Genomic DNA, 57,671 nt, shown 5'->3' on the forward strand with positions numbered 1-57,671 from the left:
CGAGCGTAGCGACGATCGGGTGAGTCCTCAACGCCTTGCAAATGCACAAGGTATTTCAATCTCCCATTTAATTATTATTTAAAACCACCCATTATCCAATAAAGAATAATTACCTTTAGTAAATTCTACCCTTAGGCGTTGCCAATTTATGATACGGTGATAGTTAAGCTTCTGCTAATACAATAACACCGTAATATCATGCAAAAATAGCCACTGCAAAATTCACCGCGTTTATCGTAAACGTAACAACGGCATCACCGCATTAACTTTCTTATCCGCAAACAACATTACAATACTATAACAAGCACTCTATATTAAATAAATTATGAGCAAAGAGAAAAAAAGCACTAAAGAGGCCAAGAAAGCGCCAAGTGAGAACGTGAATAAAAAACAATCTTCTTACCAAACAGATAAATCTTCAAAATCTGAAGCCCCAATTGGTAAAAAGGGCAAGTAATATGGACGAGCAAGCGATAGAAAATCAGGCAAGGATATTCCTGTACGATTTGATGAACAGCCGCCACGAGCACGGCTTTCATGCCGATGATATCTGGAACCTTAGCCTGGTCTCATTTACCGATAGGGCACAAATTGAAAAAGATTATTACCCGGCCATTGCCGTTAAAATAATCCCCGAGATACTGTTGCAGGTATATATTGAAGTTAAGGCCAAACTTAAGCAGGCATTAAACAAAGAAGAAGTATTGCTGGACGTTAAAACCGTTTTAAACAGCGATCTGAAATATATTGTAGCCTACAATCCTAAACGGATACGCACATAGATAAGTGCCCGGTTATTTGAGCATTCAACCACAGTTGTCAACTACTGTGGTTTTTCTTTGCCCTTTCGGCTAAATTGTTAAATATTATTATTAATTTTTATTGAATATTATTGCGGTAGACAATGTAATATATTGTGCAATATGCATAACGATTTTTTTAATTTAAAATGCTGAAACTAAAACCGCATTTAAAAATGAAAAACACTAAAGTATTATACCTTTCTATTATAGGCCTTATAATTAGCTTAAATGTATTTAGCCAAACCGCAACGCACACTACATTAACGGCTATAGCTAATTTCACATTGCCCACAGGATCTACAAGTTTAACCGAAGCTGATTTTCGAGCACTTTTAACCAGTGACTATAAAAATGCAACAACCTTAAAAGGCGTATTTTACAAAGTAAATAATACGCCTTATCAATTTGTTTGCTTAACAGGCAACGCTCCGTCTACTCGTATAGAAGACATGAAGAAGGGGTTTGAGGGATTGAATAAAGAGTACGATCAACCCATGTACACTATCACTCTTAAAACAATAAATAATTACAAAATTGTTATTATAAGACATGTTGAAGATTCCTTGTGTATAATATATTTTTACGCCATGAAAAATACCAATATGGCTTGTATTAATGGATATTTGGAATGTTCTACAGCAAATGAAACTACAGTTACCACTACGTTCAATACCATATTGAATGGTTTAACTTTTAAATAGGAAGATTGCTACAATAGAAATGCAGGCGGCATGTATTATACTCAATAGGCGTATAGTCCATTTGTAATGTATGCTTTGTGCTATACTTTTACGCTTGGTCAATTATACGCCTGTTATATGATAAAAAAGCTCAGTTATTTATCTATCTTATTTATTTCGATACTGCCCGTAGCCGCCAACGCGCAGAAGGTAAGTACGCCTGCACAAAGTTTAAAACTGTGGGATGATAAATCCGCCAAAGCCTGGATGACCGATGCCTACCCTATGGGTAATGGCCGTATAGGCGGCATGGTTTTCGGTGGTGTAGCTCTCGAACATATCCAGTTCAACGAGATCAGCCTGTGGACAGGCGACGAAACCAATACCGGCGCGTACCAGGCCTTCGGCGACCTGTTTGTTTACCTGAAAGGTAAAGATACTTCGGCCGCTGCCCCTGCAAATTACCGCAGGCAACTGGACCTGAATACATCAACTCAAAACATCAGCTATACCGAAAACGGGATCACTTACCAGCGCGAATATTTTTGCAGCTTCCCCGATAAAGTGATGGCGCTTCATTTTACAGCTAATAAAAAAGGCGCTTATTCGGCCATTATACAATTAAAGGATGCCCATGGCGCTACAGTAACGGCTAATGGCGCCGCTTTGCAAATCACCGGTAAACTGGAAAACGGCATGGCATACGATGCCCTTGTCCAGGTAAAAACAGAAGGTGGCACAGCAACAGTTGAATCTGACGGGAAAGGCGGTTCTCAACTCAATATTAAAAAGGCGGATGGCTTTACTATACTGCTCACCGCCGCTACAGATTACAGCAACAAACGCGATCAACACTGGAAAGGTGAAGACCCGGCTGTAAAAGTAAAACGCGCTATAACCGCAGCCACGGCTAAAACATACCCGCAATTGCTTGCCGCTCATGTTAAAGACTACCAGGCATTGTTTGGACGCGTGGCTATCAACCTGGGTAGCACTTCAGCTTCGGTACAGGCATTGCCTACTTATAAACGACTCATCGCTTACAAACAGGCGCAGGACCCGCAACTGGAGGCTTTAATATTTCAGTTCGGTAGGTATTTGCTCATCAGCTCATCACGTAAAGGCGGTTTACCGGCCAATTTACAGGGGCTTTGGAACGATAGCAACAATCCGCCTTGGCGTTGCGATTATCACTCCAATATCAACATACAAATGAACTATTGGCTGGCCGAGCCAACCAATTTGGCCGAGTGCCATTTCCCTTATCTCGATTATATTAACAGTATGCGCGAGGTGAAAAAGGAGAATACCAAAAAAGAATATCCCGGCGTACGCGGGTGGACGGTGAAGACCGAGAATAACATCTTCGGTGGCGAAAGCTTTTTATGGAACACGCCCGGCAGCGCCTGGTACGTGCAAAATATATGGGAACATTACGCTTTCACTAAGGATAAGATGTACCTCAAAAACTTCGGTTACCCTATACTGAAAGAGATCACCGAGTTTTGGGATGATCACCTGAAACGCCGCTCGGATGGTACTTTGGTATCGCCGATGGGCTGGTCGCCCGAGCATGGGCCAACCGAAGATGGCGTAACTTATGATCAGGAAATTGTATACGACCTGTTTACCAATTACATTGAAGCTGCCGATGTTTTAGGGTTGGATAAAACCTACCGCGACCACGTAGCCGATATGCGCGAGCACCTGCTTAAACCAAAAATTGGCAAATGGGGACAATTGCAGGAATGGGAAACCGACCGCGACGATCCGAAAGATACGCACCGCCATGCATCGCACCTGTTTGGCCTGCATCCGGGCAGGCAAATAAGCATTACACAAACCCCCGGTCTGGCTAAGGCCGCCAAAGTGAGCTTAACCGCCCGTGGCGACGAATCAACAGGCTGGTCGATGGCCTGGAAGATGAACTTTTGGGCACGCCTGCAAGATGGCGACCATGCCTATCTCATCCTCAAAAACTTTATTACCCTGGTTGGCGGCGATGGCGTTAATTATGATAACGGCGGCGGTATGTACGCCAACCTTTTCTGCGCGCACCCGCCGTTTCAAATTGATGGCAACTTTGGTTATACCGCAGGTGTGGCCGAAATGCTGCTGCAAAGCCAAACCGGCGAAATTCAGCTACTGCCCGCCCTGCCAAAAACATGGGCTACAGGCAGCGTAAAAGGTTTACGCGCCCGCGGCAATTTTGAAATAACAGATCTGGTTTGGAAGGACGGTAAAATAGTTAAGCTCAGCATCAAATCACTATCCGGCGGCGATTGTAACCTGCGTGTACCTAATAGTTTGAAAGCAGCTTTTAAAGCAAACCCAGGCAAATCAACCGGCAATTTTACTTATGGTTTTAAAACCCAAGCAGGTAAAGTATATAGCTTTATTGCAGGGTAAATAAGATAGGTTGTTTATTAAAAAGACTGATTTATGTAATATAAATCAGTCTTTTTAATTTCTGTGTTTCAGTAAAATGCAGATTGCGTAATATTGTATTCCGAAATGAGAGCAAAAATACGCAGACACGTTACTACCGCTAAACACATCTTTTACAAAGAAACGCTGATCGATTTTAAAGAGCATTTGTGGACGTTCATCGGTTCGTTTTTAGGTATCGGTATTATCGGTTTTCTTAACAGCAGGCATCTTAATGCTAACGATAACCTGTTCCTTATCGGCTCTTTCGGCGCTTCATCAGTACTTATATATGGTATCATTAACAGTCCGCTGGCGCAACCGCGCAACTTAATTGGCGGACACGTCATCAGCGCGTTGGTGGGCGTTACTATCCACAAATTTGTACCCGGCGAAATTTGGTTTACAGCGGCCCTTTCGGTTTCAGTCGCTATTGTTTTAATGCAGATCACCAAAACGCTGCACCCGCCCGGTGGTGCAACGGCATTGATAGCCAATATTGGTTCGCCAAAAATTATGGTGCTTGGGTACTGGTATGTGCTAAGCCCGGTATTCAGTGGAGTGATGATACTGTTGCTGGTGGCTATAATTTGCAACAACGCCACATCGCACAGACAATATCCCCGCAATAAACATTGGTTTAAAGTTTGGAAACGGAATTATAAGCATTAATGTTAGTGCTGTGGTTTACTTTAAATCACCTTTAATAAATCGGCAATAGAAGCTCGTTTAGTATAATCCTTATCAAATTGTACAAAAATGATCTTACCTGTTTTGTTTATAACGTAAGTGGCGGGTACGGGTAAAATATGGTCGGTATTACCATTGCTTTTATTAAGATCAATCCCATAACCAAGGTATTTGGTCACGGTGGCAGCATCCATCACATAATCCACTTTATAATTTTTCATTATTTGGTAGCCTTTATCCTGCACAATAGAAAAAGAGGCTTTAGTTTTTTCTTTGGTTTTATTGATGTTTTCGCTGGTTTCGGGTGTAACGCCAATAACATAAGCGCCTTTGTCGCTCAGCAATTGTAATGAATCCTGTAACTCCTTAATATGCTTATTGCAATACGGGCACCACTCGCCCCGGTAAAAGAACACCACTACAGATTTATGTGATTTAAGCAATGCTTTCAGTTCTATAGTTTTGCCGCTGTTATCTTTTGCCTTAAAGACAGGTGCAGTTACGCCTTTGTCTAAGCCCGTTTGTGCGAATGTGCTTAACGAACCGATAAGCAACGTAATTGTTAAAATGAATCGGTAAGGTTTTACTACAGCTAAAAGTGATTTCATGATCTGAGTTTTTGATGTTTACCGGTTTAGTCGGTTGAGGTAGTTAAACCTTACAGTATATTTTATAATCGTTGCTTTTGAAGATTAAGGGCTATAGTATTTGTCACTTTTGTTATTGCGAAGAATGAAGCAATCTCGTCGCGTTCTTACTATGGTTTGAAGTATGGCAACTGGATGAGAGTTACGCGTGTCCTATCCTCAATTAAAAGACCGCCTGAACTCCAATGGCGAAAGGCTCGTTTTTGTTTTGAATAATTTACTAAACGATTGCGAATGCTCAAAGCCTAATGCGTAAGCCACCTCACTAACTGATAAGCTGGTTGTGGATAGCTTTTCTTTGGCTTTTTCTATCAGCTTATCGTGTATGTGCTGCTGCGCGTTTTGCCCGGTGAGCGAACGCAGCATATCGCTCAAATAGCTGGGCGAGAGGTGTACCTGGTCGGCAAGGTATTGCACGGTGGGTATACCCTCACTTAACGATCTTTCATCAGCAAAATATGTTTCCAAAATACTTTCCAATTGTTGTAATAAATTGCTGCTTACGGCTTTGCGGGTAATAAACTGGCGTTTGTAAAAACGATCGGCATAGGTTAGCAATAATTCTATCTGCGAGATGATCACATCCTGGCTAAGATCGTCCATCCGGCTGTTCAGCTCTTCATCAATCATCCGGAATACGGCAATTATAGTTGCCTTTTCCTCTTCGGATAGGTGCAAACCTTCATTAGCGGCATACGAAAAAAAGCCATACTGTTTGATCTTTTTAGCCAAAGGGTAGTTCCACAAAAAATCGGGGTGAATGAGCAATGTGTACAATGAGCATTCGTTGGCATTTTCATCATTATTGCTGCCGATCAGTTGATTGGGTGCTGCGAATAATAAACCGCCTTCGTCAAAATCATAATGACCCTGGCCATATCTGATCTTGCCGCTAAGCCTTGGGCGATAGGATATTTTATAAAATTTAAGCACATGCGCCCCCCGCGGCTGGCTTGCCTGAATTTGGGTTGTGGCATTGTTGATCAAACTGATGAGCGGGTGCCTGGGCTGTGGTAAACCCAAAGCCCGGTGCGCTTCTGATAAAGAATCGAACTTATGATGGATATCTTCCTTTTTCATGCTGAAAATTAAATACAATGATAGCCGATAATGTTTTTAATTACCGGCTATCATTCAATTGTTTACTAACCAATTACTTTGGCTGCCCTTGTGCCGATTCTGAAACCTGCTGCCAGGCTTCCCAGGTGGCCAGGCGCTCTGCATAGGCCGCACGTGCCCATGCCAGGTTATGTTTGCCCAGGTTAAACCTCAGCGGCGGGTTTTCGGTATCAACTATCTGGAAGAGTGCCTGCGGTGTAGCTTCCGGATCGCCTCTTTCCATGTCTTTTAAGCTATCAACAAATTGCGCTTTAAAATCAGCGTAAATATCAAGCCCCGCCGCGAATTTTAACGAGTCCTGGCTGCCAAATTCGGTAGCGTATGCACCCGGTTCAATAATTGTTACCTTGATGCCGAATGATTTAACCTCTGCCGCCAAACTTTCGTGGATGGCCTCAAACGCCCATTTTGACGAACAGTAATAACCGATAACCGGCAATGTTACATGGCCCAAACCGCTCGATGTGCCCAGTATGTGGCCGCCGCCTTGCTGGCGCAATAAAGGCAATGCCGCTTTAATAACAGCCAGTGTGCCGAAAATATTGGTATCATATAATGCCTTAACATCGTCGGCGCTGGCCTCTTCAATAGTACTTACCAGCGAATAACCGGCATTGTTGAGTACAATATCGAGCCTGCCGAAATGCTGATGCGCCTGTGCAACCACGGCTTGTACCTGGTTGGCATTAGTTACGTCGAGTTCTAAGGTCAGCACGTTGTCGCCGTACTTTTCTTTTAGTTCGGCAATGCTTGCCAGGTTACGTGCTGTGGCAGCTACCTTGTCGCCGCGTTTAAGCGCCGCATCGGCCCAAACACGGCCAAAGCCGCGTGACGCGCCTGTAATGAACCAAACTTTATTTGATGAATTTTCCTGTTGATGTTCCATGATGTTTATCTTTCAATTTATGATACCCCAAAGGTGAGCAGCAACGCTTTTTTACTTGTAGCCTAATTGAGGGCATTTGTAGTCGAACCGCGGAAGGTTGTACATTGTCTTAAATTTGTGTTGCCTGTAATATTCAAGATCTGTCGCGAAAAAACATCAACGAAGACAGATAGGGAAGGTTAATTACACGGGGGAACATATTTTAGCGAATATATTTTACAAACCAATTAAATATACCTGATGCAAGTAATTTTGGGAGTTATCTTTCATTTCGTCGGCGGCTTTGCTTCCGGCAGTTTTTATATCCCCTACAAAAAAGTTAAAGGGTGGGCCTGGGAAAGCTTTTGGATTGTAGGCGGATTATTTTCGTGGCTTATTGTGCCACCTTTTGCTGCCTGGCTAACCATACCCGGTTTTGCCGAAATTATTAGCCATACCAACGGCAGCATTATTTTATTGACCTACTTTTTCGGTGTGCTTTGGGGCATCGGCGGGTTAACTTATGGTTTGGGTGTGCGGTACCTCGGGGTAGCGCTGGGTAGCTCCATTATTTTGGGCTTATGCTCGGTTTTTGGTGCGCTTATACCATCGGTATATTATAATATTTACCCTAAAGAGGGTAAGGATAGCCTTAATACTCTGTTTACTACCCATTGGGGGCAAATGGTTTTGCTGGGCATATTGGTATGCGTTATCGGTATTATAATTTGCGGTAAGGCAGGTACCATGAAAGAAAAAGAATTATCGCAGGATAAAGAAGTAAGTCCGGGTAATACCGAATATAAGTTTAAGCTCGGTATTATCGTAGCTATAGTATCGGGGATATTGAGCGCCTGTTTCGCTTTCGGTATTGATGCCGGTAAGGATATGGCCAATGAGGCAAACGCTATATGGAAGGCATCGCATCCGGGTGAGGGTGAGTTCCTTTTTCAAAATAACGTTACTTACATAATAATACTGTGGGGCGGTTTAACCACCAACTTTATATGGTGTATGATATTGAACGCCCGCAATAAAACCTTTGGCAATTACACCGACAAGAGTACGCCGCTGCTGGCTAATTACCTGTTTTCGGCACTGGCGGGTACTACGTGGTTTTTGCAGTTCTTTTTTTACGGCATGGGCGAAAGTAAACTGGGCAATGGCCCAAGCTCGTGGATACTGCACATGGCCTTTATTATGCTGATAGCCAATGTATGGGGCATAATACTAAAAGAGTGGAAAGGTGTAAACAAAAAAACTTATGCAACGGTAATTGCAGGCATTGCTACCATTGTGCTATCGGTGTTGATAGTAGGTTATGGTAACTCTATAAAACCTTAAATAAAAATTGAAAATACAATATGTCAAATCCGGAATCAAACGTCGATTTTAAATATGTGAGTTACCTTTGGGATGAGGCTGAAGCCGAAAAACTAAAGGGCGATGAAGTAGGCCTGCTGATCTACAGGTCTAATTTGCTGGGGGCCGATTTAAGGCTTACCAATTATGGCGGTGGCAATACCTCGTGCAAGGCCATCACTAAAGATCCGCTTACCGGGCAGGAGGTTGAGGTAATGTGGATCAAAGGTTCGGGCGGTGATATTGGTACGCTTAAAAAAAGCGGACTGGCGGCATTATATGTTGATCGCCTGCGCAGCCTGAAGAATGTATACCGAGGCCTTGATTATGAGGATGAAATGGTAGAACTGTTTAACCATTGCATTTACGATCTTAACTCAAAAGCACCGTCTATCGATACACCTTTGCATGGTTTCCTTCCGTTCAAACATATTGATCACCTGCATCCCGATGCTGCAATTGCTATAGCGGCAGCAAAAGACGGTAAAAAAATAACACAGGAACTTTTTGGCGGTACCATAGGCTGGGTTGAGTGGCAAAAACCGGGTTTCGATCTTGGTTTACAATTGCGCCAGTGTTTGGATGAAAATCCGGGTATCAGGGGCATTATGTTGGGCTCGCACGGGTTGTTTACCTGGGGCGATACCGCTTATGAAAGCTACATCAACACGCTGGAAGTTATTGAGCGTTGTGCCGAGTATCTCGAAGAAAACTACGGTAAAAAAGGCCCTGTTTTCGGCGGACAAAAAATAGAGAGCCTGCCCGAAGCTGACCGTAAAAAGCAGGCTGCTGCTATAGCGCCTATCTTGCGTGGTTTCTGCTCAAGCCAAAAACACATGATCGGTCATTTTACCGATGATACCCGTGTATTGGAATTTATCAACTCTAATGATCTTGATCGCCTGGCACCATTAGGCACCAGCTGCCCCGATCACTTTTTGAGGACAAAGATCAGTCCGCTGGTATTGGAGTTAGCGCCGGGTGAGGACCTGTCGGATATCCAATCTATCAAAGAAAGACTGGCACCTGCTTTTGAGGCATACCGTAAAATGTATACCGATTATTACGAAACCTGCAAGCATCCAAACAGCCCTGCCATACGCGATACCAACCCCGTAATTATACTTTACCCGGGTGTGGGCTTGTTCTCTTTTTCAAAAGATAAACAAACAACGAGGGTAGCGGCCGAGTTTTACATCAACGCTATTAACGTGATGAAGGGTGCCGAGGCTATCTCTGAATATACTTCATTGCCACGTCAGGAAGCTTTCAATATCGAGTACTGGTTGTTGGAAGAGGCCAAGCTGCAACGCATGCCTAAACCGAAAGCCTTATCAGGTAAAATCGCTTTGATAACCGGCAGCGCGGGTGGTATTGGTAAAGCCATTGCCAAAAAGTTTGTAGAAGAAGGCGCTGTAGTGGTGTTAAACGATATGAACGCCGAGCGACTGGAAAGCGCGGGCGAAGAGTTTAAAAAATTATACGGCAAAGATGCTTACGCTACCGCTATATTAGATGTAACCAAGCAAGAGCAGATAGAAGATGCTTTGAGTGCTGCCGCGCTGGCCTTTGGCGGGGTAGATATTGTGGTGAACAACGCCGGTCTGTCTATATCAAAATCAATACTGGATCATACCGAAAAAGATTGGGATCTGTTGTATGATGTATTGGTGAAAGGCCAGTTCTTTGTAACGCAGGCAGCCGTAGCCATACTTAAAAAACAAGCCATTGGTGGCGATGTATTGAATATTGTAAGTAAAAATGCCTTAGTTAGCGGGCCTAACAATGCCGGTTACGGTAGTGCGAAAGCCGCGCAGCTGCACCTGAGCAGGTTAAACGCTGCCGAACTGGGTGCCGATGGTATCCGTGTTAACGTGGTAAACCCAGACGCGGTGATCAGCGACAGTAATATTTGGGCCGGTGGCTGGGCCGAAGGTCGTGCCAAGGCTTACGGTGTTACAGTGGAGGAGCTACCTGCATATTATGCTAAACGCACCCTGCTTAACCAAATTATACTGCCGGAAGATATTGCCAATGCCTGCTTCGTTTTTGTAGGCGGTTTGTTAAGCAAATCAACCGGTAACGCCCTCAATGTTGATGGCGGCGTGGCCATGGCCTTTGTACGATAATTAAAATACAGCAGCAGGCGTAAATGATGGGATGCCTGCTGCTTTACCAATAAATACACTTTAAATGGAATTAGGGAAGCACTTAATAGAAGAACACAATCAATCATTATTAAATACCCATAAACGCAAATTTGATTTTGTGGCCGAAGGTGTAAGTGATGTTGAGGGTGTAATTAAAAAACTAATAGATTTTCAGATAGCTATACCCAGCTGGGCATTAGGCACGGGTGGTACACGTTTCGGTCGTTTTTCGGGTGGCGGCGAGCCGCGTAGCCTGGAAGAGAAGATCGCCGATGTTGGCCTGATCCATGCGCTCAATAAGTCAAGCAATTCCATTTCGCTGCACATTCCGTGGGATATCCCGGAGAATGCCGCTGAAATAAAAGCTTATGCAAGCCACTTCGGTTTACATTTCGACGCGGTAAATTCCAATACTTTTCAAGATCAGCCTTCACAGGCACACAGCTATAAATACGGCTCGCTGCATCATGTAGATAAAGCCGTTCGTCAGCAAGCTATAGAACACAATATCGAAGTAATAAAATATGGTGCCGAGCTCGATTCAAAGGCCCTTTCGGTTTGGTTATCTGATGGTTCAAACTTCCCCGGTCAACTGAATATGCGCGGCGCTTTTGAACGTACGCTGGATAGCCTGCAACATATTTACGAAGCCCTGCCTAACGATTGGAAAGTTTGGGTAGAGTACAAACCTTACGAGCCTAATTTTTACTCGACCACCATTGGCGATTGGGGACAATCGTACCTGCTATCGTCAAAACTGGGCGAAAAAGCGCAAACACTGGTTGATTTGGGTCACCATTTAGGCAGTACCAACATTGAGCAAATTGTATCTCTATTGCTGATGGAAGGCAAACTGGCCGGGTTCCATTTTAACGATTCAAAATACGGCGATGATGACCTTACCGTAGGCAGCATTAACCCCTACCAATTGTTCCTGATCTTTAACGAACTGGTAGAAGGTATGGATGCCCGCGGCATGGACCATGCTACAGCCATCGGGTGGATGATAGATGCATCGCACAACGTGAAAGATCCAATTGAAGACCTGCTGCAATCAGTAGAGGCTATCAAGATCGCCTACGCGCAGGCATTACTGGTTGATCAGCCTGCTTTGGTGCAGGCCCAGCAGGATAATGATGTAGTGCAGGCACAAGAGATTTTACAACAGGCCTACCGCACTGATGTGCGCCCTATACTGGCCGAAGCACGTTTACGTGCAGGCGGCGCTATACAGCCACTGGCCTTGTTCCGTGGCGCGGCGGCACGTAATCAGTTGATACAGGAACGTGGTTTAAAAGCGGTTTCAACGGGTTTATAGCATGCAGGTAACACCGGTTATAGCCATATTTGATGCAGGAAAAACGAACAAGAAACTGTTCCTTTTCGACGAGAACTATAGAATTGTGTACGAAAAATCGGCACGCTTTATAGAAACTGTTGATGAGGATGGTTTCCCTTGCGAAAACCTCGAAAGCCTGCGCTTATCGGTTTTTGATTCGTTGAGCGAAATTTTCAGGTTGAAGCAATTTAAGGTGATGGCCGTAAATTTCAGCACCTATGGCGCCAGTTTTGTGTATGTGGATGAAAACGGCCGCCCGCTAACCCCGCTATACAATTACCTTAAAGAATACCCTGAACACCTAAGCAAGTATCTGTACGATACTTATGGCGGCGAAAGCCAATTCGCGGCAGATACCGCTTCGCCCGTTTTGGGCAGCCTTAATTCGGGCCTGCAATTGTTCCGACTGAAGAATGAGCAACCCGAAAAGTTTGCGCAGTTAAAATACGCGCTGCATTTGCCGCAGTATTTGAGCTTTTTACTATCGGGCAGTTACTATTCGGATATTACCAGCATAGGCTGCCATACCGCTTTATGGAACTTTGATGATAACGATTACCATCAATGGATAAAAAAGGAAGGCATAGCTCCAAAGCTGGCTCCCTTAAAGGATACAGAAGAGGTGCTGGATGCCATCTTCCCCGGTAATGATTACAAAGTGGGCATTGGCCTGCACGATAGTTCGGCAGCGCTTATCCCTTACCTCGTAAGTTTTAGTGAACCCTTTATATTGATCTCTACCGGTACGTGGTGCATCAGCATGAACCCTTTTAACCAGTCGCCATTAACCGGTGATGAACTGAAGGACGATTGCCTGTGCTATTTGCAATACCAGGGCAAGCCCGTAAAAGCCTCGCGCCTGTTTGCCGGTTACGAGCACGAGCAACAGGTAAAACGCATTGCCGAACATTTCGGTGCAGATGTGATCAGGTTCCGGTCTATTCCGTACGATCCGCAGGTGATCGGTAAACTGCAACATCACATCCCGCAAAGCAAGGCTTCTGATCCGCTGCAAAAAGAATCCATATTTAAAACCCGCGACCTCCATATTTTTGAGAACGAAACGGAAGCCTATCATCAGCTGATGCTGGATATTATGCATCAACAAGTACACTCTACCAATCTGGTACTGCAAGGCACAGCCGTAAAACGCATTTTTGTAGATGGCGGCTTCAGCAAGAATGCTGTGTATATGAACCTGCTGTCGGCTGTTTTTCCGGGTGTGGAAGTTTTCGCGGCATCAATGGCGCAGGCTACGGCCATTGGCGCGGCATTAGCCATCCATTCATCGTGGAACACCAAGGCACTGCCCGGAGATATCATCGAACTAAAACATTATTCGCCGGGCAAAGCTGTAACCGTATAGCCGCCGGTACTAACCACTTATACAATTATAATTATGGCAAAACGCATCTGCCTGCTATTGGCTATCTTTTCGGTATCTATAGTCTGTAAAGGCCAGCAAAGGAAGGTTTTGGTTCCGGGCGCTAAGGTTTATACCCCCTTAGAAAAAGGCTTTGCAACACCTCCGGATTCTATCCAAACCAGTATTTACTGGTACTGGATGTCAGACAATCTATCAAAAGAAGGTGTGATCAAAGATTTGCATGCCATGAAATCGGTAGGGATCAACCGTGCGTTTATCGGCAACATAGGTTACGAAACCACGCCCTACGGCAAGGTGAAAATATTTACCGATGAGTGGTGGGATATTTTGCATACGGCTTTAAAAACCGCTACCGAATTGAATATCGAGATCGGTATTTTCAATAGCCCGGGTTGGAGCCAGTCGGGCGGGCCATGGATAAAACCTACGCAGGCCATGCGTTATCTGACCTCGTCAGAAACCCACGCTATTGGTGGAAAAAATATCAGCGTAATGCTTAATAAGCCTGAAGGTGATTTTCAGGATGTGAAGGTTTTAGCGTTCAAAACAATTAAAGATAATAGTATATCGGCACTCAAGCCTACCGTTACCACATCGGTACCGGTAAAAGATATCGCCAATATTGTTGATGGCAACTTATTCAGTTCGGCCATCATCCCCGAATCAAAATCGTTTACTATTGATCTTGAAAGGAAGAAAGATTTTACCGCCCGCAGCCTGGTGATCAACTTTGCCAAACGCTGGATGCGGGCCGATGCCGAGTTGCAGGTTAACGAAAACGGCACCTACAAAACCATCAAAAGCTTTTTGATCGATCGTAGTAACGAAAGCCTTAACGTAGGTTTTGATCCTTATGGTCCGGTGGCTATATCAATTCCGGCTACTACATCAAAGAAATTCAGGCTGGTGCTTAACAACAATTCGGGCCTGGGCATTACCGAACTGCAACTGTCGGGAACGCCGGTGGTTGAGCGTTTTGTTGAAAAAACACTGGGCAAAATGTTTCAAACCCCGCTGCCTTACTGGAACGAGTATCAATGGCCGGCACAGCCTGTGGTGCAGGATAAATCATTAGTTATCGACCCGGCTTCGGTAATTGATGTGAGCCAGTTTATGGCTGCCGATGGTACACTCAAGTGGAAAGCCCCGCAAGGCGACTGGACAATTTTGCGCATGGGGATGTTGCCTACAGGCGTAAAAAATGGGCCTGCATCGCCGGAAGGCACAGGTTTGGAAGTTGATAAAATGAGCAAGGAACATGTGGAAAGCCATTTCCACGGTTTTTTGGGCGAGATAATGAAGCGTGTACCGGCAGAAGACCGCAAAACATGGCGTGTAACGGTAGAAGACAGCTACGAAACCGGCGGCCAAAACTGGACCGACGGGATGATCAGTAAGTTTAAAGCGAACTACGGTTACGACCCTATGCCCTACATGCCGGTTATAAAAGGCTACGTGGTAGGCAGCCAGGATCAGAGCGACCGCTTTTTGTGGGATTTACGCCGCTTTATTGCCGATAGGGTAGCCTATGATTATGTAGGTGGCTTGCGCAATATAAGCCATAAATACGGTTTGCATACCTGGTTGGAAAATTACGGTCACTGGGGTTTCCCGGGAGAGTTTTTGCAATATGGTGGTCAGTCGGACGAGATTGGTGGCGAGTTTTGGAGCGAGGGCGAACTGGGTAATATCGAGAACAGGGCGGCTTCGTCAGCAGCGCACATTTACGGTAAAACCAAGGTTTCGGCCGAATCATTTACAGCCGGTGGCCGTGCTTATGTGCGCTACCCGTACATGATGAAACAACGGGGCGACCGCTTTTTTACCGAGGGCATTAACAATACCCTGCTGCACGTTTTTATTGAGCAGCCTACCGATGATATTGTACCCGGCATTAATGCCAATTTTGGCAGCGAGTTTAACCGCCATAATGTATGGTTCAGCTACCTCGATCTGTTTACAGGCTACCTGAAACGCAGCAACATGATGCTGCAGCAAGGCAAATACGTGGCCGATGTAGCTTACTTTATAGGAGAAGATGCCCCTAAAATGACAGGCATCACCGACCCTAAACTGCCCATAGGTTATGCCTATGATTACATTAATGCCGAAGTGATACACAACCGTGTTAAGATAGTGGATGGCAAAATGGTACTGCCCGATGGCATGACCTATAACCTGTTGGTTTTACCAAAACTGGAAACCATGCGCCCCGAACTGCTGGCCAAAATAACCGAACTGGTAAACGAAGGTGCTAATATATTAGGCCCGGCACCCGAGCGCTCGCCAAGTTTGCAGGGATACCCGCAGGCCGATGCGCAGGTAAAAAAATTGGCCGCCGCGTTATGGGGCAGCGTGAATGGTACTACCGTAAAATCGCGCAGGGTGGGCAAGGGTTTGGTAATGGCCGGTATGGATATGCCTGCCGCTTTGGCTATGCTGAAGATCATCCCCGATTTTAACTTACCTGCCGAGCCGCCTGTGCTGTACATTCACCGTACCACTGCCGATGGTGAAATTTATTTTGTGAGCAATCAAAGCGAAAAAACGATCAGCATAAACCCGGCATTCAGGCTTACAGGCAAACAACCCGAACTATGGGATCCCGTAACAGGAACCACGCGTGTATTGCCCGAGTTTTCACAAAGCGATAATGCTACTACGGTACCGTTAAAGTTAGCGTCGCTGCAAAGCGCGTTCATCGTGTTCCGTAAACCGGTAGAGGCCTTAAACGTTAATCCTGTGAATTTCCCGCAGGAACAAACACTTGCCGAAATTACTACCCCATGGCAGGTAACCTTTGACGCTAAAATGCGCGGCCCTGAAAAAACGGTTGAGTTTAAAACATTGACCGACTGGACAGAATCGGCAGACGAAAACATTAAATATTACTCGGGTACGGCAGTGTACAAAAATAGCTTTAAGATCAAAAAACCTAAAAAGGGCGAACAGATCTACTTAAACCTTACCGATGTAAAAGTAATGGCCAAAATAAAAGTGAACGGAGTTAATGTAGGCGGGGTGTGGACTTACCCGCTTCGCGTGGATATTAGCAACGCGATAAAGAATGGTGATAACACGGTGGAAATTTCGGTAGTGAATACTTGGGTTAACCGCCTCATAGGCGATAGCAAACTGCCCGAAGCGCAACGCAAAACGTGGACAAGCAATAACCCTTACAATCCGAATAGTAACTTAGAACCATCGGGATTGAAAGGCCCGGTTACCGTTACTGCCATCAATTATTAATTAGCCCCAGCATCAAGCGCATGAAACATATTTATATACTGTTATCAGTTTTATTAACCGGCCTGAACGCCATGGCGCAATTGCCGCCCATATTTAACGATCAGCCCAATCGTGTGGCCGATAAGGAAAGCCGGGTACGTGTTTACCTTACCCCACAAAGGGTGCTTTGGCAATCGGATACTACCGGTAAATGGGTAACGGGTGCCAAAAACCTGCTATTGCCGGGCATTGGGCAGGCTGAACTGGTGAACAGCCACATGACGGTTTTAAAGAATAATGGTACAAATCAATCCAGCATCCTGCTTGACTATGGCAAGGAACTCCATGGTGGGATTCAACTGGTAACCGGCATGATGCCACGCGAAGGCGGGGTAAAGGTGCGTATACGTTTTGGTGAATCGGCCAGCGAAGCGATGGCGAATGTTGATACTGTTACCGGTGCAACCAACGACCACGCCGTGCGTGATTTTGTAATTGAAATAGCGAGGGGTGGTATGATGGAATACGGCAATACTGGTTTCCGTTTTGTGCGGATAGACCTGGTTGACCCCAACACCGAACTGTTTTTGAAAGAAGCAAGAGCGATACTGATGTATCGGGATATACCCTATGTGGGCTCATTTAAAAGCAGCGACGAACGCTTAAACAAAATATGGGCTACGGGTGCATACACGGTGCACCTCAACATGCAGCAATACCTTTGGGACGGTATAAAACGCGACAGGCTGGTATGGATAGGGGATATGCACCCCGAAGTGATGACCGTTAATTCGGTATTCGGGTATAACGAGGTAGTGACAAAAAGTTTGGACCTGGTAAAAGGCGAAACTCCGCTGCCCGATTGGATGAACGGCATCAGTTCATACTCCATGTGGTGGGTGATGATTCAGCGCGATTGGTATTATTACCATGGCAACCTCGATTATTTAAAGCAGCAAAAGCCATACTTGGTGGGGCTGCTTAACCAAATGATCAGCAAAATAAAAGGTAACGAAGAAAATTTAGACGGCTGGCGCTTTTTAGACTGGCCAACTTACAGCAACAAACCCGCCATACATGCCGGTTTACAGGCCATGATGGTAATGGCCCTCACTAACGGCGCCGAACTTTGCAAGGTGTTGAACGATGCCGAAACCGCCAAAAAATGCCTGGACGCTGTAGCCAAACTTCGCCAAAGTGTACCTGATGCAGCCGGTAATAAAGAAGCCGCGGCCTTGCTGGCTATGGCCGGTTTAATGCCCGCCGAAAAAGCGAATAAGGAAGTAATAGCTGTGAATGGTACCAAAGGTTTTTCTACTTTTTACGGCTACTACATGCTACAGGCAAAAGCCAAAGCCGGCGATTACCAGGGCGCGGTGGATAATATACGTGACTACTGGGGAGCCATGCTCGACTTAGGCGCTACCACCTTTTGGGAAGATTTTGATCTCGACTGGATGAAGAACGCCGCCCGTATAGATGAGCTTGTTCCTCCCGGAAAAGTGGATGTGCATGCCCGTTATGGCAATTTCAGTTATACCAAGTTGAGACATAGCCTGTCGCATGGCTGGTCGTCGGGGCCAACTTCGTGGCTGACCGAGCATGTTTTGGGCGTGCAGGTAATGGCGCCGGGCTGCAAGGTGATCAAAATAACACCGCACCTTGCCGATCTGAAATTTGTGGAGGGTAGCTTCCCTACACCTTATGGCGCGGTGAAAATTAAACACACCAAACTGGCCAACGGCACCATCAAAACCGATATACAGGCACCTAAAGAAGTAAAAGTAATCAGGTAAAAAGCAAGCGGAGCTATTGTAAATTAATTTAACTTTATCGTTTGGCGCAATGCCATTAATTTAATCAACTCACCCCGACAGCGCTACGCTGGTCGACCCTCTCTGCTACGCAAAGAGGGTGAAAAAAGCAAAAAACCTTCTTTGCGTAGCAGAGAAGGTGGTCGGGCGAAGCTAAGACCGGATGAGTGAAATTATTGCAGAAGCTTAACGGAATTGGGCTTTGGCGAATGAGGAGGGAGATAAAATAACAATAGCATTAAACGAATGAAGAATTACTTAAAGATAGTATCGATAGATGAAAACTCTATTACCCCTAAATACATTCAGATTGTAAATTCTATACTGCGGGCTATTGAGGCGGGCAAAATAGAAAAGGACGAGATACTGCCGTCCATTTATGATTTCAGCATCGCTTTAGAAACCTCGCGCAATACCATCGAGCGCGCTTATAAAGAACTTAAAAAGCTCAATATCGTTAAATCGGTAACCGGCAAGGGGTACTTTATCGCCGAAACACAGTTCAATCAGCCCATAAAAGTGCTACTGTTATTTAACAAGTTAAGCAGCCATAAAAAGATCATGTATGATGCTTTTGCATCTACATTGGGCAACAACGCCGCTATCGATTTCTACATTTATAACAGCGACCTGCTGCTGTTTAAAAAGCTGATTCAGGATAAAATAAACGACTACAATAAACTGGTAGTAATACCCCATTTTATTGATAAGCCTGAGAATGCCTACAGTGTGATCAATGCCTTCCCGAAGGATAAACTGATACTGATGGATAAGCTGGAAAAAGGCGTAACCGGCGAATTTGGCGCGGTGTATGAAGATTTTGAGCTGGATATTTATAACGCCCTTAAAGAACTGCTTCCGCAGTTGAGCAAGTATAGTACCGTCAAGATCATCTTCCCCGAGCATTCTTATTATTCAAAGGAGATACTTACCGGCTTTACCAAATTTTGTACCCGCTACGCGTTCGATTACGAAGTGATCAACTCTTTAGAGAACGAAACCATCAGCAAGGGCAACGTATACATCAACCTTATTGAAGACCATTTGGTGCAGCTGATAGAAAAAATAATGCACGACAAACTGGAAGTAGGTGTGGATGTGGGCGTAATCTCCTACAACGAAACCCCGGTTAAAAAGATCATCCTCAACGGCATCACCACCATCTCCACCGATTTTAAACAAATGGGTGAGAAGACGGCCGAGTTAGTACTTAATAGCTCTACCGAGCATATCGCTATACCTTTCAGGGTAACGCTGAGGAACTCGTTGTAAGAAAATCTTTTACAACTTTTTAAAAGTTGTAAAAGCTAAAAAGTTCCCCCTCCGTAAATATTTCCTTACATACCGCATCCCAATGGTTTTATCATTATTTTTAATGTTGACTAACAAGCCATTATCATGCAAACTAAAACCCGGTCGTTAATAATCGCAGTGTTTCTTATTGCCATCAGCTTTTTTATCAATGCCTTCCAGGTAGATAAAAAGGCGATGCCTCCTCAACCTGTAAAGGCGGTAAGCGCGGTTAGTTTTTTGAATAGTATTGGGGTGAATTCGGCTATCTCCACCCGTGGCGAATCGTTGAACAAAACCATAGAGATCACCAGGTATTTAGGCGTGCGGTGGATCAGGTCGGGGTATGAGGGAAATGTTCCGCTTAAGGATATGATAGCCTTGCATCAACAAAACGGTATAAAATTCAGCTACGGATTACTAAGTGGCGGTGCCGACATTCCATTATTGTTGGAAGGTGGCCGGAAACTGGCCGCGACCGGTGCATTATTGGCGTTCGAGGGCGCTAACGAGCCCAATAACTGGGGTTTAACTTACAAAGGCAAAAAAGGTGGGAGGGATGAATCGTGGTTGCCCGTAGCCGAATTGCACCGGGACCTGTACGCAGCCGTAAAGAAAGACGCTACCCTCAAAGCATACCCTGTATGGAGCATCAGTGAAAACGGCGCGCAAACCGATAATGTAGGGCTCCAATATTTAGAGATCCCCAAAGGCGCAAAGGCATTAATGCCCGATGGTACCCGGTATGCCGATTTTGCAAATTGCCACAACTATTTCATTCATCCATCCAATCCCGGCCTGTACGATAACCAAACCTGGAATGCTGCCGATCCATCCAAACTGTGTAAGGTAGATGGCCTGTATGGTAATTATGGCAATACATGGCGCGGTAAATTTGCAGGTTATAAAGAGGAGCAATTAGCCAAGCTGCCCAAAGTAACTACCGAGACCGGTGCTGCTATAGGCGGCGACTTCACCGAAGAAAAGCAGGCTTGCATGTTCATGAACCTTTACCTGGCGCAGTTTGCCCGCGGCTGGAGCTATACGGCTTTGTACCTGCTCCGCGATCGCAGCGATGAAGCCGGTAACCAGCAGTTCGGGTTTTACAAGCCTGATTATACGCCGCGCAAAGCGGCGCTTTATATGCACAACTTTTCCACTATACTTGCCGATAATAAATCCGTTGCCAAACCCGCAACGTTAGGTTATGCCATCCCCAACTTGCCCGAAACTGTACATCACCTGCTGCTGCAAAAAAGCAATGGGAAATTCAACCTCATTGTTTGGGGCGAAAAGGTAAAGGGTACCGATGAGGTGACTGTAGTGTTAGGCAAAACCTTTGCCGTTGTAAAAGTATTTGACCCTACAATTGGCATTAATGCCACGCAAACCCTGAAAAATACAGCTTCGGTACCGCTTACTTTGAGTGATCACCCGCTGATCATCGAACTATAATTACTGCCCGAATTGAGTAAGGTGGTGGTTGATGTGCTTATAAAACATATTGTTCCATTCCTGTATGCTCAAGGGGCCGAACGAATGTGATTCGCGGCCGTCGAAATGGCTTTCGCCGAGTTCCTGTGTTTTTTGGATATAACTTATCAAGCGGCTCTTTTCTTTATCAAAGTTTACATAGCCGGTAATTACAAACGCGGGCGCGGTTTTGCTGTTCCGTTTGTAGGGCGTTTCGCTTACCACCATGTTTTTTGCCATCGCCTTTATAATAAACCTCATTAAAGCACCTGGTTTTGGATGTTTTTCGGGCTCATAAACCATTTCGTACGCAACACAACAGTGCGCCAGCATTTGCGAAACACTCATTTTACCCCATTGTGGTTGAGTGGTAGGGGTAAGCCGGTTAATGCGCTCGATAACGCCATCGGCTACAGGTTTTGTAAAAATATTGGGTAAGGCCATTATGTTTGTTTGGTAGTGATCAGTAAATAAAAAAGGGAGACGGTGTTGTAACGACAGGTGTTGGAAAGACCATGTGTCATCTCGACCGTAGGGAGAGATCTTCTTCGCCATGCATGTCTGCTACATACTTGGAGTAGAAGATTTCTCCTCGTTCCTCGTTCGAAATGACACCTTTTATCTTTCTAACAGCTGCTGTGTTGTAACGACCGCCTCCCGCAAATATAACAAAGCCAACTTAAACAAAAGCTTATCAAAACATTATACTCCCGGTGGCGGGCCACCCTCTGGGCGCATGCCGCCACCACCCGGTCCGCCCGGGCCACCATCCGGTGGGCCGGGTCTTTTACCTGCAAATTTTTGCAGGCGCAGGGTGAAACTTAACAAAAAGTATCGGCCTAACTTGTTGCTGTTTGTTTGGGTAATGTAACTGCCCGATGGGGTATTGCTAAATGCTGTATTCTGGTTAAACAAGTCGTAGGCCGCCAAGCGTATTGTCCCGGTGTTTTGTTTAAGAAAGCGGCGTTCTACATAAGCGTTTAACACGTTTGGATTAGTTGCCCCTGTGTAGCCTTTGTATATGATCTTGGTATAATCATAGCTCAATGTCCAGTCTTTCCATAAGTAGTTTTTGCCGTTAACCCCTAAATTTATGGTACTGAACCTGTTGTTCACATTGGCCTGGGCTATGGAGTTGCTGGTATTGGTAAGGCTGTAGCTGCCGTTAAGCTCGGCATCAATAATATCGGTAAGGTCGGTACGGAAACGCAGGCCTTGTGTTAGCACCAAACTTTTGGCAATATTTTTTTGCGAGGTCATGGCGTAAGTATCGGCATCAATATTACTGATGTACGATATGTTGTTGTTATAACTCACATTACCGTTGAAAGACAGGGTGTACTTACGCTTTTCAAAAGGTTTTGAGTAAGTGTACGATCCCGATCCGCTGTAAAAGCCATCTGCATTGAGGTACTGTGTTAATATGGTACCTGCCAGCTTGCTATCCGGCGCATAAAGTTTTGGATAGGTGATCGTGTTGGCCACTATCTTGTTGTCCGTTTTGGTAAACGACAGGTTGGTGAACAACACATTCCCGCTTTCAAAATTGAATTTATTGTACCGGATAGAAAGATTGTTGTTAAACTCCGGTTTCAGGTCGGCATTACCCTGTGTTGGGTACGATGCATTGGAGAAATCAGTAACGGGCTGTAATACCGAGTACGATGGTTGGTTACTTGCCCCGCTGTAGTTTAAACCAAGCGACTGGCTCCGCGAAAAATTATAGATGAACCTCGCGCTTGGCGCTATGTTAAAAGTAGTTACGTGGGTTTGCACACCTGTGGTAACCGAGTTGCCGTTAAGCGTGGTGGGTTGCGCGGCTATGCCCAAAGTATAGTTGTACTTTTTATCTATGAAGCGATAATTAAGCCCGAAACGGTTGGTAATGAAAGCGAAATTATAATTGTTACTCAGCAAACCGTAACGGTCTAACTGGTTGGTCGCGAGGTTAAGCGTATCCGTAGCCTTGTCAGATGTGGTGTAGGCGTAATGATAAGCATAGTTGGCCTCCAAAAAAGATTTTGTGCTTAACGGTTCCATGTATGATAATGCCGCGCCTACGCTGTCCAACTTAACATCGGTGTTGATCTGCTGGTTCAGCGGGGTGTTTGCTATGCCCGATGTATAAGTATAAACCGGGTTTTGGTACTTGTTTACATCGGCACGGCCACCGCTGATGTTTACGCTGAAGTTACGGCCGGTGGTATTAAATTTATGGTTGTACAACAGGTTAGCGCCGTAATTTGGCGATGATGAATTACTGATGGAGTTGAAATTATAATCGGTAATGGTTTCACCGTTGCGTATCAAATTGCTCGATCCGCTTTGGTCGGTATTTACACCGGCATAAGTTACCGTTGGGGTAAACTTTAAATAGTTGGCAGCATCGGGTTTGTACTCAATGTTAAAGTTGAAGCGGTGGTTCTTTTTGCTGTCGGTTTGGTTGCTGCCAATGTTGTTTACGCTTGGGTCGGTTAACGAGGTGTTGGTTTGTATAGTTGAACTTAGCGTATTCACCGTATTGTCCGAAAAGCTGTAGCTGCCATAGGCACTCACGGTTTTACTCCATTGATCGCGGTAGTTAAAGCCTAATGAACGCGCTGTGGTAATACCACCCGAAGATGCACTCGCGCCATCCTGCTGACGCCCGCCCGGTCCGCCGGAGCGTGGCCCGCCTCCGCCAAAGGTAAACAGGTTGGTATTGGTGTTGTTGAGATTACCCAAAAAGGCCAGCTGCCTGTCGCCATTAAAACTGAACACATTGGCCGATGCCACGTAACGATTGGCTTCATCCTTACTTAATACACCCTGCTGCGCGTCGGCACCTTCGCCAAAACTGGTTTGGCCAAAGTAACCGTAGTTTTTATCGGCTTTAACGGTAATGTTCAGCACCTTTTCAGATTCCCCGGTTTTTAGCCCTGTCAGGTTGGCCTGGTCGCCGTAATCATCAATGATCTGTATATTCTGTATAATATCGGCAGGCAGGTTTTGGGTAGCGGTTTTAACATCGCCGCCAAAAAAATCCTTACCGTTTACCCTTACTTTGGTAACGCTTTTGCCCTGCGCGGTAACGTTGCCGCTTTTATCCACCTCTACACCGGGCAGCTTTTTCAGTACATCTTCAACCGGCGCGCCATCGCGTACTTTGTAGGCTGCGGCATTGTACTCTACCGTATCTTCCTTTATTTTAACGGGTGTTACTTCAACAATATTTACCCCGGCAAGCAGCTTGCTTTCGGTGGCCAGTACCATGTTGCCCAGCGCGGTTTGCCCGCTGCTGATAACTATGCTTTTCTTTAAAGTTTGGTAACCTATGGATTGTATTTGCAAATTATAAGTGCCTGTAGCTGTCGCCTTAATGCTGAACTGGCCGTTTATATCGGCAGCCGTCAGCACGGTATCCTTCGCCGAAATAAGCTTTACTGTAGAGCCCGGCAGGGTAGTGCCGGTAGAATCTTTTACCGTGCCGGTAACTATATAATTTGATTGCGCGTATGTGCCCCCCGCCGTTAAGGCGAGCAAAATAAGGGCACAAAAAAGCCTGTATATTTTCATAAATATATTTTAAAGGGTGATCGGAAAATTGTGTGTTATCTAATTATGCAACCATAGATCAGGTGATATCGATGGTGAGTTCGGCGGTAAACAGTATGCCGTCGTTTGTTATTTTCAGTTCGTGTTTATCGGGATAAAGTATGGCCAGCCGTCGCTGCATGTTCTTTAGCCCTATGCCCGATGTATTGTCGGTATTCCTGTCGTCGTTATTAATATTGTTCATCACCCTGAAGCATAATTTATTGCCGGGCAATATTCTGAGCATGATAAATATCGATACCATATCGGCCGAACCGGTGCCGTGTTTAAAGGCGTTCTCCACTAACGAGATAAGCAGCATCGGGCCAATTTGAATACCATCATACTTGTCGTCAAAATCGAGCTTTACAATTACCTCGTTGCCAAAACGCAGCATTTGCAGGTCGATGTAGCTTTTCAGGTAATCTACCTCTTTGGTCAAAGCCACTTTGTTGTCATCGCTCTCGTAAAGCATGTAGCGCATCAGTTGCGACAGGTTAACGATGGCGGGTTCCAGATGGTCCGATTTTTTGCGGGCCAGCGAGGTAAGGTTATTCAATATATTGAACAGGAAATGCGGGTTGATCTGCGAGCGTAAAAAGTTAAGTTCGGTACGCAGGTGAATGGTTTCGCGTTCTTTCAGCATTTGCTGGCGCGATGCGTTCTCCATTAAAATGCGATAGCAAAAGCTGCACAGTATAGCTATCATGGGCGAAAATACGGGGATGAAAGCTCCCGGGCCGCCACCCATGCGCCTGCCGAAGCCGGGTTTGCCGTTAGGTGCGTATCCCGGCCCTTGTAAACTATCGCGAAAGCCGCGTGCAAACTCATGCGGAGGGTGCGGTGGTTCGGTGCGTAAAAAGAACCACCATAGCCAGTAAGCGCTTAACAGGGCCGCCAAACCAATGGTATATACAGCCCAGCCTTTATTGGTGAGTAAGGGGTATACAAAATAAGTATGTATGTAAAACATCACCAGCAACAATGTATTGGAGATGAGTATTTGCGTAATAAAATGATGGCGCATGGCATCGGGTATGTTTGCCGGGCCGCTTACAAAAGGCAGCACCAGCAGCAGGAACCAAACCAGCAACGGAATGATGTTATAGAACCACGGCCTGAACACTAATTTATTCATATAACAAAGGAATGAATTAAACAAGCCAAAAACCAAAACACTCGACGAGTGAGCACATTGTGGCGACGAACGCGTTAAATAATGTTAAAATACCTGTTAATGTAAAGCAAACCCTGTTACTTTGATTGCAAACACCACACCCTTTTTTTGGAGGCCGATATGCGTTGTATAATTATTGATGATGAGCCACTGGCGCTTGAGTTACTGGAAGATAACATTAAAAAAATTGACCGCCTTGAATTGGTAGCCAGTTGCCGCTCGGCAGCGCAGGCCATGCAGGTAATGCACGAGCAACAGGTTGATCTTATTTTTTGCGATATACAGATGCCGGGCATTACCGGCCTGCAATTGGTGAAAAGCCTGTCGCAAAAACCCATGATCATTTTTATAACGGCCTACCAGGAGTTTGCCATGGATGGCTTTGAGCTTGACGTGGTTGATTACCTGCTGAAGCCCGTACCGCTGGAACGCTTTTTAAAAGCCTGCAACAAAGCCCTGCATTTATTTGATATGCAAAGCCGCACACAGGTAACCGAAACCGGTAAAACACGCGGCCACCTGTTTGTGCATGCCGACTATAACCTTATCCGCATAAGTCATGATGAGATCACTTATATAGAAGGTTTGAAAGATTACGTGAAGCTGTTCCGTAAAGACCAACCAAAGCCGCTGCTGTCGCGCATTACTATTAAGGCTTTGGAAGAGCAACTGCCGGCCAACCAGTTTTTCCGTACGCACAAGTCATACATCGTAAACCTGGGTTATATCCAATCTATCCGCAAGGGGCGTATTAAACTGGAGGGTGCCGAGGTGCCTTACAGCGAAAATTATAAAGAGGTAATTGACCGTATGATCGGCAAAGCCGTTTAAAAACTTCGGCACAAGTAGCGTTTTGGTCTACATATTACGGGTGCTTATCTCATTTATTTTATAACAGGTAGGCTTACATGCAACTTAGGGCATTCCCCTTAAGTTGATGAAGAAAAAAGTACTTTTTGTTTTTGTGGCATGTTCCTTTGTTTGCAGCCTTAGCTATGGGCAGCAAACCACGCGGGAGAAACTGAAATCGATCACTATCGATCATTTTTTTACCTGCGCGCTCGATCAGCTGATGGATACGCTGGCCACCCGCTATAATATCCCCATAGTGTTTGAGCGCGACTCGCTGCACACCATGGATGTGAACGAGCATTTCTTTGTAGAATCGTTAAAAAATGTTTTACAGCAGGTTTGCCGAGAAAACCGCCTGCAATACTGGATAGAGAACGACGGCACCGTTTATATACTACAGCAGCCCGATGACCTGCCCCGTTTAAAAAGGCAATACCAGCTGCAACAGCTAAGCCGCAACTTTAAACCGGCAAAGCTACCCGAACCCAAACATCCGCCAAAGCATTTTATGTTTGCCCTAACGGGACGCATTACCGACCAAAATACCGGCGAATCGCTGCCCGGCGCTACTGTTAAAATTCGCGGAGCAAACCTGATAAGTCAAACCAATACCAGCGGTAATTTTACTATACTTAATATCCCTTCAGATACATCGGTGGTAGAGGTATCCTACGTGGGTTATCAATCGGATATTTTCAGGCTGGATAGCAATAGCGTAAAAGGCGGCGTATCATTCTCGCTGTTCCCGGCCATGAACAATACCCTGAACGAGGTAAACATAGCGGGCAAAAAGAGCGGGGTATTAAATACCGATAGTAAAAAGGTGAGTGTGCTGCAATTAAGCCCCGCCATGCTGGATAAGCTGCCCAACATTGGCGAACGCGATATTATGCGGGCCTTTCAGTTGATGCCCGGCATCAGCGCTACTAACGAGTCATCATCCGGCGCTTATGTACGTGGCGGCACGCCCGACCAAAATCTTGTAACCTTTGATGGTTTTACCGTTTACCAGGTTGATCACCTGTATGGTTTCTTCAGCGCGTTCAACAGTAATGCCGTGCGCGATGTGGAGTTGTACAAAGGTGGCTATTCGGCCAAATATGGCGGTCGCCTGTCGAGCGTTACCGAAATTCGTGGTAAGGATGGCAATAAAAAGGAAACCAGTATAGGCGGCGATTTGAGTTTGCTAAGTACCAACGTATACGCCGAAGCGCCTATAGGTAGTAAATCGTCGGCATTGGTGGCCTTTAGGCGCTCATACCAGGGGCCATTATACGATAAATTGTTTGGCCAGTTTAATACGGCCACTACCAATACAAACCCCGGGGGCCGTGGTGGACCTGCCGGGGGACTGGGCGGAGGGATGGGGGGCGGCCGTGGAGGGTTCGCCAACCAAACCACGCCTTCGTCTTATTTTTATGATATGAACGCGAAGTATACTTACACGCCTTCATCATCAAATACCATTACCTGGAGTTTGTATAATGGTACCGACAGGCTGGATAACAGCCGCGAAATGACGCTGCCATCGTTCCAGACCTCATCGGGCGGCAGCCTCAATATCAACGACGATACGCATTACGGTAACCTGGGTACCAGTATCAAATGGACTACCTCGCCCGGCCGAAAACTATTTGGTAACACGGTAGCCAGTTATTCTGGTTTCTTTAGCGATCGTAACCGGGGCACAACCGGTACCATTGTGGATAGCAGCACCACCACAACTATCAACAACGGGATACTGGAGAATAACAGGTTGAAAGATTTTAGCCTGAAATCGGACTGGGAATGGCAAACGGGTTCAAAAATGAAGGTACTTTTCGGCGGCTTCGCTACGCGCCAGGCTATTGATTATACCTTCACCCAAAACGATACTACTACACTGATAGATCAGCATAATACCGGCATCACCGCGGGTGGCTTTACCGAGCTGGATATCAACCCCACTGATAACCTGCATGTACAGCCAGGTGTGCGCGCTACTTATTTTTCGCCAACGGGTAAGCTGTATACCGAACCACGCTTATCATTCACCTATAAACTTACCGACAAGTTTAATGTAAAGGGAGCAACCGGCAGGTTCTACCAGTTTACCAACAGGGTAATACGCGAGGATGTGGCCGGGGGCGACAGGAACTTTTGGGTGTTGGCCAATAATAGCAACATCCCGGTAGGTACGGCAGATCATTTTATTGGCGGCTTTAGCTACGAAACCAACGATTACTTGTTTGATGTGGAAGGCTACTACAAAAAGCTTAACGGCCTAACCGAATACTCCATAAGGCAGCAAGGTGGCGGCGGCGGTGGAGCGCCATTTATGGGCGGCGGTTTTGGCGCCGCGCAGACCACTACTGTTACCGAAAACTTCTATAATGGATCGGGCTATGCAAAGGGGATAGAGTTTTTGCTGCAAAAAAAGGCGGGCATGTACACCGGCTGGATCAGCTATACCCTTGCCGAAGCAAAAAACAAGTTTGATAACTATGGCACCGATTATTTCGCGGCCAACCAGGATATCCGCCACGAGTTTAAATCAATCAACATGTACCACTGGCAGCGCTGGAGTTTTGCCGCCACCTTTATTTTCAGTACCGGGCACCCGTACACCGCGCCTATAGGTACCTACACGCTAACCACGCTTGATGGCGGCAAGATCAATTACCTCTCGGTAAGCGAAAAGAACGCGGAACGCCTGCCCGCCTATCACCGTTTAGACCTTTCGGCAACTTACGACCTGCTGAAGACCGACGGCAGCAAGCGCGGCAGTATAGGCTTCTCTTTCTTTAACGTGTACAACCATGTTAATACCTGGTATAACGAATACTACATCCGCAATAACCAGGTGATCACCACTACTGTGAAATACCTCGGCTTTACGCCAAACATCACCCTTAGCCTAAAAATAAAATAATGATCAAAAGATTAATATATAGCCTGTTGTTCATCGTGGTTGCAGTTTACACATCCTGCAAAAAAGAGGCAACTGTAGATATTGGCAACCGTGCCGTTATCGTAGCCTACCTGGTAGCAGGCCAACCCTTAAGCATGAAGGTTTACCAGCAAAAGGCCTTTGACGATACAGCATCGTACGGAGCGCTCATCACCGGTCTAAAACCCCAAATTTCGGACGGTACAGAGCGTATTGAGCTACAGGAAACCGCTGCCGGTACGTATACCTACGCCAATGCGGCCTATCTGCAAACCGGTAAGACTTATACTTTACAGTTTGCCTACAATAACGAACAGGTATCGGCAACTACCACTATGCCGGTTAAATCAACAGGCTACACGGCATCAAAAACTACACTGGTAATACCAAGGGCAGTAACCGGGCCGGGTTCTGAAGATTCAGTAGCTATTGTTTTCAGGTGGAACAACCCCGACTCGCTTTACCATATACTCACTTTTAAAAATGACGAGATCAGTCCGTTCACGGTAGTGGGTGCACGTAATAATGCCCCGGTAAACTTCAGTATCAATGCCAAGCAAACAGCCGCTTACGAAATGTATTATCGCACCTTTAACTACATAGGTACCTATCGCGCCATACTATTTACGGTGAATAAAGAATATGCCGATATACTGGAGAGCAATGCCAATACATCATCGCAGCAGCTCACTAATCCGCCCGGTAACATCACTAACGGCTACGGCATTTTTACCGCCATGCAGGCCGATACCATTAAGCTGGAACTAAGCCAATAATGAACCCTTATATAAAAATCAACACCATGAAAAAATATCTTCCAAAACTATTAACTGTAATACTATTGATGACTGCCGGTTTAATGGGTTGCAATAAAAGCGACACCGTAACTGTTATCCCCGAGTTAACCACTACCGATGTGGTGATTGACGGCGCTACAAAGAATGTATGGACGGGTGGCTTTTTAACCGCCAATACCGAATATGGCATCAGCGCCTACGGGGTATGCTACAGCACCAGCAACCAGGAGCCTACCATTGCCGATTCAAAAACATCTGAAACGGTAAGCCTCATGAATTTCAGCAGTACCCTAACCGGGCTTACTACGGGTACTACCTATTATTTACGGGCTTATGCTACCAATAGCGCAGGCACGGGTTATGGTGCTGTTATCAGCTTTAGCGTGAGTAACGATGCGGCAACGGTAAGCAGCACGGTAACCACATTAGCAGGTAATGGCACTGCCGGTTTTATTAACGGACAGGGTTCGGCGGCGTATTTTAATTACCCGATGGGGGTAAGCACCGATGCCGCCGGAAATGTTTATGTAGCCGATTCCTACAATAGCGCTATCCGCAAGGTTACCCCGGCGGGCGATGTAACTACACTGGCCGGTACAGGTACGCTTGGCTTTGTAAACGGCGATGCGGCTTCGGCCCAGTTTTACGCGGCCTCGGCATCGGTTGCCGACGCGGCAGGCAATATTTATGTAACCGACCGCGGTAATAACCTCATCCGTAAAATAGCTACTGATGGCACGGTTAGCACATTTGCAGGCTACGGCATTGCCGGGTATGGTGATGGTACAGGTGTTAACGCCTATTTTAATACGCCATCGGGCATTGCAATTGACGCGGCAGGCAATTTATACGTGGCCGATACAGGTAACAACCTCATCCGCAAAATTACCCCGGAGGGTGTGGTAACAACGCTTGCGGGTATCAGAACTGCCGGGTATGTTAACGCTACAGGCACGGCCGCTTATTTCAATAAGCCAACAGGTATAGCCGTTGATAATAAGGGCAATATTTTTGTGGCCGAGGCGCTTAACAACGTTATCCGCAAAATAGATGCTAACCTTTTGGTGAGTACTTACGCGGGCGGTCAATCGGCCACAGGTTTGGTAGGCAGCCCGGTGGCTTTGAGTATTAATGGCACAGGCAATTTGTACATAGCCGATTCGGGCGGCCGCATTTTGCGGATAGGTACCGATAAGGTATTAAGCGTAGTAGCGGGCACGGCAGGCGTAGCAGGTTTTGCCGATGGCGACGGAAGTACCGCTGCATTCAACAGTCCGCAGGGTATAGCTACCGATGCGGAAGGCAATATTTACGTGGCCGATTATGCCAACCAGCGAATCCGGAAAATAAGGGTGGATTAATTTGGGGGAGAAGCGGGTACGGCTGTTCGTCGATACATCTATCTTGTTTAACGATACACATTACCGGCATTAACATATCCGCGGCATCTTTAACCAAACATGCCGCGGATCTTCCCCTAATTATCGGCATGCATGTTATATAAATATTAGCGCCTGTATTATGCAGGCGCTTTTTTAACGCTTAAAAATGTACAGGATATCACCGTCGCGGCTTAAATGGTATGGGCTTTACAGCTTTATTTTAAGTATCACTATGCTGTTTATACCGCGTGCGGGCATGGCTCAGTTGTGTACCGGCAGCCTGGGCGACCCGGTGCGTAAAATTGATTTCGGCGCGGGCTCGGCAACACATAGCGGGGCTTTGGGTTCTGCCTTTACCAGTTATACTTACTCATCGGCAGATTTCCCTACCGATGGCTCGTACACCATTGAAAATACAACAGCCGGCTCGGGCAGCGTATGGTGGTCAACCACCGACCATACCGGCGACAGCGGCGGTTACATGATGGTGGTGAATGCCAGCTTTACCAAAACAGATTATTTTTACAAGGCGCAAATCACCGGCTTATGCCCCGGCACTACCTATGAGTTTTCGGCCTGGGTGGTTAACCTGCTGCGCAGTAATGACATCAGTCCGCCTGATCTTACATTTTCGATATTGAAGAACGATGGCAGCGTTATTAAAACACAGGCCACCGGTACCGTGCCGCGCACAAGTGGTGGTCCGGTTTGGGTACAAAAGGGTTTTTATTTCACCATGCCGAACGATGTGGCCGACATTACCATACAGATCACCAACAACAGTAATGGCGGCGCCCCGGCTAATGATTTGGGTTTGGATGATATTACCTTCAGGCCTTGCGGCCCGGTAATGCAGGCCAGTTTCAGCAATACAGCGGCAGTAACTACATTGGCGGCATGTGCCAATACCAATCAAACATATACTTTAAGCGCCGATGTATCTACCGGTTACATTAACCCGGCTTACCAATGGCAGGTGAACAGCGGCAGCGGTTATACCGATATTCCCGGTGCTACAGCTAAAACCTACACGGTGAAATTTGAACCCGCCATAGCCGGAACCTACCGCTATCGTTTGGCCAGTGCCGAGGCTACCAATATCGGTTCGGCAAGTTGCCAGGTGGTATCTAACGAACTTACGCTGAATATTGAGGTAGCGCCCGAATCTGTAGCCATGGTAAGTTCACCGGTTTGCGAAGGCAGTCCGCTAACGTTAAGCGCATCCAGCGGGACTACTTATAATTGGACAGGGCCTAACGGTTTTACATCAGCCCTGCAAAACCCCACCATACAGCAGGCTACTACCGCTAACTCCGGCGATTATGAGGTTACGGTAACATCATCCAGCGGTTGTAAATCAACTGCAAAGGTGAGCGTACTTGTAAACCCCGCGGTTGCGGCTGTTGTAAGCGGCAATGCAACTATTTGCGAGGGCGATAATACGCCGTTGAGTGCGTTTGGTGGTACATCATATTTATGGTCGCCGGTAACGGGTTTGTCGGACGTTACGGTGGCAAATCCCATTGCTAATCCTACAGATAATACCACCTATACCGTTATGGTAAGCAATAGTTCGGGCTGTAGCGCTACGGGTACCGTAACCGTGAACGTATTGAAAAAGGCAGGCGCGCAGGCCGGGGCCGACCTTGAAATGATGGAAGGCCAATCCGTCACCCTAAACGGTAAAGCAACGGGAACTAACGTCACCTGGTTTTGGACACCCGCCACCTACCTCAGCAGCACCACGGCGCTTAACCCGGTTGCCGATCCGCAAAGCGATATTACCTATACCCTGCACGTAATATCTGCCGATGGCTGCGGTATTGCTACCGACGACGTGAATGTGCGCGTTTATAAAAAAGTGATCGTTCCCAATACATTTAGCCCCAATGGCGATGGCGTTAACGATACCTGGACGGTTACCGCGCTGGATACCTACCCAACATCACAAACCCGCATATTTAACCGTTACGGACAAATGCTTTTTAACAGCACCGGCTACACCAAAGCCTGGGATGGCAGATACATGGGGCAACCCGTACCCGCGGGCACTTATTATTATGTGATAGATGTTAAACCCGGCGAAAAGCTTTCGGGCTGGGTGCTGGTTGTGAGGTAGGTATCAGTTGATCAATATCGACTCACCCCGACATTGCTTCGCTCGTCGCGCCTCTCTACCCAAGCGTAACAAGGGGCTTTGCATATTTCTTGTTTGTTCATGCCCTCTTTGCGCTCGCGCAGAGAGGGCAGGTCCAGCGAAGCGTAGACCGGGTGAGTTAACTATACGGTTTGCTTTTGCCGTTGAGCCAGACCCGCCAAGGCAATAGTACAGCGCAAAATTCCCACTCTTTTCTCCCGAATATAAGGGGATAATCGAACAATGATATCTCACTATTTTCGTTATTTGTATACCGATACATGAAAACAGCCTTTTTACCGATAGTTAATCGGCAATCTACAATACTCATATTAGGAACCATGCCCGGCGAACGTTCGCTCAGGCTACAACAATATTACGGGCATGCGGGCAATCACTTCTGGAAGATCATGTTCGCGCTGTTGCAGGGGCCCTTCACTACCGACTATAACGTTAAAACCAAACTATTGTTAGATAACCACATTGCCCTTTGGGATGTACTGCAAAATTGCGAGTGCATAGGCAGCGCCGACAGCAATATCAAAAATGAAGTGCCTAACGATTTTGAAGCCTTTCACAAGCAATACCCCAATATAAAACGCGTTTATTTTGCCAGCACAGCCGCCGAACAATTTTATAACAAACACGCTTTAAAACAAACCGGTATCACCTACCATAGGCTACCCTCGCCAAGCGGTGCCAACACATGGAAAACGTTTGATGAAAAGCTGGATGAATGGAAAGTGATATTGCAGCAATAACAGTGATCAGTTTTTCTCGGGGTTCAATAACGCGTTAAGCTTATTGAACATTTTGACCCAGCTTTGATAAGCACCGGTCTTCTTGGCTTCTTCCTCTAAAACAGTTTGATGGATGGTTACCTTGGTTTGATTGCCGTAGGGCTCGAAGGTAACGGTTGTGATCAGTTCTTCGGGCCAGTCTTCGGGTTTGCCTGCTTTAAGTGAGGTAACAGATTGTCCGCTCGCATCAGAAAGCGCCATGGTGAAAACCAATTTTTGAGGCGGTAAAACTTCGAGGTAAGTGCCGGTGATCCAGCAATCGCCATGTACCGGGTCGTGAATACAGGAATGGAAACTGCCACCCTGTGTGGTATCAATGGCTTTAAATTCAATAGTACAGCCATCGGGGGCATACCAGTGTTTTAATTGTTCGGCATCTGTCCACGCGCGGAATACAATTGCCTGTGGCGCATCAAACAGGTGGCTGATAAGAAGTTCTTTTTTGCTTGAATACATGATATTTTATTGCTTTGTTTCTTTAAGAAATTGATCCAGTTTTTCGAAACGCTGGTTCCACACCTTGCGCGATGCCTGAACCCAATCGATCACCTCATCCAGTTGGTTTAGCCGGGCTTCGCAAAACTGCTCCCTGCCTTTTTGAGTTATCGAGATCATGCCGCATTCACTCAAAACCTTAATATGTTTAGCGATGCCTTGCCGGGTCATGCCAAAATCCTCAACTATTTGGCCTATGTTTAATGGGCCTTGTGATAGTTTTTGGATGATCATTCTGCGGGTAGGATCGGCAATTGCCTGGAAAACATCTCTTCTCTCAATCATAATACAACCATTTGGTTGCTCAAATATAATGCAACTATTTGGTTGTGCAAATTTTTTGTGAAGTTTTTTTAGATAACATGGTGGTTTGTATAGAAATGGTATTGTATGATAAGGCGCCGGTTATGAAAGTAGTGCTAAATTCAATATATCTTTGTGAAATATATGAAGTGGATAACCCGTCATCGCCCTAAAATTGATCGTATTGCCTGCCCGTGGCTCATAAAAAGATTTATTGATAAGGATGCGGAGATATTTTTTGAAACTTTTGATAAGGTTATGGAAAAGGCTGCCGAACTGGGCGCCATTCCGTTCGACCTGCCCGATATAGAATATACCCATTATGCAGATCAGTGTACTTTTGATTATTTTCTGAAAAAGCATCGCCTTAAAGATGCCGCACTTGATCGTATTGCCGCCATTGTTAGGGGAGCCGATACCGATCATCATGAAATTGCTGCGCAGTCGGCCGGACTCGAAGCCATATTTTCGGGTTTAGCTTATAACATTAAGAGTGATGAAGAACTGCTGCAATTAGGGATGGTTATTTACGATGGTTTGTACAGTTGGGCAACGCATTTGTACAAATTAAAGCATACGCAGGCGGGGCCGGCAGAGCAACTGCTGTTAGAAGTATATTATAAATACCTTAAAGAAGCCGGGTTAAAAAAAGCACCTGAATGGGCAAAGGAGCTTAAGAACATGATTCAGGATCAAATGGACACTAACTTGAGTTTAAGTTTGCAGCAGGCCTCTGATGAGCTGGATATCAACCCAACGTATCTGTCGCGCGAGTTCTCAAAATACTTCGATAACCTTTCGTTTGGCGACTATATACGTAAGATGAGGATTGAAAAAGCGATCAGCTTTATGACTAATACCAACTATTCATTAACCGAGATCGCTTACCTCACAGGCTTTTCAGATCAAAGCCATTTTAACCGCATATTTAAAAAGCAAACCGGTCAAAATCCATCCGCCTACAAAAAAAGTCTCCTCAAAAGTAAAAAGGATACAAGTAGATAAATCCGTACAATTTTTCAGTACCGGCATTAGGTAGTATTGCAGCATAACAGCAATATGCCATGCACCCAAACACACAATTTTTTAAACTGCTCAAATTAAGCGGGCTAAAAAGCTATCTGCTTTTCTTTATATTATTTAGCACTACTGTAAAAGTGGCCCACAGCCAGCAACCGGTATCGTACCCGAGAGTTACCGGCTATTTTAGCGTGCTCAACCCAATTGGCACTTTAACGCAGGGGAGCTTTCACAGCAACTTTGGCGACGTATACAACATTGGCTTCCCCTTTGGTATGAACATTATAAAAAGTGACAGGTTCGGGATCAGTTTTGAGGTGGCGCCAACCATCCGGACGGAAAAGAATATCTCAAAGGTTAGCACAATACTATTCCACCCCGGGGCTATGTTTCGCTTTAAGCACGGGTTTACTTTTATAGGCAGAATGGCATTTGAAAGTAACGGGCGCTTTGGTTTTACGCCTGTATTTAATCAGGTGATAAAAAAAGGAAAAGATGCCAGTTTGTTTCTATCAGTACCATTTCCGGTGAGGTTTGGTAATGATCTTCCTGCTTCACTAAGCACCGGGTTACAGTTAGGTGTCAGCTTTTGACTCTCTTACACCCGCTTTAATTAAACGTTTGCCTAAACTCCAGCGGTGAGCTATTCGTTTTCTTTTTAAAGAGTTTATTGAACGACTGCGGATATTCAAAGCCCAGCTGATAGGCAATTTCGGCAACGGAAAGGTTGGTTATTGAAAGATATTCTTTGGCTTTATCTATCAGTTTGTCCTGAATGTGCTGCTGGGCGCTTTGGCCGGTAAGGGAACGTAACAAGTCGCTCAGGTAATGAGGCGAAAGATTGAGCTGATTAGCCAGGAGCTCAACCGTAGGCGGGCCGCTTTTCAATGTTTCTTTATTGTCGAAATAATCAGCTAATAAATTCTCCATTTTGGTGAGCACATCGTGGTTCACCGCTTTGCGGGTAATAAATTGCCGTTCGTAAAACCGGTTGCTGTAGTTTAATAACAGGTCTATCTGTGAAAGTATGATATCCTGTGTATGGCGGTCGATGTATTGGTATTCGTCGGCGATTTTCTGAAAGATCTCGGCAACGTTCTTCTCTTCCTTTTCCGAAAGGTGCAGCGCCTCGTTAACCGCGTAAGAAAAGAACCCGTAGCTTTTTATAGTAGTGGCAAGCGGGTGTTTGTACAGAAAATCAGGATGAAACATCAAGGCATATCCCATCCCGAAATCAGGCCCCAATACATCAATATGCGGTGCATCAAGCGCTTGTACTTGTTTGGGCGCAACAAAGGTCATGAGGCCCTTATCAAAATCATAATACTGTTGCCCGTATTTCACTTTCCCCATAATGCCCCTCTTTAGTGATACGCAATAAAAATTGAGCGAAAACTGATTCCATATATCATTATCAGCAAAGTTCATATCCGAAACACGCACTACACTTACCAGCGGGTGCAAAGGCTCGGGTAAGGATACCAAACGATGAAATTCGGTTATGGAATTGATGATCTTCATGTGCTTACTTGTTTTACAAACTTACAACAGGCAAAGTAGTTTACCTACCCTGCCCGTTGTTTTAATTATTAGCCAATTATTTGCGTTCTTATCTCTTTCCTGAATTCTTCGGTACCAATTTCCAGGCGTCTTTTGTATAAAGCATTCGCGTCTTCACCGGCCACGTAGCGCACCTGGTCTTTGCCATCAGTAGCGGCTTCGTATACTATTTCGGCTATATACTCGGCAGTGGAGGCCGATTCCATCATCGTATCCATTACCCCGAATAACTTATCCTGCAACTCCTGGTATGCGGGATGTGTACCCTGATCAAGCGACCTGCTGATAAAATCGGTAACGATACCACCCGGCGCAATGGTTTTGATACCGATATTGTGCAAACCCAGTTCAAACGACATCCCTTCCGACCAGCCTTCTATAGCGAATTTGGCCGCGTGATAAATAGAGTTCAGCGGAAATGTGAACAGGCCGCCGATAGAGGTGGTGCTGATAAATAAACCGCTTTTCTTTTCCCTGAAGTTCGGGATAAACTCTTTGGTAACACGCAAAACGCCTAATAAATTGGTGTTTATCTGTTTTACAATTTGCTCGTCGCTAAGGGCTTCCAATGCGCCAACAAGTCCGTAGCCCGCGTTGTTGAATACTACATCAATAGTGTGTAAGGAAATGGCTTTTGCTACAGTAGTTTTAATTTGTTCGGGGTTGGTAACGTCGAGCGGTAAAAGTGTAACGTTCGCTAATTGGGTCAGTTCTGTTTCCTTCTCCGGATCGCGCATGGTAGCGATAACATTCCAGCCTTTTGCCTGAAATAATTTGGCGGTTGCCTTTCCTAAACCTGTAGATGCTCCTGTTATAAATATTGTCTTTTGCATTTTCTTGTTGTTTTAAATTAACAGTACAAAGATGAGGCAAGTGCCGTAGCGCGGTGTTTCCAAACCGTATTTAGTTGTGTCCAAATTGTGGGTGATTAGAATACCGGGTATTCTAATCCTTTAGTCGGTAAACAAAATATTACAAGCTTTTAAAGGCAGTAACAACACGCTATTGGTCTATATTTACCTGTATGAACAGTAAATGGATCCGGCTTGTTTTTAGCATTTTGCCATGTATTACCCTGGCGCAAAATAAGGTACAAAAGGCGGCTTACAACATCGTGTGGGATCAATCAACCTTGAAACAAGTTGCTCCTTTAACTGATAATGCCGGCGCTAATTATGGCCGCATGATACAACTGCACAATGGCGACCTGCTTTGTATTTACGAAAGCAGGGGCGGGGTAGAGTGCAGTACCAGTAAGGATTTAGGTAAAACATGGCTTGCACCTGCAGTGATCGCCGTGAGGGTAGAGGGCGTTAACATGGCCGTGCCCGAAATACTGGAGCTAAAAGACCATTCGTTGCTGGCATCATACAATCCGCGCCCTTATAAGGTGAAGGGCGTTACCGATACTACCAAACACTTTGGCATCCGTACCAAAAAAAGTTACGATGGTGGTAAAACCTGGCAGGATGAACGCCTGATCTACGAAGCCGGTGCCGAGTTTGAGAACGGCTGCTGGGAACCCGCGCAAATACAGCTACCATCGGGCGAGGTGCAGTTATACTTTTCGGATGAAGGCGTTTACAGAAAATCAAACGAACAAAATATCTCCATATTCCGTTCGGCAGATAATGGCTTAACGTGGACTAAGCAACCCGAAATAGCTTCCTTTCGGTCCGGTCATAGGGATGGGATGCCTGTACCCATCATTTTGAAGGGTGAAAAAACGATAGCGTTTTCAATAGAAGATAACGCGGTTGGGCAATTCAAGCCATCCATCATCCGCAACACCTTTAAGAAAAACTGGAAGAAACCCGTAGGCGCAAACGATGCCGAACGTAATTACGCGCTTGCTGTACCATTGCCCGATAGCGTTTACGCGGGCGCGCCATATTTGCGCCAATTACATAGCGGACAAACCATTCTCGCCTACCAAAGTACCCAGGGCCGCGGGCATAATTGGGAACAGGCCTGCATGCAGGTAGCCGTAGGCGATAGCAAAGCGATGAACTTTCAGCAGGTAGATACACCGTTCAGTGTCCCTAATGATAAGCATGGATTGTGGAACTCGTTATGCGTACTTAATGATGATACAGTAATCGCCATAACATCTACCAACGCATACAACAACCGTAACGCGGTATGGATGATAAAGGGTAAACTGGTTAAAAAATAATGCTGTAACGAGACGGTGCATTTTCAAACAATAATGGCCTATTGTTATTATATTTAGACCAACAATCAACCCGCATGAAAAGACGTACCCTCACCATTATTTCAATCGTAGTAATACTGCTTGTAATTGGCTTTGGCTATTACCGCTATTATTTTGTATTTGGCGATGGCACCAAGGCCGGCACCATGAATTATTTTGTGCATAAAGGCTACATCTTTAAAACTTACGAAGGCAGGCTGATACAAAGTGGCATCCGCTCGCAGGTGCAGGGTTCTATACAATCAAACGAGTTTATGTTTTCGGTTACCGACCCCAAAGTAGCCCAGGTACTAAACAGTAGTGCAGGAGCTTTTATAGAAGTACACTACAAAGAATACCTGCATGCCCTCCCGTGGCGCGGCGTAAGCGAATTTGTAGTGGATAGCGTGATATCGGTACAAAAGGTAAGTCCGGCTTTACCGTAAGGTAAGTCAAAATTAAAAAGTAAAAATTCAAAAAAAGGGATGTGACCTTTAGGCAGGGAGTTCTTTGCTGCGTTCTATTGCCTTATCCTGTACCTTACTTAACAATAGTACCATGCATATAGCGCCTATCATGGCGTAAAGCATATCCGACTGGGTATCCCAAACATATCCCTGCGTACCTAAAAATGAATCGCCGGATTGACCCGATAGTAAGGATACGCCCCATTCCAGAAACTCATATAGTACACTAATGGTAGTACACACGCATACGGTTAAAAACGCCATCCATGCTTTGCTTTGTATCACCTTGCCGCGTACAAATATCTCACGCGTTATCATGGCAGGTACAAAGCCTTGGGTAAAGTGGCCTACTTTATCGTAATTATTACGGCTTTGGTGAAAAACGTCTCTTATCCAATCAAACAGCGGCACTTCGGCATAGGTATAATGCCCGCCGGTAAATAAAATATAGCTATGTAACAGTATCATGGTATAGGTGAGCATGGTGAACCGGAAACGTTTAAAGGTAAGCGCCAATACCACTAAGCCAATAATAGCCGGAAAAACTTCCAGCAGCCAGGTGAAATAATCGTGCGGGTTTATACCCGATACAATGAGCCCTGCAAAGAAAAGTATGATAAGGATATAGTACTTCTTCATGCCACAATATGGGCATTAAAGTTGGATTATTAATAGCAGCAATACGGCATAAGCAGGTCGATTGTCATCCTAACCCTACCCAGTATGACTTTTTTGAATTTTTACTTTTGAATTTCAAACTACAGTGCCTTTTCCAGTTTCCCTTTTTCGTTGGCGGCTATCAGTTTCTCCATTCGTTTGGATAGGAGCACCATATTGTCATCATTATTGGCATAGGCCAAAACTTGTTTCATGGCTTCAACTGATATTTTGTCTTCGTTCTTTTCGTTAGGGTTTTGCAGGGTGAAACGGGTAAGGGCTGCCATATAAAGGTCTTTCAGGTCGAAATCGCCTTCAAAGTTATCCAGTATGTCTTCGTCTATCATAAAGGTATAGGTAGGCGTGGCCTCCATCCATTTATTTAAAAATACACCGGCACGTAAGCGGCTGTTATCGTCGCGTATCAGTGGTGTTTTGAAAAGGAAATCTGCAACTTTTAGGGCTACACTATCGGCATCAATAGCGCCTTCTTCAGTTTCGAGGTTATATTTATCAAGGCGGGGCAGTACCTGCGCTATGGTTTGATATGATGTAAATGCGATCAGCAGTGCTGCAAAAAGGAGCTTTTTCATACCGGTTTTATTTTAATATAAAATTACATGTTTTTAGACGCTTTTCAACTCAAATGGTTTAGTTCTGTCGGCCAAAAATTAAACAAATATTTTTCACAAAAGTTGGCGTATAATATCTCCCGTTTTCTACTTTATACTATGCCAATTTAATTTTTGCTAATTTGCCCGCTGTATAAACAGAAACGGAACATAAGGCATGGGAGTAGTATTGCATAAATTCAGGGAGCACGAGGTAAGCGCGAAAACAGAAACACTGATACTCGGTACTTTTAATCCGGATATCCCGGGCAGTCCTGATTTTTTTTATGGTAGGGCACGTAATTTCCTGTGGCACTTACTGCCCGAATGTTTTAATGAGCCGGTACTAAAAGAAGCATCGCTCGCAGAAAAGCAGGTATTTATGGCCAGGCACAAAATTGATTTTGCCGACCTGATACATGCCCTTGATGTACCCGATGGTGAAGAAACCAATATTGACGACGATTTTATTGACAGCCACGTGCAGCAATGGAAAGATATTGTAAGTCTGATAGATACCCTGCCCAATTTAAAAGCGATTTACTTTACCCGCAAAACATTTAACGGTATCCCTAATATGCGTGTGCAGGTTAACGCGATAGCTGCGCACTGCAAGCAAAAGAACATCCGGATCTGCAAACTGGAAACCCCGGCACGCTTTTTCAGCCCCGAAAAGCAACAGCAATGGAACGATACGATCGTTTTGAAAAAGACCTGCCTGAGGCCGTAGTTAGAAGCAAGAGATAAGAGTCAGGAATCAGGAGCTTAAAAAATTTAGATCATTAAAAAATGCCGACGCTCGGCTCTTGCCGAGTGTCAGCTATCCCGCGGCGTCCCGCCGCAGTTTTATATCAACTATGCTTTACGAACGGCCGGAGGCCGGGTAATAACTGACACTTGGCCGCAGCCAAGCGTCGGCGAAATTGCTTTCTGCTTTTACCTTTCCGCTTTATCCTTTCCCCTCAAACAACTACCAAAAGCGCACATAAATAACCGATAGCAACAGCAATATAATAGCGATACCAATTATTGATGAGCCTTTCAGTTTAAACATGCCGGCATCAACCTGTATGGTTTTAACCTGTGCCTGCGGTCGGGCTAAACTGATGCCTATCATCACAAAAAATGTAAGCAAGAACGACCAGCTCAGCGATATAAAGAATGGGATCTCCATTTCCCCGGCAGGGTTTTTAAAGGCGGTGTACAGCCATGTTTCGCTGCCCAATACGCTTACGGCAAACTGGTTAAAGAATACCGAAGCCGCGAAGCCTGTAATAATACCGATAACGGCTGCTTCACCCGTAGTGCGTTTCCAAAACATACCCAACAAAAAGGTAGCCAGTACTCCCGGACTAACAAAGCTCGAATATTTTTGCACGAAGGTATAACCACCGGCCCGGCCTATGCCCAATGTATCGTTCCATGTAAGTATAACCGAGATCAGTAAACTCGCTATAATGGCTATCCTGCCAGTCCAAACCATTTTACGTTCGGGGGCTTGTACATTCAGGTATTTTTTGTAAACATCAAGCGTGAAAATGGTAGCTATACTGTTCACTTTACCCGCTAATGACGCCACGATAGCAGCCGTTAATACTGCCAGTGAAAGGCCTTTTAAGCCCGATGGAAGGAAAGATAATATGGCCGAATAAGCGCCGTCTTTGCCGTTGGCAAGTTGGGGCAGATGTCCGTTTTTATATAGTACGAAAGCTACAATACCCGGTAGCATTACAATTACCGGCATCAGTATTTTTAAAAAACTGGCGAATAAAATACCGGTACGCGCCGTATGGATATTGGCACCTAATGCACGTTGTGTTATGTACTGGTTACAGCCCCAATAGTTGAGGTTACTTATCCACTGACCGCCTGCATACATGGCAAAACCGGGCAGTATAAGGTACTTGCTGATGGTTTCCATAGAAGCACCCGGCGCGGGTTTTTTAAAGATGAGGTGGAAGTGATCGGGCGCATCTTTCAATAGCATTTTGAAACCGATGAACGCGTTGCTGCCAAAGCCGAACTTATCGCTCACAATTGTAAGCGACAGGTAGGTAATTGCCAGTCCGCCGATGATGAGCACCGCTACCTGTATTACATCAGTATAGCCAACCACCTGCATCCCGCCCAGCGCGATGATCACCCCGAAAATAGCCAGCGCAATCAGTATCTCGTGGAAATATTGCCCGCCAAGTAAGCTGTTAATAGCCAGCGCCCCCAGGTATAAAATGGCCGTAAGGTTGATAAACACATACAGGAACAGCCAAAAGATAGACATTACCAATGCCACGCCGCTGTTATACCTGTCTTGCAGGAACTGCGGCATGGTATAGATGCGGTTTTTGATATATACCGGCATAAAAAACACCGCCACAATAATAAGCGCGGCCGCGCCAACCCACTCGTAAATAGCCACCGCAATACCGGCAAAGAAACCATCGCCGCTCATGCCGATAAATTGCTCGGCCGAAATATTTGATGCGATGATAGATGCACCGATGGCCCACCACGTTAACGACCCTTCGGCCAAAAAGAAGCTGTGTGAACTTGAATTGGTTTCCGCTTTTTTGCGGCGGTATACCATGTAACCATAAACAGCTACTATAATAAAGTAAACGAAGAACACCAAAAGGTCGGCCCAGGAAATAGCGCGCATATTAAAAATTGAATTGTGAGATAATTGACAATACAACCGGCAAAAGCCATCGGTTAAATAACCGACTATATTAAGCAAATTCTTCGGGAAAAGATAAAATAATGTTGCAGATGAGGTTTCAGGTTCGGGGTTTCGGGTTTGAGTGTTTTGTAGTGACAGATGTATTTGCGGGTGCACAGTAGTCTTATGCTCTTGCAGGTATTTGTGTAGTAGTTTTGACAACTTTTTAAAAGTTGTCAAAGCTACTATAAGATGCTGCCCGCCGTTAAAAACTCATTATACGTCATCAAAACCTCCGCGAAACTCCGTGCAAAACTCCGTTACCTCCGCGGTTAAATCTAAAATCATATTTTTATACTGATTACTGACCACTAACCATGGACTATCGACTATCGTCTATGGTCCCCCTCGTTAATTTCACACAACAGGTAGTTAAATAAACTTAACTAAAGCAACGGCAATCGATTGATTTTTATACCGAAGAAATTTTTATGAAAAGAAGAGAAGCAATACGCAGTTTGGCCGTGGCAGCGGCGGCCTTTCAGTTTTCAAAGGTGTTGGCGGCAGGTAACAGCGCTATGCTTGCCGGGGCTAATGTATTTGAACCTACATGGGCTTCATTAAGTGCATATAAGGTGCCCGATTGGTTTAGGGATGCCAAGTTTGGTATATGGGCGCACTGGGGGCCGCAATGCCAACCCGAACGTGGCGACTGGTATGCCCGCGGCATGTACGAGGAGGGGAGCGATCAGTATAAATACCATGTACAAAAATACGGGCATCCTTCAAAGTTTGGATTTAAAGATGTTATTAATGAGTGGAAGGCCGAAAACTGGCAACCCGAGGAGTTAATGGCTTTATATAAAAGTGCCGGGGCTAAATACTTTATGGCATTAGCTAATCATCACGATAATTTCGATCTGTACGATAGCTCGCACCAACCCTGGAACTCCGTAAAATTAGGGCCCAAGAAAGACCTGATAGCAGGCTGGGCCAAAGCCGCCAAAAAACAAGGCTTGCCTTTTGGCGTAACGGTGCATGCCGCCCACACCTGGACCTGGATGGAAACTGCCCAAAGGGCTGATAAAAACGGACCTTATGCCGGTATACCTTATGATGGTAAGCTTACCGCGGCAGATGGTAAGGGTAAATGGTGGGATGGTTTTGATCCGCAGGATTTGTACGCCCAGCAACATGCTTTAAGTGCCGAAAGTCATAATAATGGTTCTATACATAGTCAGTGGAATTGGGGCGATGGGGCTTCGCAACCAACTGATGCCTATATCAATAAATTCCTGAACAGGACGGTGGAATTGATAGACAAATACCAGCCCGAACTAATCTACTTTGATGATACCGCGTTACCCTTGTGGCCAATAAGCGACGCGGGTTTGAAGATAGCTGCCCACATGTACAACCAAAGTATAAAACGCAATGGCAAGCTAAAGGCTACGGTGTTTGGCAAAATACTGGATGAGCAGCAGCGCAAGTGCATGGTATGGGATATTGAGCGCGGCCAAAGCAATAAAATAGAGGAGTTTGCCTGGCAAACCGATACCTGCATAGGCAGCTGGCATTACGACAGGCGCATATTTGAACAAAAGGGATATAAGAATGCCAAAACGGTGATCCACACGCTTGCCGATGTAGTAAGTAAAAATGGCAACCTTTTACTTAATATCCCTTTGCGGGGCGATGGTAGCATAGATGAGCAGGAGCGCGAGGTGCTTACCGGCATTGCCGCCTGGATGAAGATCAACGAAGAATGCATATTCGGTACACGGCCGTGGAAAACGTTTGGCGAGGGACCGGCACTGGCATCGGCAGCGCCATTGAGCGCGCAGGGCTTTAACGAGGGTAAAGGCAAACCATTCACCGCTGAGGATATTCGCTTTACCACCAAAAAAGGTAAGCTGTACGCTATATTATTGGGGATACCGGTAGGCGGCGAAGTATCTATCACTTCATTAGCTAAAAAAGACGGTAATACGGCGAGCGTAACTAAAGTTACCTTACTGGGTTATAATGGTAAGTTAGAGTGGAAACAGCAGTCCGAAGGTTTAACTATCAAATTCCCGGCGTTACCTGTTGCTGCACAGCATGCCGTGGTTTTTAGTATAAGCGGCGTAGTGTAAGTTTAACTTACCCGGCAATACCAAGCCTGTAATTCAGCGGACTTTTACCCGTGATGTTTTTAAAACAGGTATGGAAACTTGAAAAATTGTTAAAGCCGCTCTCAAAGCAAATCTGTTTTACACTGATGCGGTTTTCCATCAGTAATTTGCAGGCATAGCCTATTCGCAGTTCGTTAATAAATTGCGAGTAGGTTTTGCTGGTTTTCGATTTAAAATACCGGCAAAACGATTGCGGCCTTACACTGGCTACATCCGCAATGGTATCCAACGCTATCTTCTCCCTAAAATGCGCGAACGAATAAGCATAAATAAGATTGATACGTGCTTTATCGGCCTCGTCAAACACCGGCCTAAACCCTGCGGAGGAGAGCCATGCTTTTTCGTTGCCGCTTATCTCTATCAGCGCCTCTATCAATAATAATATGCGCATAGGGCCGTGGCTGTGTACAAGCTTATCCATAATGCAGGCTACCCGTTTGGCTGTTTCTCCGTGTATTTGCAAACCCCTGCCCGCGGCTTCAAGCACTTGTTTTATGCACCTGTTTTCGGGCAGGTTTAAAAACTGATCGCTCCAAAAATTATCGTAAAAGTGGATAACGGTAGAGTAGGGGCCGTTATTAGTTTCATCAGCGGGAGTAGTGTCTTCATCATATTTCCAGTAATGAGGCAGGTTTTTGCCCACCAAAACCATGTCTCCTGCGCTAAAACGCTTCATGTTGTCGCCAACAAACTGTGTTCCGCGCCCTCTGTGAAAATGGATCAGTTCTATCTCAGGATGGTAATGCCAGTTGTTATTAACGTTGGGCAGCATGTCTTGCCTCACATTAAATGAGTATTCGGGCTGGCTGTTTACTTTTAATAATTGCGGTTTCATTATTGGTTTATATGGCTAATTTACATTAAAAGATTACAAATGATCAATAGCGGGTTAAATTGACTTAATAGCTGGTTAATTACCTGTAACATTACCCACGTGTTGGTAGCTTAATTTGAGTTATCGAAAAACCATTCTTCCCCGATAAATAAATGAAAATATTAAGCTGCGTAAAACCTTATGAATTGCGTTACCTCGAAAGCCCTGTTCCGCAGGTACCGCCTGGGCATGCGTTAATTAAGATAAAACGTGTTGGTGTTTGCGGTACCGATCTGCATGCTTTTGAAGGTAAACAGCCATATTTTAATTACCCCAGGGTTTTGGGGCACGAGCTATCGGGCGATGTTGCAGAATTGAATGGCGTATCTGATTTTAAACCTGGCGAAGCCGTTACCATAATCCCATATTTTAATTGCGGTAATTGCCGGGCTTGCAACATAGGTAAATACAACTGCTGCGTGCGGCTTAAAGTATGCGGTGTGCACCAGGATGGCGGCCTTGCCGAATATCTTGTGGTGCCCATATCCTCGCTGGTGCATGGGCAAGGCCTGGGTTACGATGAACTGGTTTTGATAGAACCATTTGCCATTGGCGCGCATGCGGTTAACAGGGCAGGTATTAGCGGAGATGATACCGTTTTGGTAATGGGCGCGGGGCCAATCGGTATGGCATGTATAACGTTTGCAAAACAAAGCGGCGCCAAAGTAATAGTGGCCGACAGGAATAGCTTCCGTTTAAATTTTTGCACTACAGTGTTAGGTATCGATGCTGTTATCAATATTGAAACTGAAGATGCGTTTGCTATACTGAACGACTATACAAATGGCAGTATGCCTTCGGTAGTAATGGATGCTACCGGAAACCTTGCGGCAATTAATACCGGCTTTCGTTATATGGCGCATGGCGGTAAATATGTGTTGGTTGGCTTGCAGGGTGGCGATATCAGCTTTAGTCACCCAGAGTTTCATAAGCGTGAGGGAACATTGATGAGCAGCAGGAATGCTTTGCGTGCCGATTTCGATCAGGTTTTGGCATCAGTTGTGTCGGGTAGCGTACAATTGCACAGTTTTATTACCCATAGGTTAAATTTTGTCGAAGTAGTTTCAAAATTCTCGTCGCTGCTTTCCCCAAGCGAAAATGTAGTTAAAGCGATAGTTATCTTATAATAACTGTGAAGTTTTTGTGAATAAATATTGAGTAATAAATGTGGTCAAAAATGTATAACAGATCGACTTATACCAAATAACACGCCAAGAATTATTTGGGCAATTATTTACCCATTGTAGAATTTATTACCCGTTATGTTATCTCTAATTTCCCCTATTAGTCGCCCCGAATTATTAATTTAACATTAGTAGCAATAATCAAGGCATTAAATGTCAATGTATTAACTCAAATAGTGGTTTTTTTCGTTTTTGCTAATAAAAAGGTTAAAAGGCACGAAAATTGAACAGTTAATATTGCATTAATACCCCTAATTAAAATGCGTTAATAATTATATACCCCCGGCATATTTAATAACCCTTTTGTAATTGGAGCGGAATTATGATAAAGCATCACGGTCAAATTGTAGAACGATTAGTTAGAAGAAAAAATTACAGTATTACCGACCTGGCCAGGCAAACGTCTGTAAACAGGGGCATGGTATACCATTGGTTTAATCAAAAATATCTGAAAGCAGATATCATTTTCCAGATTGGATGTGTGCTTGAGCACGATTTTTCGGTGGATTTTCCTGAATTTTTTACCAAGAACGATTTTAATAACCCCGAAAGTTATCGCAGGCAAAGACCTACGTTAAGGGCACCACAGGAGCAGTCGGATGCTAAGGTATGGAAAGATAAATACCTGTTCCTGCTCGAAAAATACAGCCAGTTACTAACTGAAAGAGCTGTTTATTAATCGCCTTTTTGGCAACACCTATGATTGATATTGGCTTGCGATAATTTCGTTATTGCGAATGCCGTTTTTTAACTGTTTGTACATGCTAAGCTGTTTCGTAGCTTAGGCAACAGTGATTTACATTTTAACATTATTAAAAAAGCTGAAGTATGCCATTTGATACTGCGGGAAAAGTATGGACTTTACTGAACGAAGAAGATGTATCGCCCAGCCATTGGTTTCCGCTTGTAAAGCATACCGTGAGGTTGGCCAATGGCAAGGTGATCGATGATTACTATTTTTCGCCGCTGGGCGATGTGGCTCAGGTATTGGCTATTACCGCTAACAATGAGGTGGTATTGGTAAAGCAATACAAGCATGCCTTAGGGCAGGTGCTGCTTGAATTGCCGGGTGGCATGCAGCAAAAAAATAAGAGCATTATCGAATCGGCAGTAAACGAGCTGGAGGAAGAAACCGGTATAAAAACAACGGCAGAAAAGCTGATCCCGTTGGGTAAGATAGCCAACAATCCTACAAAGCTTAACCAGGTCACATACGGTTTTTTATTGTTTGATGCCGAGATCAACACCGTGCAGAAGCTGGATGAAACCGAGGAGATAGAAGTAGTTTTAATGCCCGCGCCCGAGGTATTACGCCAGGCCATAAACGGTGAAATATGGGTAACGGATTCACTCAATTTTATATTGAAGGCAGCCTTACGCTACCCGGATATTTTTGAGTTGAAAGCTTTGCTGTAAGTTGATAATATAACTGTTTTTTACTTTGCTGTAGCCGCTTTTGGTTGATTGCTCGGGCCAACCGCTGCCCTTAACAAACTGCCCGATAAGGCCGAAAAACCTCCTATCAGGCCACCAATTACCACGGTAACTCCTAAAATAAATACCCAGTTAGGCAGGTGGAATAATTTTGCCACCCTGTTGGCCAGTATATGCTGGTTGGGGAAACTCTTAAGTAAGGCCAATGCCAGCCAGGCCAATGCCACAGCCACACCACCCGACCAAAAAGCGCTGCCGTTTGTTTTTATTAAAAAGGCAAGCACAAGGCCAATTAAAGCGGCCAGCCACCAGGGTAAAAAGAAACCGCTAATAAAAGTAAGTGCCAGTATGGCTGCAAATAATATCATCGCTTGGGTATTTAAGTTTATTTACCTTTTAGTTTAAGTGTGCTTTTTATCCGTGACGACTTTTCGTCGGCGGATTGCAGGTATAACAATTCGTCGAGTTTGCCATCTTTCCAGGTGGGCAGCATATCGTCGTAATAAAAACTACCCGGATTGCCCGATTCGCCGCCCGGCAAAATGCCGTAGCCTTTTACCTGCGGACCTAATTGTACCACCATGCGCCATGAAGGCCCGTGCCCGCCAATAAGCGCGTTAACGGTTGAACCCGTTCCGCCCGAAATAAAATTGCCCGAGCTGAATGCCGCCTGCCTTGTAAGGTGCGTTACCGACATTCTTTTTATGCGGCCCCATTCCCAGTCCTGCCCCTGATCGCCGTGTTCACGTATCAGCTGATCAATAGCGGCAATAAATGCCTTATTCACTATGTCGCTCGCAGTTTCTATGGCCGGGGTCTGTTTATCATCGAACCATTTTGATGTTGGTTCTTTTAACAGGAGCTTCTCTGTCCTGTCTCTTGATGGTGCCGCAAGGGGGGCCTTTTTATCGCTGAAGGCTTTGTCCCAGGTTAGCTCGTAAAACTTTCTCCACCAAAGGTCAAAAATGGTAGCGCCTATGGCGTTCGCCGCGAAATGTTTGTTCCACACGCTTACTGTTTTTAACGCGTCGGTTTGTGGCGCGTCCAGTTTAGTGGCGTCAACATAGCGTAGCAGGGTAGGTAAAACATCCTGCGCGCCAATGCTGTAATCGTCGGTTTGTAAAACGCGCAAACTATCTACGGTAGCGTTTTGCATGGCAGCCAACCTGTCATTTATACGTTTGCCGCGTTCATAACCACCAAAATGCCAGTTGATATAGTAAGGGTACGTTGGATCTGTTGATGACTGGTTAGCCGAACTCAAATAACCCTGAGCCGGATTTTTAACCGTTGGATTTTGCTCGTATGGGATAAAGCCATGCCAGTCGTTTCCAGGGTCGCTGCCGTCCATTATAAACTTGCCCTGCTCTTTATATTTAAGCGGGAATTTACCATTTGGTGTTATGGCAATGTCTTTATCAGCATCGGCAAATATGAAGTTTTGCGCCGGGGCGGTGTAATATTTCAATGCTTCGCGATAGTCGTTATAATTGCTGCCGCGATTGAGCAGGTAAAAGGTCTTAAACTCGTCCGACTCATCATGCGCCACCCAGCGCAGGGCATTGCCTACCGGGATATTATCAGGTGCATCTTCCGTTTTTTTATCGGCGCTTTCATATACTACCGGGCCATGGTGGGTGTACAGCACGGTATCATACAAAGGTTTTTTACCGCGGATGCCGATCACTTCTATACGGCGGGTAACTTTGTTCCAGCGGTTATTGTACCAGTATTCGGTTTTGGCGGCATCCTTAAATTTTATCTGGTACCAATCAAGCACGGAGGCATCAACATTGGTAACTCCCCAGCTTATTTTTTGGTTATAACCTATCACTATGCCCGGTGCGCCGGGTAAGGATACCCCGTAAACATTTACACCCGGTGCCGATAGCTGTGCCTGGTACCAAATAGATGGATAGGAGAGGTTAAGGTGAGGGTCGTTAGCTAAAATAGGGTAGCCGCTGGCCGATTTGCTGCCGCTGATAGCCCAGTTGTTGCTGCCAATACCTTCTACCTTTTGGCGCGTGTTGACATCGGATGTTTGCGCTAAAAAGCTTTTTGACGGCTGCGGAATGGCAACCGGTTTAAAATTCCATTTGGTGCCTGCCGGTATAATAGGCGACTCAAACATGGGGTAATCCGGAAAGAGGTCTTTTACTATCGACGCGCCAAACTTGTTGAGGGTGTTGGTCATGGCAAACTGGTCTGATCCGCCGGCCAGTGTTTGCGACATCAATTTTAACAGGAAAGCGCAGTTAATGGGCTTCCATAATTCAGGTTTATAATCGAGTAGTTTATATTCTATCGGGTAATCCTTCGGAGCGAGGGATTTTATGTAAGCGTTCACACCATCGGTATAGGCCTCAATCACCTGCTTCATTACAGGGTCTTTCATGATACCGCGCAGCGTGTTTTCTGCACCGTAAACCATACCCATGCGGCGATTGTAACGGTCGGTTTCTAAGGCCTTATTGCCAATTACCTCTGCCAAGCGGCCCGATGCGCTGCGGGTTTGGATATCCATTTGCCACAGGCGGTCGCGGGCGGTAATGTAGCCCTGCGCATAATACAAATCATGATCATTGCCCGCGAAAATATGCGGAATGCGGCGCTCATCAAACTGAATAGTAACCGCTCCCTGTAAACCGGGTAAACTTAGCTCGTCGTTAGTTTTGGCGTTTTTGCTCTCGGCATTTTGCCAAAAGCCCGATACCGGGTTAAGCAGGTTACCTAACGCGGGGATATCACCAAATTTGGTTTGTAACGCCCAAAGCAATGCAACGGTTACGGCAAGTGACAGGCTGGCTTTTAAAAGCTTCATTGAGGATTATTTAATGGCTCACTAAAATAGATATAATTATAAAAGTTAGCTAATTATAGTGCCATCGGCCTCATATAAATATCGGGCGCGTCACCATTATAGTTCAAACCCGCCGGTCAGGTTGTGGTCGTTCCTAACCGGCGAAGTTTAAACACCCTAATTATTAGCTCTTCTATTACTTGTTATAGTATGCGAAATCTTTGTGACGGATCTCGGCATCAGGCAATGACTTAAAGTAGTCAAGCGTGATCTTTAAACCTTCGCTACGCGATACCTTCGGCTCCCAGCCCAGTATGGCTTTGGCTTTGGTGATATCCGGACGGCGTTGTTTCGGATCGTCAACCGGCAATGGCAAGCTGATCAGTTCCTGATCTGTTCCCGTTAGTTTAATGATCTCCTCACCAAACTGGCGGATGGTGATCTCATCTGGGTTACCAATGTTCATCGGCTGTGCATAATCGCTGAATAATAAGCGATAAATACCTTCAACCAAATCATCTACATAGCAGAACGAACGGGTTTGTGAACCATCACCAAACATGGTTAATGATTCGCCTCTCAAGGCCTGACCGATGAATGCAGGCAATACACGGCCGTCATTCAATCGCATCCTTGGGCCGTAAGTGTTGAAAATACGGATGATGCGGGTTTCCAATCCATGAAAAGTATGGTAAGCCATGGTAATAGCTTCCTGGAAACGCTTGGCTTCATCATATACACCACGCGGACCAACCGGGTTTACGTTACCCCAGTATTCTTCAGGTTGTGGGTTAATGTTCGGGTCGCCATATACTTCTGAGGTAGAAGCGATCAGCATTCTCGCGCCTTTTACTTTGGCTAAACCCAACAGGTTATGCGTACCTAATGAGCCTACCTTCAAAGTTTGGATAGGGATCTTCAGGTAATCTATCGGGCTGGCCGGTGATGCGAAGTGCAGGATGTAGTGCAGATCGCCGTGTACGTGTACAAAGCTGGATACATCGTGGTTATAAAACTCGAAGTTCTCCAGTTTAAACAGGTGCTCAATGTTACGCAGGTCGCCTGTAATCAGGTTGTCCATACCAATTACATGGTAATCTTCTTTGATAAACCTGTCGCACAGGTGCGACCCTAAGAAGCCCGCGGCCCCGGTGATCAGTATACGTTTTCTCGACATAATATTTTTAATCTTGTGAACAGATAGTTAAGGTTGCCCTTATCGGGTTTATTGCAAAAAGCCCTCTTTGTGAGCAAAGAGGGCCAAATAATTACTATATATAAGCTACGCCGAAACGTTGTTTTACATCGGCCACTACTTGTTTTACATTTTGCTCTTCGCTGCGCGGACAGATCAGCAGGGTGTTGTTTGATTCTACAACTATAAAATCGTGCAGGCCTTTTAGTATCACCAGTTTATCTTCGGGTACGTTAACCATGCAGTTGGTAGAGTTGTACATGATCACTTTTTCGGCAGGGATCAGCGCGTTACCGGCCTCGTCTTTATTGGTGAGGTCGTAAATAGAGGCCCATGTGCCTAAATCAGACCATCCGAACTCCGATGGCAGCACGTATACGTTCTCGGCCTTCTCCATAATACCATAATCTATAGAGATATTGGCGCAATCAGAGTACACAGTATGCACATGTGATTTCTCACTTTCGGTGTTGTATACTGTGCGGGCATCGGCAAATATGGTGTGCATATCCGGCAGGTGCTTGCTAAATTCGTCTACGATAGCCTTACCCGACCATACAAATATCCCCGCATTCCATAAAAAGTCGCCGCTTTCTACAAAAGTTTTGGCTACGTCAAGGCTGGGTTTTTCGGTAAAGTTCTTTACTTTATGAAACTCATCGTTAAGCGTATCGTCACTATATTGAATGTAGCCATAACCGGTATCGGGCCTTGATGGTTTAATACCCAGCGTAATAAGGCAATTATTCTCTGATGCTGTTTTTAACGACTTTTCTATAGTAGCTATAAAAGCGGCTTCGTTAAGTATCAGGTGATCTGAAGGGGCTACTACTATGGCAGCATCGGGATTTTGGCTTTCTATTTTATAACAGCCATAGGCCACGCACGGTGCTGTGTTACGCATAACAGGCTCGGTGAGTATCTGATGATCGGCCATATCAGGCAATTGCGCTTTTACCAGGTCGGTATATATTTCGTTGGTAACTACGTAGATGTTCTCTTTAGGGCATACGCTCAAAAAACGGTCGTAGGTGTTTTGAATGAGGGTTTTACCTGTACCCAGTATATCTATAAATTGCTTTGGGTGCGATGTACGGCTTATTGGCCAAAAGCGGCTTCCTATTCCACCGGCCATAATTATGGCATAGTAATTCTTATTCATGACAACAGGTTTGTGTTTATTTAATAGTTGATCTTAACTGTGATGCAGTGTTTTATAGCATCAGTACTTTTTCAGAAAATCGCTGTAAGCGAGGGTAATGCCTTCTTCCAGTTCTATCGTGTGCTTCCACCCCTGGCTGTGCAGTTTGCTTACGTCCATTAATTTGCGTGGTGTACCATCGGGTTTTGAGGCATCAAACGTTATTGCGCCTTCATAACCCACCACTTTTTTTACCAGCAAAGCCAAATCTTTGATGGAAATATCTTCGCCTGTGCCTATGTTAACCAGGCCCGGCTCATTGTAGTTTTGCATTAAATAATAGCAGGCCTCTGCCAAATCATCTGCAAATAAAAATTCACGCTTAGGCGAACCCGATCCCCATATAGCTACCTCGGGCAAATTTTGCTCCTTAGCCTCATGAAACCTGCGGATCAACGCGGGCAGTACATGCGAATTTTGCGGATGGTAATTATCATTATAGCCATAAAGGTTAGTAGGCATTACCGATATAAAGTTACAGCCATACTGATCGCGGTAAGCATCGCACATTTTGATACCTGCAATTTTGGCAATGGCATAAGGCTCGTTGGTAGGTTCAAGCGTACCGGTAAGCAGGTAATCCTCCTTTAAAGGCTGCGGCGCCATTTTAGGATATATGCAGCTTGAGCCTAAGAACATCAGCTTTTCAACACCGTTTAAGTAAGCGTTGTGGATGATGTTGTTCTGTATTTGTAAGTTATCATACAAAAACTCGGCACGGTAAGTATTGTTGGCAACTATGCCGCCTACTTTAGCTGCTGCCAAAAAAACGTACTCGGGTTTTTCCTGTTCAAAAAAAGCTTTTACCTGCTGCTGGTCGCGCAGGTCAACCTGGTCCGACGTTCGGGTTACCAGGTTGGTGTAGCCCTCGTTTTGCAGTTTGCGGTAAATAGCCGAACCTACCATACCGCGATGCCCTGCAATGTAAATTTTCGCGTTCTTGTCCATGCCGCTTATTCGTACTGGTTTTTAATCTGGTAACCCGAATTTTTAAGCAATTTCTCTCTTTGGAAAAGCTCAACATCGGCAGCTACCATTTCTTTTACCAGACCTTGCAGGTCATATTTAGGCTCCCAGCCCAGTTTTGTTTTTGATTTTGTAGGATCGCCAATTAAAAGTTCAACCTCAGTAGGGCGAAAATATTTAGGATCTACCGCTACTACTTCAGTGCCTTCTTCTAACTGAAAATCAGGATGAGCACAATGTGTTACATAACCTTTTTCATCCACGCCTTCACCTTTAAACTCAATAGTGATACCTACTTCGGCAAAAGCCATGCGTACAAATTCGCGCACGCGGGTAGTTACACCGGTTGCAATTACGTAGTCTTCAGGTACTTCCTGTTGTAATATCAGGTACATGGCCTCTACATAATCTTTAGCGTGGCCCCAGTCGCGTTGCGCATCAAGGTTACCTAAGTATAATTTTTCTTGCAGGCTCATGGCTATTTTGGCCACACCGCGGGTAATTTTGCGGGTTACAAAGGTTTCGCCGCGTAATGGGCTTTCGTGGTTGAAAAGGATGCCGTTACAAGCGTAAATGCCATAAGCTTCGCGATAGTTAACGGTGATCCAGTAAGCGTACATTTTAGCTACAGCATAAGGCGAGCGCGGGTAGAAAGGTGTAGTTTCTGATTGCGGCACAGCTTGTACCAAACCGTAAAGCTCTGATGTTGATGCCTGGTAGATCTTGGTTTTTTTCTCTAAACCTAAAATACGTATAGCTTCCAGCAAACGCAGTGTACCTATACCATCGGCGTTAGCGGTGTACTCCGGTGTATCAAAACTTACCTTAACGTGCGACATCGCGCCCAAGTTGTAAATTTCGTCGGGTTGTACCTGCTGAATAATACGGATCAGATTGGTAGAATCGCTCAGATCGCCATAGTGTAATACCAAACGCTGATCTTCATCGTGCGGATCCTG

48 protein-coding genes (1 of these 48 cut by a window edge) are annotated in these 57,671 nt (G+C 45.4%); 28 read left to right on the top strand and 20 right to left on the bottom strand.

Annotation, left to right across the window (positions count from 1 at the left end; genetic code table 11):
- Window positions 1-325 precede the first annotated feature (325 nt).
- From AC07NA_RS10265 to AC07NA_RS10285, 5 genes are all read left to right on the top strand, one after another.
- Entirely contained in the window at window positions 326-457 is a 132-nt protein-coding gene (locus tag AC07NA_RS10265; RefSeq protein ID WP_494897483.1) for a hypothetical protein, read from the top strand.
- A 1-nt stretch (window position 458) separates the two neighbouring features.
- A complete protein-coding gene (locus tag AC07NA_RS10270) occupies window positions 459-782 on the top strand; it encodes a hypothetical protein (protein WP_494897484.1) in 324 nt (107 codons plus the stop codon).
- 167 nt (window positions 783-949) lie between these two features.
- Complete coding sequence (locus AC07NA_RS10275) at window positions 950-1,504, top strand: hypothetical protein (RefSeq protein ID WP_494897485.1); 555 nt, start codon at window positions 950-952, stop codon at window positions 1,502-1,504.
- A gap of 117 nt (window positions 1,505-1,621) precedes the next feature.
- The gene (locus AC07NA_RS10280) at window positions 1,622-3,892 is read left to right on the top strand and encodes a glycoside hydrolase family 95 protein (RefSeq protein WP_494897486.1); all 2,271 of its coding nucleotides are present in this window, start codon (window positions 1,622-1,624) and stop codon (window positions 3,890-3,892) included.
- Window positions 3,893-3,997: 105 nt separating this feature from the next.
- Entirely contained in the window at window positions 3,998-4,582 is a 585-nt protein-coding gene (locus AC07NA_RS10285) for an HPP family protein (RefSeq protein ID WP_494897487.1), read from the top strand.
- A 20-nt stretch (window positions 4,583-4,602) separates the two neighbouring features.
- On the opposite strand, the gene AC07NA_RS10290 is transcribed toward AC07NA_RS10285, so the two are convergent.
- The 3 genes from AC07NA_RS10290 to AC07NA_RS10300 form a co-directional block, all read right to left on the bottom strand.
- Window positions 4,603-5,208: a peroxiredoxin-like family protein gene (locus tag AC07NA_RS10290; protein WP_494897488.1), complete on the bottom strand. Its 606-nt coding sequence runs from the start codon at window positions 5,206-5,208 to the stop codon at window positions 4,603-4,605.
- Between the two features lie 198 nt (window positions 5,209-5,406).
- Window positions 5,407-6,327 (bottom strand): helix-turn-helix domain-containing protein, encoded by a 921-nt coding sequence (locus AC07NA_RS10295; RefSeq protein WP_494897489.1) that lies wholly within the window; start codon window positions 6,325-6,327, stop codon window positions 5,407-5,409.
- 73 nt (window positions 6,328-6,400) lie between these two features.
- On the bottom strand, window positions 6,401-7,252 hold the full coding sequence (locus AC07NA_RS10300) for an SDR family NAD(P)-dependent oxidoreductase (protein WP_494897490.1): 852 nt from the start codon (window positions 7,250-7,252) through the stop codon (window positions 6,401-6,403).
- Window positions 7,253-7,492: 240 nt separating this feature from the next.
- Between AC07NA_RS10300 and rhaT the strand changes: the two genes are divergently transcribed.
- The 8 genes from rhaT (at window position 7,493) to AC07NA_RS10340 (ending at window position 21,256) form a co-directional block, all read left to right on the top strand.
- Window positions 7,493-8,575 (top strand): L-rhamnose/proton symporter RhaT, encoded by a 1,083-nt coding sequence (rhaT, locus tag AC07NA_RS10305; RefSeq protein ID WP_494897491.1) that lies wholly within the window; start codon window positions 7,493-7,495, stop codon window positions 8,573-8,575.
- Between the two features lie 20 nt (window positions 8,576-8,595).
- Window positions 8,596-10,722, top strand: coding sequence for a bifunctional aldolase/short-chain dehydrogenase (locus AC07NA_RS10310; RefSeq protein ID WP_494897492.1), 2,127 nt, complete (start codon window positions 8,596-8,598; stop codon window positions 10,720-10,722).
- A gap of 64 nt (window positions 10,723-10,786) precedes the next feature.
- Complete coding sequence (locus AC07NA_RS10315; protein WP_494897493.1) at window positions 10,787-12,061, top strand: sugar isomerase; 1,275 nt, start codon at window positions 10,787-10,789, stop codon at window positions 12,059-12,061.
- Window position 12,062: 1 nt separating this feature from the next.
- Window positions 12,063-13,448: an FGGY-family carbohydrate kinase gene (locus AC07NA_RS10320; protein WP_494897494.1), complete on the top strand. Its 1,386-nt coding sequence runs from the start codon at window positions 12,063-12,065 to the stop codon at window positions 13,446-13,448.
- 33 nt (window positions 13,449-13,481) lie between these two features.
- Window positions 13,482-16,718, top strand: coding sequence for a glycosyl hydrolase (locus AC07NA_RS10325; RefSeq protein ID WP_494897495.1), 3,237 nt, complete (start codon window positions 13,482-13,484; stop codon window positions 16,716-16,718).
- A 20-nt stretch (window positions 16,719-16,738) separates the two neighbouring features.
- On the top strand, window positions 16,739-18,493 hold the full coding sequence (locus AC07NA_RS10330; RefSeq protein ID WP_494897496.1) for an alpha-L-rhamnosidase-related protein: 1,755 nt from the start codon (window positions 16,739-16,741) through the stop codon (window positions 18,491-18,493).
- Between the two features lie 264 nt (window positions 18,494-18,757).
- Window positions 18,758-19,783 carry a GntR family transcriptional regulator gene (locus AC07NA_RS10335; RefSeq protein WP_345209970.1) on the top strand — a complete coding sequence of 342 codons (1,026 nt, stop codon included), beginning with the start codon at window positions 18,758-18,760 and terminating at the stop codon, window positions 19,781-19,783.
- Between the two features lie 126 nt (window positions 19,784-19,909).
- The gene (locus tag AC07NA_RS10340; protein WP_494897497.1) at window positions 19,910-21,256 is read left to right on the top strand and encodes a hypothetical protein; all 1,347 of its coding nucleotides are present in this window, start codon (window positions 19,910-19,912) and stop codon (window positions 21,254-21,256) included.
- Here AC07NA_RS10340 and AC07NA_RS10345 read toward each other — a convergent pair whose 3' ends face one another.
- The 3 genes from AC07NA_RS10345 to AC07NA_RS10355 all read right to left on the bottom strand — a co-directional run bounded on the left by AC07NA_RS10345 (window position 21,257) and on the right by AC07NA_RS10355 (window position 25,985).
- On the bottom strand, window positions 21,257-21,718 hold the full coding sequence (locus AC07NA_RS10345) for a DUF1569 domain-containing protein (RefSeq protein WP_494897498.1): 462 nt from the start codon (window positions 21,716-21,718) through the stop codon (window positions 21,257-21,259).
- Between the two features lie 258 nt (window positions 21,719-21,976).
- Window positions 21,977-24,829, bottom strand: a complete 2,853-nt coding sequence (locus AC07NA_RS10350; protein WP_494897499.1) for a TonB-dependent receptor — start codon at window positions 24,827-24,829, stop codon at window positions 21,977-21,979.
- 58 nt (window positions 24,830-24,887) lie between these two features.
- On the bottom strand, window positions 24,888-25,985 hold the full coding sequence (locus tag AC07NA_RS10355; protein WP_494897500.1) for a sensor histidine kinase: 1,098 nt from the start codon (window positions 25,983-25,985) through the stop codon (window positions 24,888-24,890).
- Window positions 25,986-26,144: 159 nt separating this feature from the next.
- Between AC07NA_RS10355 and AC07NA_RS10360 the strand changes: the two genes are divergently transcribed.
- From AC07NA_RS10360 to AC07NA_RS10385, 6 genes are all read left to right on the top strand, one after another.
- Window positions 26,145-26,855 carry a LytR/AlgR family response regulator transcription factor gene (locus AC07NA_RS10360; protein ID WP_345209966.1) on the top strand — a complete coding sequence of 237 codons (711 nt, stop codon included), beginning with the start codon at window positions 26,145-26,147 and terminating at the stop codon, window positions 26,853-26,855.
- A 106-nt stretch (window positions 26,856-26,961) separates the two neighbouring features.
- The gene (locus tag AC07NA_RS10365) at window positions 26,962-29,787 is read left to right on the top strand and encodes a TonB-dependent receptor domain-containing protein (RefSeq protein WP_494897501.1); all 2,826 of its coding nucleotides are present in this window, start codon (window positions 26,962-26,964) and stop codon (window positions 29,785-29,787) included.
- Complete coding sequence (locus AC07NA_RS10370; protein ID WP_494897502.1) at window positions 29,787-30,581, top strand: DUF4249 domain-containing protein; 795 nt, start codon at window positions 29,787-29,789, stop codon at window positions 30,579-30,581. The genes AC07NA_RS10365 and AC07NA_RS10370 overlap by 1 nt, the downstream gene beginning before the upstream one ends.
- A 26-nt stretch (window positions 30,582-30,607) precedes the next feature.
- Window positions 30,608-31,963: an NHL repeat-containing protein gene (locus AC07NA_RS10375; RefSeq protein WP_494897503.1), complete on the top strand. Its 1,356-nt coding sequence runs from the start codon at window positions 30,608-30,610 to the stop codon at window positions 31,961-31,963.
- A 187-nt stretch (window positions 31,964-32,150) separates the two neighbouring features.
- Window positions 32,151-34,103, top strand: a complete 1,953-nt coding sequence (locus AC07NA_RS10380; protein ID WP_494897504.1) for a T9SS type B sorting domain-containing protein — start codon at window positions 32,151-32,153, stop codon at window positions 34,101-34,103.
- Between the two features lie 299 nt (window positions 34,104-34,402).
- The gene (locus AC07NA_RS10385) at window positions 34,403-34,882 is read left to right on the top strand and encodes a DNA-deoxyinosine glycosylase (protein ID WP_494897505.1); all 480 of its coding nucleotides are present in this window, start codon (window positions 34,403-34,405) and stop codon (window positions 34,880-34,882) included.
- A 6-nt stretch (window positions 34,883-34,888) separates the two neighbouring features.
- On the opposite strand, the gene AC07NA_RS10390 is transcribed toward AC07NA_RS10385, so the two are convergent.
- Together AC07NA_RS10390 and AC07NA_RS10395 are read right to left on the bottom strand one after the other, a co-directional pair.
- On the bottom strand, window positions 34,889-35,377 hold the full coding sequence (locus AC07NA_RS10390; protein WP_494897506.1) for an SRPBCC family protein: 489 nt from the start codon (window positions 35,375-35,377) through the stop codon (window positions 34,889-34,891).
- A 6-nt stretch (window positions 35,378-35,383) separates the two neighbouring features.
- Complete coding sequence (locus AC07NA_RS10395) at window positions 35,384-35,701, bottom strand: ArsR/SmtB family transcription factor (protein WP_494897507.1); 318 nt, start codon at window positions 35,699-35,701, stop codon at window positions 35,384-35,386.
- Between the two features lie 162 nt (window positions 35,702-35,863).
- Between AC07NA_RS10395 and AC07NA_RS10400 the strand changes: the two genes are divergently transcribed.
- Window positions 35,864-36,724, top strand: a complete 861-nt coding sequence (locus AC07NA_RS10400; RefSeq protein ID WP_494897508.1) for a chromate resistance protein ChrB domain-containing protein — start codon at window positions 35,864-35,866, stop codon at window positions 36,722-36,724.
- 59 nt (window positions 36,725-36,783) lie between these two features.
- Window positions 36,784-37,332 carry a hypothetical protein gene (locus AC07NA_RS10405; RefSeq protein WP_494897509.1) on the top strand — a complete coding sequence of 183 codons (549 nt, stop codon included), beginning with the start codon at window positions 36,784-36,786 and terminating at the stop codon, window positions 37,330-37,332.
- 16 nt (window positions 37,333-37,348) lie between these two features.
- Here the strand turns inward: AC07NA_RS10405 and AC07NA_RS10410 are convergent, their stop codons facing one another.
- Together AC07NA_RS10410 and AC07NA_RS10415 are read right to left on the bottom strand one after the other, a co-directional pair.
- A complete protein-coding gene (locus AC07NA_RS10410) occupies window positions 37,349-38,260 on the bottom strand; it encodes a helix-turn-helix domain-containing protein (protein ID WP_494897510.1) in 912 nt (303 codons plus the stop codon).
- A 68-nt stretch (window positions 38,261-38,328) separates the two neighbouring features.
- Window positions 38,329-39,132, bottom strand: coding sequence for an SDR family oxidoreductase (locus AC07NA_RS10415; protein ID WP_494897511.1), 804 nt, complete (start codon window positions 39,130-39,132; stop codon window positions 38,329-38,331).
- Between the two features lie 191 nt (window positions 39,133-39,323).
- On the opposite strand from AC07NA_RS10415, the gene AC07NA_RS10420 reads away from it, so the two are divergent.
- Window positions 39,324-40,475 carry a sialidase family protein gene (locus tag AC07NA_RS10420; RefSeq protein WP_494897512.1) on the top strand — a complete coding sequence of 384 codons (1,152 nt, stop codon included), beginning with the start codon at window positions 39,324-39,326 and terminating at the stop codon, window positions 40,473-40,475.
- 74 nt (window positions 40,476-40,549) lie between these two features.
- Window positions 40,550-40,939, top strand: a complete 390-nt coding sequence (locus AC07NA_RS10425) for a hypothetical protein (protein ID WP_494897513.1) — start codon at window positions 40,550-40,552, stop codon at window positions 40,937-40,939.
- A gap of 48 nt (window positions 40,940-40,987) precedes the next feature.
- Here AC07NA_RS10425 and AC07NA_RS10430 read toward each other — a convergent pair whose 3' ends face one another.
- Both AC07NA_RS10430 and AC07NA_RS10435 read right to left on the bottom strand, forming a co-directional pair.
- Window positions 40,988-41,599 carry a DUF2238 domain-containing protein gene (locus tag AC07NA_RS10430; RefSeq protein WP_494897514.1) on the bottom strand — a complete coding sequence of 204 codons (612 nt, stop codon included), beginning with the start codon at window positions 41,597-41,599 and terminating at the stop codon, window positions 40,988-40,990.
- 119 nt (window positions 41,600-41,718) lie between these two features.
- Window positions 41,719-42,210 carry a hypothetical protein gene (locus tag AC07NA_RS10435; RefSeq protein WP_494897515.1) on the bottom strand — a complete coding sequence of 164 codons (492 nt, stop codon included), beginning with the start codon at window positions 42,208-42,210 and terminating at the stop codon, window positions 41,719-41,721.
- Between the two features lie 196 nt (window positions 42,211-42,406).
- Here AC07NA_RS10435 and AC07NA_RS10440 point away from each other — a divergent pair, with 196 nt between their 5' ends.
- Entirely contained in the window at window positions 42,407-42,958 is a 552-nt protein-coding gene (locus AC07NA_RS10440; RefSeq protein WP_494897516.1) for a uracil-DNA glycosylase family protein, read from the top strand.
- Between the two features lie 240 nt (window positions 42,959-43,198).
- On the opposite strand, the gene AC07NA_RS10445 is transcribed toward AC07NA_RS10440, so the two are convergent.
- On the bottom strand, window positions 43,199-44,884 hold the full coding sequence (locus tag AC07NA_RS10445) for a sodium:solute symporter family transporter (protein WP_494897517.1): 1,686 nt from the start codon (window positions 44,882-44,884) through the stop codon (window positions 43,199-43,201).
- A gap of 491 nt (window positions 44,885-45,375) precedes the next feature.
- Here AC07NA_RS10445 and AC07NA_RS10450 point away from each other — a divergent pair, with 491 nt between their 5' ends.
- Window positions 45,376-47,019, top strand: coding sequence for an alpha-L-fucosidase (locus tag AC07NA_RS10450; RefSeq protein WP_494897518.1), 1,644 nt, complete (start codon window positions 45,376-45,378; stop codon window positions 47,017-47,019).
- Window positions 47,020-47,026: 7 nt separating this feature from the next.
- Here AC07NA_RS10450 and AC07NA_RS10455 read toward each other — a convergent pair whose 3' ends face one another.
- Window positions 47,027-47,893: an AraC family transcriptional regulator gene (locus AC07NA_RS10455; RefSeq protein WP_494897519.1), complete on the bottom strand. Its 867-nt coding sequence runs from the start codon at window positions 47,891-47,893 to the stop codon at window positions 47,027-47,029.
- Window positions 47,894-48,045: 152 nt separating this feature from the next.
- On the opposite strand from AC07NA_RS10455, the gene AC07NA_RS10460 reads away from it, so the two are divergent.
- From AC07NA_RS10460 to AC07NA_RS10470, 3 genes are all read left to right on the top strand, one after another.
- Window positions 48,046-49,059: a zinc-binding alcohol dehydrogenase family protein gene (locus AC07NA_RS10460; RefSeq protein ID WP_494897520.1), complete on the top strand. Its 1,014-nt coding sequence runs from the start codon at window positions 48,046-48,048 to the stop codon at window positions 49,057-49,059.
- A 379-nt stretch (window positions 49,060-49,438) separates the two neighbouring features.
- On the top strand, window positions 49,439-49,795 hold the full coding sequence (locus AC07NA_RS10465) for a helix-turn-helix domain-containing protein (RefSeq protein ID WP_494897521.1): 357 nt from the start codon (window positions 49,439-49,441) through the stop codon (window positions 49,793-49,795).
- Window positions 49,796-49,944: 149 nt separating this feature from the next.
- Window positions 49,945-50,532 carry an NUDIX hydrolase gene (locus tag AC07NA_RS10470; protein ID WP_494897522.1) on the top strand — a complete coding sequence of 196 codons (588 nt, stop codon included), beginning with the start codon at window positions 49,945-49,947 and terminating at the stop codon, window positions 50,530-50,532.
- Between the two features lie 20 nt (window positions 50,533-50,552).
- Here the strand turns inward: AC07NA_RS10470 and AC07NA_RS10475 are convergent, their stop codons facing one another.
- From AC07NA_RS10475 to gmd, 6 genes are all read right to left on the bottom strand, one after another.
- The gene (locus AC07NA_RS10475; protein WP_494897523.1) at window positions 50,553-50,918 is read right to left on the bottom strand and encodes a hypothetical protein; all 366 of its coding nucleotides are present in this window, start codon (window positions 50,916-50,918) and stop codon (window positions 50,553-50,555) included.
- A 17-nt stretch (window positions 50,919-50,935) separates the two neighbouring features.
- Entirely contained in the window at window positions 50,936-53,371 is a 2,436-nt protein-coding gene (locus tag AC07NA_RS10480; RefSeq protein WP_494897524.1) for a penicillin acylase family protein, read from the bottom strand.
- 175 nt (window positions 53,372-53,546) lie between these two features.
- On the bottom strand, window positions 53,547-54,527 hold the full coding sequence (locus AC07NA_RS10485; protein ID WP_494897525.1) for a UDP-glucuronic acid decarboxylase family protein: 981 nt from the start codon (window positions 54,525-54,527) through the stop codon (window positions 53,547-53,549).
- A gap of 94 nt (window positions 54,528-54,621) precedes the next feature.
- The gene (locus tag AC07NA_RS10490) at window positions 54,622-55,707 is read right to left on the bottom strand and encodes a mannose-1-phosphate guanylyltransferase (RefSeq protein WP_494897526.1); all 1,086 of its coding nucleotides are present in this window, start codon (window positions 55,705-55,707) and stop codon (window positions 54,622-54,624) included.
- A 60-nt stretch (window positions 55,708-55,767) separates the two neighbouring features.
- Complete coding sequence (fcl, locus tag AC07NA_RS10495; protein ID WP_494897527.1) at window positions 55,768-56,694, bottom strand: GDP-L-fucose synthase; 927 nt, start codon at window positions 56,692-56,694, stop codon at window positions 55,768-55,770.
- Window positions 56,695-56,699: 5 nt separating this feature from the next.
- Window positions 56,700-57,671 carry the 3' portion of a GDP-mannose 4,6-dehydratase gene (gene gmd, locus AC07NA_RS10500; protein WP_345210272.1) on the bottom strand. 144 nt of this gene lie beyond the right edge of the window, so the window shows 972 of its 1,116 coding nt (coding positions 145-1,116); the start codon falls outside the window, past its right edge; the stop codon is at window positions 56,700-56,702.

Source organism: Mucilaginibacter sp. GW821-FHT07G05 (assembly GCF_059418565.1).

Bases quoted from the DNA above. Each gene is read 5' to 3' on its own strand.
- AC07NA_RS10265 (WP_494897483.1), top strand. From the start codon at position 326: ATGAGCAAAGAGAAAAAAAGCACTAAAGAGGCCAAGAAAGCGCCAAGT.
- AC07NA_RS10270 (WP_494897484.1), top strand. From the start codon at position 459: ATGGACGAGCAAGCGATAGAAAATCAGGCAAGGATATTCCTGTACGAT.
- AC07NA_RS10275 (WP_494897485.1), top strand. From the start codon at position 950: ATGCTGAAACTAAAACCGCATTTAAAAATGAAAAACACTAAAGTATTA.
- AC07NA_RS10280 (WP_494897486.1), top strand. From the start codon at position 1,622: ATGATAAAAAAGCTCAGTTATTTATCTATCTTATTTATTTCGATACTG.
- AC07NA_RS10285 (WP_494897487.1), top strand. From the start codon at position 3,998: ATGAGAGCAAAAATACGCAGACACGTTACTACCGCTAAACACATCTTT.
- AC07NA_RS10290 (WP_494897488.1), bottom strand. From the start codon at position 5,208: ATGAAATCACTTTTAGCTGTAGTAAAACCTTACCGATTCATTTTAACA.
- AC07NA_RS10295 (WP_494897489.1), bottom strand. From the start codon at position 6,327: ATGAAAAAGGAAGATATCCATCATAAGTTCGATTCTTTATCAGAAGCG.
- AC07NA_RS10300 (WP_494897490.1), bottom strand. From the start codon at position 7,252: ATGGAACATCAACAGGAAAATTCATCAAATAAAGTTTGGTTCATTACA.
- rhaT (WP_494897491.1), top strand. From the start codon at position 7,493: ATGCAAGTAATTTTGGGAGTTATCTTTCATTTCGTCGGCGGCTTTGCT.
- AC07NA_RS10310 (WP_494897492.1), top strand. From the start codon at position 8,596: ATGTCAAATCCGGAATCAAACGTCGATTTTAAATATGTGAGTTACCTT.
- AC07NA_RS10315 (WP_494897493.1), top strand. From the start codon at position 10,787: ATGGAATTAGGGAAGCACTTAATAGAAGAACACAATCAATCATTATTA.
- AC07NA_RS10320 (WP_494897494.1), top strand. From the start codon at position 12,063: ATGCAGGTAACACCGGTTATAGCCATATTTGATGCAGGAAAAACGAAC.
- AC07NA_RS10325 (WP_494897495.1), top strand. From the start codon at position 13,482: ATGGCAAAACGCATCTGCCTGCTATTGGCTATCTTTTCGGTATCTATA.
- AC07NA_RS10330 (WP_494897496.1), top strand. From the start codon at position 16,739: ATGAAACATATTTATATACTGTTATCAGTTTTATTAACCGGCCTGAAC.
- AC07NA_RS10335 (WP_345209970.1), top strand. From the start codon at position 18,758: ATGAAGAATTACTTAAAGATAGTATCGATAGATGAAAACTCTATTACC.
- AC07NA_RS10340 (WP_494897497.1), top strand. From the start codon at position 19,910: ATGCAAACTAAAACCCGGTCGTTAATAATCGCAGTGTTTCTTATTGCC.
- AC07NA_RS10345 (WP_494897498.1), bottom strand. From the start codon at position 21,718: ATGGCCTTACCCAATATTTTTACAAAACCTGTAGCCGATGGCGTTATC.
- AC07NA_RS10350 (WP_494897499.1), bottom strand. From the start codon at position 24,829: ATGAAAATATACAGGCTTTTTTGTGCCCTTATTTTGCTCGCCTTAACG.
- AC07NA_RS10355 (WP_494897500.1), bottom strand. From the start codon at position 25,985: ATGAATAAATTAGTGTTCAGGCCGTGGTTCTATAACATCATTCCGTTG.
- AC07NA_RS10360 (WP_345209966.1), top strand. From the start codon at position 26,145: ATGCGTTGTATAATTATTGATGATGAGCCACTGGCGCTTGAGTTACTG.
- AC07NA_RS10365 (WP_494897501.1), top strand. From the start codon at position 26,962: ATGAAGAAAAAAGTACTTTTTGTTTTTGTGGCATGTTCCTTTGTTTGC.
- AC07NA_RS10370 (WP_494897502.1), top strand. From the start codon at position 29,787: ATGATCAAAAGATTAATATATAGCCTGTTGTTCATCGTGGTTGCAGTT.
- AC07NA_RS10375 (WP_494897503.1), top strand. From the start codon at position 30,608: ATGAAAAAATATCTTCCAAAACTATTAACTGTAATACTATTGATGACT.
- AC07NA_RS10380 (WP_494897504.1), top strand. From the start codon at position 32,151: ATGTACAGGATATCACCGTCGCGGCTTAAATGGTATGGGCTTTACAGC.
- AC07NA_RS10385 (WP_494897505.1), top strand. From the start codon at position 34,403: ATGAAAACAGCCTTTTTACCGATAGTTAATCGGCAATCTACAATACTC.
- AC07NA_RS10390 (WP_494897506.1), bottom strand. From the start codon at position 35,377: ATGTATTCAAGCAAAAAAGAACTTCTTATCAGCCACCTGTTTGATGCG.
- AC07NA_RS10395 (WP_494897507.1), bottom strand. From the start codon at position 35,701: ATGATTGAGAGAAGAGATGTTTTCCAGGCAATTGCCGATCCTACCCGC.
- AC07NA_RS10400 (WP_494897508.1), top strand. From the start codon at position 35,864: ATGAAGTGGATAACCCGTCATCGCCCTAAAATTGATCGTATTGCCTGC.
- AC07NA_RS10405 (WP_494897509.1), top strand. From the start codon at position 36,784: ATGCACCCAAACACACAATTTTTTAAACTGCTCAAATTAAGCGGGCTA.
- AC07NA_RS10410 (WP_494897510.1), bottom strand. From the start codon at position 38,260: ATGAAGATCATCAATTCCATAACCGAATTTCATCGTTTGGTATCCTTA.
- AC07NA_RS10415 (WP_494897511.1), bottom strand. From the start codon at position 39,132: ATGCAAAAGACAATATTTATAACAGGAGCATCTACAGGTTTAGGAAAG.
- AC07NA_RS10420 (WP_494897512.1), top strand. From the start codon at position 39,324: ATGAACAGTAAATGGATCCGGCTTGTTTTTAGCATTTTGCCATGTATT.
- AC07NA_RS10425 (WP_494897513.1), top strand. From the start codon at position 40,550: ATGAAAAGACGTACCCTCACCATTATTTCAATCGTAGTAATACTGCTT.
- AC07NA_RS10430 (WP_494897514.1), bottom strand. From the start codon at position 41,599: ATGAAGAAGTACTATATCCTTATCATACTTTTCTTTGCAGGGCTCATT.
- AC07NA_RS10435 (WP_494897515.1), bottom strand. From the start codon at position 42,210: ATGAAAAAGCTCCTTTTTGCAGCACTGCTGATCGCATTTACATCATAT.
- AC07NA_RS10440 (WP_494897516.1), top strand. From the start codon at position 42,407: ATGGGAGTAGTATTGCATAAATTCAGGGAGCACGAGGTAAGCGCGAAA.
- AC07NA_RS10445 (WP_494897517.1), bottom strand. From the start codon at position 44,884: ATGCGCGCTATTTCCTGGGCCGACCTTTTGGTGTTCTTCGTTTACTTT.
- AC07NA_RS10450 (WP_494897518.1), top strand. From the start codon at position 45,376: ATGAAAAGAAGAGAAGCAATACGCAGTTTGGCCGTGGCAGCGGCGGCC.
- AC07NA_RS10455 (WP_494897519.1), bottom strand. From the start codon at position 47,893: ATGAAACCGCAATTATTAAAAGTAAACAGCCAGCCCGAATACTCATTT.
- AC07NA_RS10460 (WP_494897520.1), top strand. From the start codon at position 48,046: ATGAAAATATTAAGCTGCGTAAAACCTTATGAATTGCGTTACCTCGAA.
- AC07NA_RS10465 (WP_494897521.1), top strand. From the start codon at position 49,439: ATGATAAAGCATCACGGTCAAATTGTAGAACGATTAGTTAGAAGAAAA.
- AC07NA_RS10470 (WP_494897522.1), top strand. From the start codon at position 49,945: ATGCCATTTGATACTGCGGGAAAAGTATGGACTTTACTGAACGAAGAA.
- AC07NA_RS10475 (WP_494897523.1), bottom strand. From the start codon at position 50,918: ATGATATTATTTGCAGCCATACTGGCACTTACTTTTATTAGCGGTTTC.
- AC07NA_RS10480 (WP_494897524.1), bottom strand. From the start codon at position 53,371: ATGAAGCTTTTAAAAGCCAGCCTGTCACTTGCCGTAACCGTTGCATTG.
- AC07NA_RS10485 (WP_494897525.1), bottom strand. From the start codon at position 54,527: ATGTCGAGAAAACGTATACTGATCACCGGGGCCGCGGGCTTCTTAGGG.
- AC07NA_RS10490 (WP_494897526.1), bottom strand. From the start codon at position 55,707: ATGAATAAGAATTACTATGCCATAATTATGGCCGGTGGAATAGGAAGC.
- fcl (WP_494897527.1), bottom strand. From the start codon at position 56,694: ATGGACAAGAACGCGAAAATTTACATTGCAGGGCATCGCGGTATGGTA.